General features: G+C 62.2%; 38 protein-coding genes and 1 pseudogene (2 of these 39 only partly in view). 17 read left to right on the plus strand and 22 right to left on the minus strand.

Annotated elements, in window-relative coordinates; all coding sequences use genetic code 11:
- Positions 1 to 1,178, minus strand: partial view of an MFS transporter gene (locus AC1MDG_RS14385; RefSeq protein WP_479804645.1) — the 5' portion only. Its footprint begins 64 nt before the window's first position; 1,178 of the gene's 1,242 nt are visible here — the first part of the coding sequence; its start codon is at positions 1,176 to 1,178; its stop codon lies off the left edge, out of view.
- 178 nt (positions 1,179 to 1,356) lie between these two features.
- Between AC1MDG_RS14385 and AC1MDG_RS14390 the strand changes: the two genes are divergently transcribed.
- From AC1MDG_RS14390 to zapE, 3 genes are read left to right on the plus strand one after another with little or no spacing between them, the layout of a single operon-like run.
- Complete coding sequence (locus tag AC1MDG_RS14390; protein WP_442853503.1) at positions 1,357 to 1,860, plus strand: Lrp/AsnC family transcriptional regulator; 504 nt, start codon at positions 1,357 to 1,359, stop codon at positions 1,858 to 1,860.
- Between the two features lie 6 nt (positions 1,861 to 1,866).
- Positions 1,867 to 2,862: a magnesium/cobalt transporter CorA gene (gene corA, locus AC1MDG_RS14395; RefSeq protein WP_479804647.1), complete on the plus strand. Its 996-nt coding sequence runs from the start codon at positions 1,867 to 1,869 to the stop codon at positions 2,860 to 2,862.
- 11 nt (positions 2,863 to 2,873) lie between these two features.
- Positions 2,874 to 3,347, plus strand: coding sequence for an AFG1/ZapE family ATPase (gene zapE / locus AC1MDG_RS14400; RefSeq protein ID WP_479804648.1), 474 nt, complete (start codon positions 2,874 to 2,876; stop codon positions 3,345 to 3,347).
- Here zapE and AC1MDG_RS14405 read toward each other — a convergent pair.
- Positions 3,344 to 6,076, minus strand: coding sequence for a PEP/pyruvate-binding domain-containing protein (locus AC1MDG_RS14405; RefSeq protein WP_479804650.1), 2,733 nt, complete (start codon positions 6,074 to 6,076; stop codon positions 3,344 to 3,346). The genes zapE and AC1MDG_RS14405 overlap by 4 nt on opposite strands.
- A gap of 157 nt (positions 6,077 to 6,233) precedes the next feature.
- On the opposite strand from AC1MDG_RS14405, the gene AC1MDG_RS14410 reads away from it, so the two are divergent.
- Positions 6,234 to 6,584, plus strand: a complete 351-nt coding sequence (locus AC1MDG_RS14410; protein ID WP_479804651.1) for a spore germination protein GerW family protein — start codon at positions 6,234 to 6,236, stop codon at positions 6,582 to 6,584.
- Here AC1MDG_RS14410 and AC1MDG_RS14415 read toward each other — a convergent pair.
- Together AC1MDG_RS14415 and AC1MDG_RS14420 are read right to left on the minus strand one after the other, a co-directional pair.
- Positions 6,565 to 7,416, minus strand: a complete 852-nt coding sequence (locus tag AC1MDG_RS14415; protein WP_479804653.1) for a S1 family peptidase — start codon at positions 7,414 to 7,416, stop codon at positions 6,565 to 6,567. The two genes, AC1MDG_RS14410 and AC1MDG_RS14415, sit on opposite strands and share 20 nt — an antisense overlap.
- Before the next feature lie 182 nt (positions 7,417 to 7,598).
- Complete coding sequence (locus AC1MDG_RS14420) at positions 7,599 to 9,191, minus strand: ABC-F family ATP-binding cassette domain-containing protein (protein WP_479804655.1); 1,593 nt, start codon at positions 9,189 to 9,191, stop codon at positions 7,599 to 7,601.
- A 990-nt stretch (positions 9,192 to 10,181) separates the two neighbouring features.
- Between AC1MDG_RS14420 and AC1MDG_RS14425 the strand changes: the two genes are divergently transcribed.
- Positions 10,182 to 11,123, plus strand: coding sequence for a hypothetical protein (locus AC1MDG_RS14425; protein ID WP_479804657.1), 942 nt, complete (start codon positions 10,182 to 10,184; stop codon positions 11,121 to 11,123).
- Positions 11,124 to 12,077: 954 nt separating this feature from the next.
- On the opposite strand, the gene AC1MDG_RS14430 is transcribed toward AC1MDG_RS14425, so the two are convergent.
- The 3 genes and pseudogenes from AC1MDG_RS14430 to tuf form a co-directional block, all read right to left on the minus strand.
- The gene (locus AC1MDG_RS14430; RefSeq protein WP_479804659.1) at positions 12,078 to 12,488 is read right to left on the minus strand and encodes a hypothetical protein; all 411 of its coding nucleotides are present in this window, start codon (positions 12,486 to 12,488) and stop codon (positions 12,078 to 12,080) included.
- Positions 12,489 to 12,822: 334 nt separating this feature from the next.
- Entirely contained in the window at positions 12,823 to 13,488 is a 666-nt protein-coding gene (locus AC1MDG_RS14435) for an RES family NAD+ phosphorylase (protein ID WP_479804661.1), read from the minus strand.
- Positions 13,489 to 13,906: 418 nt separating this feature from the next.
- Positions 13,907 to 15,085: pseudogene (gene tuf, locus AC1MDG_RS14440) on the minus strand (elongation factor Tu); the annotation flags it as partial.
- Positions 15,086 to 15,891: 806 nt separating this feature from the next.
- Between tuf and AC1MDG_RS14445 the strand changes: the two are divergent.
- The gene (locus AC1MDG_RS14445; protein ID WP_479804662.1) at positions 15,892 to 16,920 is read left to right on the plus strand and encodes a DUF4192 domain-containing protein; all 1,029 of its coding nucleotides are present in this window, start codon (positions 15,892 to 15,894) and stop codon (positions 16,918 to 16,920) included.
- A 9-nt stretch (positions 16,921 to 16,929) separates the two neighbouring features.
- Here the strand turns inward: AC1MDG_RS14445 and AC1MDG_RS14450 are convergent, their stop codons facing one another.
- Genes AC1MDG_RS14450 through AC1MDG_RS14465 form a run of 4 tightly spaced genes read right to left on the minus strand, consistent with a single transcriptional unit; the run spans position 16,930 to position 20,069 of the window.
- A complete protein-coding gene (locus tag AC1MDG_RS14450; RefSeq protein ID WP_479804664.1) occupies positions 16,930 to 18,114 on the minus strand; it encodes an alpha/beta hydrolase in 1,185 nt (394 codons plus the stop codon).
- Positions 18,107 to 18,556: a hypothetical protein gene (locus AC1MDG_RS14455; protein ID WP_479804666.1), complete on the minus strand. Its 450-nt coding sequence runs from the start codon at positions 18,554 to 18,556 to the stop codon at positions 18,107 to 18,109. The genes AC1MDG_RS14450 and AC1MDG_RS14455 overlap by 8 nt, the downstream gene beginning before the upstream one ends.
- Positions 18,553 to 19,584, minus strand: a complete 1,032-nt coding sequence (locus tag AC1MDG_RS14460; RefSeq protein ID WP_479804668.1) for a hypothetical protein — start codon at positions 19,582 to 19,584, stop codon at positions 18,553 to 18,555. Before AC1MDG_RS14460 ends, AC1MDG_RS14455 begins: the two co-directional genes overlap by 4 nt.
- Positions 19,581 to 20,069: a hypothetical protein gene (locus AC1MDG_RS14465; protein ID WP_479804670.1), complete on the minus strand. Its 489-nt coding sequence runs from the start codon at positions 20,067 to 20,069 to the stop codon at positions 19,581 to 19,583. Before AC1MDG_RS14465 ends, AC1MDG_RS14460 begins: the two co-directional genes overlap by 4 nt.
- Before the next feature lie 630 nt (positions 20,070 to 20,699).
- On the opposite strand from AC1MDG_RS14465, the gene AC1MDG_RS14470 reads away from it, so the two are divergent.
- The 3 genes from AC1MDG_RS14470 to mobF all read left to right on the plus strand — a co-directional run bounded on the left by AC1MDG_RS14470 (position 20,700) and on the right by mobF (position 26,958).
- Positions 20,700 to 22,604: an AAA family ATPase gene (locus AC1MDG_RS14470; protein ID WP_479804672.1), complete on the plus strand. Its 1,905-nt coding sequence runs from the start codon at positions 20,700 to 20,702 to the stop codon at positions 22,602 to 22,604.
- Between the two features lie 503 nt (positions 22,605 to 23,107).
- The gene (locus tag AC1MDG_RS14475; protein ID WP_479804674.1) at positions 23,108 to 23,389 is read left to right on the plus strand and encodes a hypothetical protein; all 282 of its coding nucleotides are present in this window, start codon (positions 23,108 to 23,110) and stop codon (positions 23,387 to 23,389) included.
- A complete protein-coding gene (mobF, locus tag AC1MDG_RS14480) occupies positions 23,386 to 26,958 on the plus strand; it encodes a MobF family relaxase (RefSeq protein WP_479804676.1) in 3,573 nt (1,190 codons plus the stop codon). The genes AC1MDG_RS14475 and mobF overlap by 4 nt, the downstream gene beginning before the upstream one ends.
- A 604-nt stretch (positions 26,959 to 27,562) precedes the next feature.
- On the opposite strand, the gene AC1MDG_RS14485 is transcribed toward mobF, so the two are convergent.
- The 7 genes from AC1MDG_RS14485 to AC1MDG_RS14515 form a co-directional block, all read right to left on the minus strand.
- Positions 27,563 to 28,885 (minus strand): ISL3 family transposase, encoded by a 1,323-nt coding sequence (locus AC1MDG_RS14485; protein WP_479804678.1) that lies wholly within the window; start codon positions 28,883 to 28,885, stop codon positions 27,563 to 27,565.
- 405 nt (positions 28,886 to 29,290) lie between these two features.
- On the minus strand, positions 29,291 to 29,437 hold the full coding sequence (locus AC1MDG_RS14490) for a hypothetical protein (protein WP_479804680.1): 147 nt from the start codon (positions 29,435 to 29,437) through the stop codon (positions 29,291 to 29,293).
- Positions 29,438 to 29,593: 156 nt separating this feature from the next.
- Complete coding sequence (locus AC1MDG_RS14495) at positions 29,594 to 30,172, minus strand: hypothetical protein (protein WP_479804682.1); 579 nt, start codon at positions 30,170 to 30,172, stop codon at positions 29,594 to 29,596.
- Positions 30,169 to 30,399, minus strand: a complete 231-nt coding sequence (locus AC1MDG_RS14500; RefSeq protein ID WP_479804683.1) for a hypothetical protein — start codon at positions 30,397 to 30,399, stop codon at positions 30,169 to 30,171. Before AC1MDG_RS14500 ends, AC1MDG_RS14495 begins: the two co-directional genes overlap by 4 nt.
- 313 nt (positions 30,400 to 30,712) lie before the next feature.
- Complete coding sequence (locus AC1MDG_RS14505; protein ID WP_479804685.1) at positions 30,713 to 31,231, minus strand: hypothetical protein; 519 nt, start codon at positions 31,229 to 31,231, stop codon at positions 30,713 to 30,715.
- A gap of 230 nt (positions 31,232 to 31,461) precedes the next feature.
- Entirely contained in the window at positions 31,462 to 33,753 is a 2,292-nt protein-coding gene (locus tag AC1MDG_RS14510; protein WP_479804686.1) for a DUF262 domain-containing protein, read from the minus strand.
- On the minus strand, positions 33,750 to 35,486 hold the full coding sequence (locus AC1MDG_RS14515) for a DUF262 domain-containing protein (protein WP_479804687.1): 1,737 nt from the start codon (positions 35,484 to 35,486) through the stop codon (positions 33,750 to 33,752). Before AC1MDG_RS14515 ends, AC1MDG_RS14510 begins: the two co-directional genes overlap by 4 nt.
- 258 nt (positions 35,487 to 35,744) lie before the next feature.
- Between AC1MDG_RS14515 and AC1MDG_RS14520 the strand changes: the two genes are divergently transcribed.
- The 7 genes from AC1MDG_RS14520 (at position 35,745) to AC1MDG_RS14550 (ending at position 53,988) form a co-directional block, all read left to right on the plus strand.
- Positions 35,745 to 36,065 carry a hypothetical protein gene (locus tag AC1MDG_RS14520; RefSeq protein ID WP_479804688.1) on the plus strand — a complete coding sequence of 107 codons (321 nt, stop codon included), beginning with the start codon at positions 35,745 to 35,747 and terminating at the stop codon, positions 36,063 to 36,065.
- A gap of 130 nt (positions 36,066 to 36,195) precedes the next feature.
- Complete coding sequence (pglW, locus tag AC1MDG_RS14525) at positions 36,196 to 40,416, plus strand: BREX system serine/threonine kinase PglW (protein WP_479804689.1); 4,221 nt, start codon at positions 36,196 to 36,198, stop codon at positions 40,414 to 40,416.
- Complete coding sequence (gene pglX / locus AC1MDG_RS14530) at positions 40,413 to 43,973, plus strand: BREX-2 system adenine-specific DNA-methyltransferase PglX (RefSeq protein ID WP_479804690.1); 3,561 nt, start codon at positions 40,413 to 40,415, stop codon at positions 43,971 to 43,973. The genes pglW and pglX overlap by 4 nt, the downstream gene beginning before the upstream one ends.
- On the plus strand, positions 43,970 to 47,761 hold the full coding sequence (locus tag AC1MDG_RS14535; protein ID WP_479804691.1) for a BREX-2 system ATPase PglY family protein: 3,792 nt from the start codon (positions 43,970 to 43,972) through the stop codon (positions 47,759 to 47,761). The genes pglX and AC1MDG_RS14535 overlap by 4 nt, the downstream gene beginning before the upstream one ends.
- On the plus strand, positions 47,758 to 50,514 hold the full coding sequence (gene pglZ, locus AC1MDG_RS14540; protein ID WP_479804693.1) for a BREX-2 system phosphatase PglZ: 2,757 nt from the start codon (positions 47,758 to 47,760) through the stop codon (positions 50,512 to 50,514). The genes AC1MDG_RS14535 and pglZ overlap by 4 nt, the downstream gene beginning before the upstream one ends.
- Positions 50,507 to 51,859: a BREX system ATP-binding protein BrxD gene (gene brxD, locus AC1MDG_RS14545; RefSeq protein ID WP_479804694.1), complete on the plus strand. Its 1,353-nt coding sequence runs from the start codon at positions 50,507 to 50,509 to the stop codon at positions 51,857 to 51,859. The genes pglZ and brxD overlap by 8 nt, the downstream gene beginning before the upstream one ends.
- A complete protein-coding gene (locus tag AC1MDG_RS14550) occupies positions 51,856 to 53,988 on the plus strand; it encodes a DEAD/DEAH box helicase (protein WP_479804695.1) in 2,133 nt (710 codons plus the stop codon). The genes brxD and AC1MDG_RS14550 overlap by 4 nt, the downstream gene beginning before the upstream one ends.
- A gap of 34 nt (positions 53,989 to 54,022) precedes the next feature.
- On the opposite strand, the gene AC1MDG_RS14555 is transcribed toward AC1MDG_RS14550, so the two are convergent.
- The 3 genes from AC1MDG_RS14555 to AC1MDG_RS14565 all read right to left on the minus strand — a co-directional run bounded on the left by AC1MDG_RS14555 (position 54,023) and on the right by AC1MDG_RS14565 (position 56,189).
- On the minus strand, positions 54,023 to 54,367 hold the full coding sequence (locus tag AC1MDG_RS14555; RefSeq protein WP_479804697.1) for a hypothetical protein: 345 nt from the start codon (positions 54,365 to 54,367) through the stop codon (positions 54,023 to 54,025).
- A gap of 165 nt (positions 54,368 to 54,532) precedes the next feature.
- Complete coding sequence (locus AC1MDG_RS14560; protein WP_479804699.1) at positions 54,533 to 55,045, minus strand: single-stranded DNA-binding protein; 513 nt, start codon at positions 55,043 to 55,045, stop codon at positions 54,533 to 54,535.
- 61 nt (positions 55,046 to 55,106) lie between these two features.
- Positions 55,107 to 56,189, minus strand: coding sequence for an ArdC-like ssDNA-binding domain-containing protein (locus tag AC1MDG_RS14565; protein WP_479804701.1), 1,083 nt, complete (start codon positions 56,187 to 56,189; stop codon positions 55,107 to 55,109).
- A gap of 450 nt (positions 56,190 to 56,639) precedes the next feature.
- Here AC1MDG_RS14565 and AC1MDG_RS14570 point away from each other — a divergent pair, with 450 nt between their 5' ends.
- Entirely contained in the window at positions 56,640 to 57,479 is an 840-nt protein-coding gene (locus AC1MDG_RS14570) for a DUF4238 domain-containing protein (RefSeq protein ID WP_479809109.1), read from the plus strand.
- Positions 57,480 to 57,509: 30 nt separating this feature from the next.
- On the opposite strand, the gene AC1MDG_RS14575 is transcribed toward AC1MDG_RS14570, so the two are convergent.
- Positions 57,510 to 57,671 carry the final stretch of a hypothetical protein gene (locus AC1MDG_RS14575; protein WP_479804703.1) on the minus strand. Its footprint extends 348 nt past the window's final position, so the window shows 162 of its 510 coding nt (coding positions 349–510); its start codon lies beyond the right edge, outside the window; its stop codon occupies positions 57,510 to 57,512.

Consider the following 57,671-nt stretch of genomic DNA (forward strand, 5'->3'; position numbering starts at 1 on the left):
CAGAGCACTACGAATCCGGCCACTGCCGCCTGCAGCCCGTAGGCCGCCGTCGCAATTCCCAGGCCGATCACCGGCAGCGCGCTGCCAAGGTAGGTGATCACATAGACAGTGCTGATGATCTGCGCGTGCCGCGACGCCTCCACTTTTCCGGCCACGTCGTTGAACACGGTCCGGAAGGACACTCCCTGGCCAACGCCGGCGGCCAGGCTTGCGGCGATCAGCAGCCACGGGCTCGTCCAGGCGGCGGCAGCGGCAATCAGGAGGACAGACACTGCCAGCACTGCCAAGCCGGCAGGCACCACAAACCTCCCGCGGACGGCCAGCAACTGGCTGAGGGCGGAAGCGCCGAGCGTCAATCCGGCCAGCAGTCCGATGAGGGGGCGGGAATCGGCGCCGACGATCTGGGCGAAGTAGCCGGGCGCCAGCGAAAGGCAAAAGCCAAAGACGGAGAAGCTCAGGAACCCGACGGCGGAAGCCAGCCAGAAGGCGCCCCGGGCTTCACGCGAAACGGAGGGGCGTCGGGGCGCCAGCACCTTCAGGGACTGCGGGCCGGCGACGGACGTGATGGCGGGCCGCGCCTTGAGCAGGTACAGCGGCACCAGCATGGCGATGAGGACAACCGAGTGGAGGTAGTACGGCGTGGAGGTTGGCCCAGGCAGGAGCGAGAGGATTCCCCCGATGCCCGGGCCGGCTGCGACTCCCCCGGCGGACGCCAGCAGGGTAAAGCGTGACGCCCAGTCGGGGCGGGCGGGCAGCAGTTCACGCAGCGCAGCGGAACTGGCGCCGGTCGCCAGGGCCACGGCGACGCCCTGGAAGGCGCGCCCCGCGGACAGCATCACCAGGTTGTCCGCATTGGCAAAGACCAGCCCGCCGAACAGTCCCACGACCACCGCGAGCAGCAGCGCCGCCCGGCGGCCGATGTAATCGGACCAATGCCCGGCCAGCATGAGCGTGGACACAAGGGCCAGGACATAGGCGGAAAATGCCACCGTAATCCCGAACGACCCGATGCCAAGATTCGCCTGGAGCAGCGGGTACAGCGGGGTTGCCAGGTTGGCGCCGACGAGCAGCGTGAAAATCACGACGCCGGCCATCACCAGCCGCGCTGTGGTGGAAGCGTCCCATGCCCAGCCGCCGGCGGTAGCCGGACGCATGCGGAGTTCGCTGAAGACAGTCATGTGCGTGCCTTTGCCTGCAGTGCCGGTCCTCGTCCGCTCCTTGTGGGAACGCCGCGGTCCGGGCGGAAAGAATTGATACCTACAGAATGGGTCATGCCTGAACCTGGAGGCCGAAATAGGTGTCAGAATTGAGCAAAACAGTCAATGATGCCCAGTAGAAATGAACCGGAGTGACGATTTGAACAGCTTGGACACCACGGACCTGAAGATCCTCCTGGAACTGATCCGGGATCCGCGGGTCCAGATCGGCGAACTCAGCGACACCCTGGGCATCGCCCGCAACACGGCGCAGTCGCGGGTCCGCCGCATGCTCCGCTCCGGCCTGCTGCACGACGGCGGACGGGAGATTGACCTCGAGGCGGTGGGGTACGACGTCGTCGCTTTCGTGACCATCGAGGTCAGCCACCGGGAACTCGACGGCGTGGTGGGCGCCCTGCGCCTGATTCCGCAGGTCCTGGAGGTCCACGAGATCTCCGGCCGCGGCGACGTCTGGTGCCGGGTGGTGGCGACAGACACCCACAACCTGCAAACGGCGCTGCGGTCGATCCTCAGGATCAAGGGCGTGATCCGGACGGAAACCGTGCTGGCGCTGCACACGCATATCCCCTACCGCACTGAGCCGCTCATCAGCCGGCTTGCCCAGGGCGGCGCGGAGGCGCCAACCCGCAAGCGACTGGGATAATGGCTCGTGACCATCATTGACAACGCCGTGTACGTGGACGGCCGCCGGACCGCCGAGCCGCACAACCTTGAGCAGACCTTTGAGACCCTGGCAGACCATGGCGGCATGGCCTGGATCGGACTGTACCGGCCCAACGAGGCCGAAATGTCCGCCGTGGCCCGCGAGTTCGGACTCCACCTGCTCGCGGTGGAGGATGCTATCTCGGCCCACCAGCGCCCCAAGCTGGAACGCTACGACGACGTCCTCTTCACTGTGCTTCGCCCTGCCCGGTACCTCGACGACACGGAAACGGTGGAGTTCGGGGAGCTGCACGTGTTCACGGGCTCGAACTTCGTGATCACAGTCCGGCATGCGGAGACAGCCGGGGTGGCCCAGGTGCGGCAACGGCTGGAGGGCCGCCCCGAACTTCTGTGCCACGGGCCTGAAGCCGTGCTCTACGCCCTGATGGACCAGGTGGTGGACGACTACGTTCCCGTTGCTGCCGGCCTGGAGAACGACATCGATGAAATCGAGGACCAGCTGTTCAGCGGGGACTCGGCGGTCTCCCGCAGGATCTATGAACTGGCCCGCGAAGTGATCCAGTTCCAGCGGGCCATCCATCCGCTGCCGGGAATGATGCAGCTGCTGAGGCGTGGCTTCGACAAATACGAAGTGAACACGGAACTGCAGCACCACCTCCGCGACGTGGAGGACCACGTGGAGCGGCTGATCGCCCGCGCTGATACCTTTCGCGACATCCTCCAGAATGCGCTCACCCTGGACGGCACCCTGACTGCCAACCGGCAAAACGAGGCGAGCGCCGAACAGAACGAGCAGGTCAAGAAGATCTCGTCCTGGGCGGCCATTTTCTTCGCCCCGTCCTTCGTGGCCGGGGTCTACGGCATGAACTTCGACCACATGCCTGAACTGCACTGGGCTTTCGGCTATCCGCTGGCGATTGCCATGATGGCCGCAACGGCAACACTCATGTACGTCATCTTTAAGCGGAAGGGCTGGCTCTAGGAGCCGCCGGCATGACTGGTTCCCAGGCCGGCGGCCCGCAGCCGGCTCTTCGCCCGGGCCGGATCCTCGTCCCCGGCACCGCCCGGCAGCTGGGTACGTTCGGATTGTTCACCCCGGCACCCGGCCAGCGGCGGACCGTGGACGTCACCGGAGGGCCGCTGGAGGTAAAGAGCGCCGAAGGGGACCTTTTGTGGGTAGGTTTCCGCGAACTCACCGGCGCGGCAGCGCCCGCCCGGGACTTCGCCGCCCTGGCCGGCCGGTTCGGGGAGTGGGTGGTGGACGGGCTCCCGTCCCGGGCCGGTGCCGCCGGTTCCCCGGAGTGGCAGCGATTCCTGGACGTGGTGGACGTGTTGTTTGCCGCGGACGTGACCCTGTTCGTTATCGGTCCGGCGCTGCCGGAGTTCGGCCCGGACAGTCCGTTGTCGAGCCTTCTCCGGGTGGATTCCGACGACGAGCTTCCAGCCGCGCATTCGTCCGGGAGCTAGTCCCGCTCCGACTGGACGATGGTCACGGTGCCGGCGCCGCCGTCGACCTCTATCCGCTGACCGCTCGCGATCCGGCGGGTAGCCACTCCGGTGCCCAGCACGGCGGGGATGCCGTATTCCCGGGCCACAATGGAGCCGTGGCTCAGTGGACCGCCAACGTCGGTGACCACGGCCGACGCCATGGCGAACAGCGGAGTCCACGCGGGAGTGGTGATGCGGGCCACCAGCACCTCCCCCGGCTGCATCAGGGAAAAGTCTTCGGGACCGGCCAGCACCCGGGCAGGAGCACTGACCCGCCCCTGGCTGGCGCCCACACCCTTGATGGTGTTCCCCTGTTGGTCCTGGGACCCCTCCGGCATCATCCCGGCGAGGGACCGCTGCAGCCACCGGATCTCCGGCAGCATCTGCGGGGCGGTGGCGCTGCGCTGCCCCCGCCAGCGCAACCGGCGCTCAGCGACTGCCTCAGCCAGGACCGGCCGGTCAGCACCGGTAATTGCCGCCGGAACGCCCCGGGCCGCAAGGCCGAATTCGACGGCGCTGCCGACTTCCTGGTGTCGAAGCCAGAACACGTCGCCGGGGTCTGCAATGAGGCCGGCCGCCACCAGCCGCTGCCCCAGTTCGCGGAGCATGCGCCGCATCAGCGGCCACCCGAGCCCGACGTCGGCAAGCGCGTCTTCGCGAATCGGCGCCGGCCCCTGCGCCCACCGGAGCAGACGAACGAAGGCCTTCCTGCGGGCAGGGTGCAAGCGCGCCAGTATCCTGTTCGTGCTGTCCTCACGGCGGGCGGCAGCGAGCGCCTGCCGCCGGTGCGGGTCGTTGCCCTGCCCGCGCAGGTAGAACTTGAGCGTGTCCAGCAGCGGGGACGCGTCGTCCGCCGGCACGGGATTGACGAAGTCCAGGTTGTAGACGGTGTGGCCGAAGCGGTCCAGGTGCTGCTGGAAACGGTCCTCCCACTGCTGCCACAGGCCTGGATCCATCCCGCTCGGAGGCGTCCCCGACAGTTGGGCCCGGGCCAGTGATTTTGTCGGCGTCGCCAGGATGGCCTCTGTGAGCCCGGGGACGTCGCCGGACCACCCGGCCAGGTCGAAGAGGGATTTCTCGGCCCGGATCGGCTGGCTGTCGTAGCCGAGCAGGAACGTCGCCGCAGGCGGGTCGCCGTCCTGCCGGACAAACTTGTCGTAGAACTTCTGGAACGCGAGTTCGCTGGACGTCGCGATCGGAATGATGGACTGGACGGCCGTGTAGTACACCGTGCCGGCGTCAAGCAGCGCAGATACCCCCTCCAGCAGTTCTTGCCCGCCCAGGTCTGCAACGGGCTTCGCGGACCACGCCTCCACCACGCGCACATAGCGCGGGTGGGAATAGTCACGCCAGCCCTGGACGCCCATATGCGCTTCGCCCCGGATAAGGGCACGGACAGCGGCGGGCGTCTTGCCCATCAGCCGCCACAACGCGGCTGTCCGGTAGTAGTAATAGGCGTAGCCGTTGATGACAGGCAGTCCAAGATCGGTGTCGCGGAGGCTGTTCCCGCCGAACGCCTCGTCCATCAGGGCATGCAGGGACCGCGACACTGAACCGTCAATCAAGTCGGCGAACAAGGGAGACAGCGGATCGGGAAGCTGCTCCACAATGCTCGCCCGGAAATAGAGCCCCTTCGGGTACGGCACGCTCCAGTCGCGCGGGACTTCCCCCGCGGGCTCGGGCAGTGCGGTGATGGGACGTGACTGGAGAATGAAGAACCTGCCGTCCGCCAGCGCCCACTCGATATCCTGCGGCGATCCAAAGTGCCGGGCGATGCGGGTTCCGTAGCCGGCCAGCAGTGCAGCCGCGGCATCGTCGAGCACGGGTTGGTGCCTGCGGGAAGCGGGGACAGGTTCCTCGCGCGTGCCCCGGCCGGCGTACGCCGTCATGACCTCCTTGTCGGCCGTCCGGCGGGAAACCACCTTGCCGGTCGCGGCCTCCACCACGACGTCGTCAGTGGAGACGGCTCCGCTGACCACGGATTCGCCCAGCCCCCATGCGGCAGCGAGCACGATCTGGTCGCGGCGCCCGTTGGCCGGGTTGGCGGTGAACATGACTCCCGCGGCGTCCGCGGCCACCATCTGCTGGACTACCACGGCCAGCCGGACCTGGTCCGGCCTGATACCTTCCCGGGCACGGTAGCCCATCGCCCGGGAGGTCCAGAGGGAGGCCCAGCAGTTGATGACTGCGTCGATCAAGGCATCGGCGCCATAGACGTTGAGGTACGTGTCCTGCTGGCCCGCGAAACTTGCAGAAGCGAGGTCTTCGGCGGTGGCTGAGGAACGTACCGCCACGGCCGTTTCCATGCCTGCGCCGGGGCCGTGGCCCGGGCCGGGATCGTGGCCCGGGCCGGGGTCGTGGCCGGGGCCCGGGTCGTGGCCTGGGCCGGGGCCCAGCTGTCGGTAGGCCTCACGGATTTCAGCGGCTATCAGGTCCGGCATCGTACCGGCGCTAAAAAGTGCACGGATCTGCCCGGAGGCTTCCCCGTAGTCGCGGGGCGTGGCGGACGCCGGCAGGGCTGCGTACTCCTGGATCCGCCCGGCCAGCTGGTTGTCCCGGACAAACAGCTCGTAGGCGCCGGTGGTGATCAGGAATCCCGGGGGTACCGGCAGCCCCGCCCGAACGAGTTCGCCCAGCCCGGCGCCCTTGCCGCCCGCCGTCGCGACGTCGTCCCGGCCGACTTCGCGGAAATCACTGATGTAAACCATGACCGCGAAGCCTCCTGTCCGGCGGGGCCCTCCCGGGCGCCCCTGATTCACAACATACTGGCACGCGGACCGGCATCATGCCATGGCCGGGGCTTTCCGGTCCCGGACCTGTCCTTCGGCCCTTCCGCTACCCTGCCCGGGTCCCTAGTGTGGGTCCATGGCTGAGGCATTTTCCTCCCTCGTGGAGACGTTCAGGAACATGGGTGTGGCGAGGGCTTACGGCGCTCCGGTGCAGATCGGGGGCGAGGAACTAATTCCCGTGGCGTTGGTGTCCTTCGGCTTCGGCGGCGGGGGTGACTCCGGTCCGGAGGGCGCCAACGGGGCCGCGGAAGGCGGCGGCGGAGGAGGCTTCGTACTCCCGCTCGGCGCTTACCTGACGGACGGGCAGGGCCGTTTAGTGTTCCGGGCCAATACATTGACGCTTCTCGCGGGGCTGGTCCCGGTGGTGTGCGCCGTAGGGATGGCAGTTCGCGGAGTGATCAAGACGGTCAACGCAAGCCGGCGGTAGCCCTGATCCAGTCCAGTCCGTAGGGGACGGAAGCCGACAGGTTCAGGTAGGCGGGGGCGGGCGGCAGTTCAATCGCGTTCGTCACCCCGACCAGTTTCTGGTCACCGTGGTCTGACCAGATGACCGGACCGCCGCTATCGCCACGGTTCGCTGACGTATGCGGCGAATACGTGCAGAACTGCCAGGGTCCTGCGATGTCCGGGCAGGCCTCCGCGGGGACCGCTGTGAGCCGGGTTTCAACCAGCCGGGGCGCCGGATCGCACTGTGCCGCCGGGTTGAACGGGTCGCCTGTACAGCCAAAACCGGCCACGGTGACCTCTGCCCCGACCGGAGCCGGCGTGGACGCCAACTCAATGGTGGGCTCGGACACAGCCGAGGCCAGGAAGAGCAAGGCAATGTCGTCTTTGATCCTTGCGGGATCGTAGTGCGGCATGGGGACGGCCCGCGCCACCCCGATGGTGTATTCGGATCGTTTCTGGCCATAGTGGAATGTCACGGCGATGGCGGACGGGCTGCGTCCGTTGTTGCTGATGCAGTGCGCCGCCGTGACCACGGTGTCTTCCGTGATCAATGATCCGGTGCAGGAAGCAATTCCTTCCGGGTAGGCCAGTTCCACCCTGACGGCCCACGCGTACTCGTCGGAATCCGCCCTGCTCCCGTTGTAGACGGCGAGGGCCGGAGTGGCCGAGGCTGCCGTTAGGGCTGCTGCGAACAGTGCCGACAGCAGCGGCGCCACCAATCGCCGGCGCCGGCGCGGGCGCGGGCGCGGGGAGCCTGGGGGGATTCCTTCTCCGCTGCGGGCCGTGGTGTGCGTGGGGATTCTTGTGCGCATGAGGGTGCTCCTCATCTTTACCTGAAGATATATCGCGGATGTGGTGACGGAACCGTGACGAATCCAGGTTCCCGGAGATCACACATCTGCCCCCAGTCGCAGCACCATTACTCTGCTCCTCCCCGCGAGCGGCCGTCAAGGCATCTCGCCTGCAGGAAGGCAGGCAGGTTCCCGGTCAGCGGTCAGGCGGCGCGGACCTCGATCTCACCGGGCAGTGCCGCATCGGCACCGAAGACCAGATACTGGTTTGCGATCTTCTCACTGAAGAACCTGTCGTGGCTGACCACCACCACGGCGCCCGGGAAGTGTATGAGCGCCCGTTCCATGACCTGGGTGCTGGACAGGTCGAGGTGGTTGGTGGGTTCGTCCAGCAGCAGCACCGACGCGCCGGACAACAGGCACTGCGCCATCGCCACGCGCGCTTTCTGGCCGCCGGAGAGGTTCCCGATTTTCTGCTTGAGGTCCGCTTCGGAGAACTGGAACATCGCCAGGAACCTGTTCACTGACTTCCGGGTGGCGCTAAACGCCAGGCTGTCCGGCAGGGCGTTGACTGCGTGCGAGACGGTGTCGGCGTCGTCGAGCTCCTCAAGCATCGTGTTGTAGGAGACGAAGCCCGGCCCCTTGGCCCATGAGACGACCCCGGTGTCCGCCTCTTCCTGCCCTGTCAGCACCTTCAGGAGCGTGGACTTGCCGCTGCCGTTGGCCCCCAGGACCACGATCCGGTTGCCGCGCCTGATCTCGAAGCCAAGGTCGTTGAAGAGCACCTTGTCCCCGTACGACTTGCCTAGTCCTTCGACCCGGCAGAGGACGTCCTTGACGTGCAGGCCGCCGTAGATCTCGGTGACGATCTGGTCCACCGGACGGGGCGTGCGGGACTTCTTGATCTTGGCCAGCTGGTTTCCCAGACCGCGGCTGGCCGCCTTGGCAGCCTCGCGTCGGTCGGCGATCCCCTCAGCCTCGAACGCCAGCAGTTCGGATTCGTGCACAAACTGCTGCTCAAGGGACTTGAGGCGGAACTGCTTCTGCACGACGTATTCGCCGAAGTTGCCGGGGTACTCGTGCAGGTGGAAGTTTTCCACTTCGATGATCCGGGTGACGACGGCATCCAGGAACTTCCGGTCGTGCGAGACGATGATCGCTGCCCCCTTGAAGTCCCGGAACCAGCCTTCGAGCCATTCGACGCCGGCCACGTCCAGGAAGTTGGTGGGTTCATCCAGCAGCAGCACTTCCGGGTCCTCAAGGAGGATCTTTGCCAGCGCGGCCCGGTTGCGCCAGCCTCCGGACAGCTCGTCGATAGCGCACACCCGGTGGGCCTGGCTGAAGCCCAGCGTCGTCAGGACCTTGTCAATCCGCCGGGGGTAGTCCCAGCCGTCGAGGCGGTCCATGTCTTCGAACAGCTCGGCCTGGCGGGCGATCAACCGGTCAAGTTCTGCACCCGCAGGGTCCCCGGCGATCGCGGTGTCGATGGACGCCAGTTCGGCCTCTACGGCCTTGATCCCGGAAAACAGCCCGTCGAGGACGTCCGTAATGGTTGATGCCCCGTTGAGTTCGGAGAACTGGGAAAAGTAGCCGATCCGTGTTCCCGGCTCCACTGTGACCGTCCCGGACTCCGGGGTAATCCGGTCAAGGATCAACTGGAGCATGGTGGTTTTGCCCGAGCCGTTCTTCCCGATGAGCCCCACCCTGTCGCCCGGTTCGAGGCGGAAGAACGCCTCCCGCAGAATCTGGGTGTTGTCGAATCGCACGCTGACGTCTTGCAGCCGGACAAGGCTCATTGCTGCTGTCCTCTCGGGGGTTGGTTCGTGGCCGTTTACCGGACCGGCAACGAAAAAGCTCCCCCACCCGATGCTGGCGCCGGATGAGGGAGCTGATGTGGTGGAGCTAAGGAGATTCGAACTCCTGACCTCTTCTCAGAGGACAGTGTATTTCATTGGTTGCCAAGGGCTGACGTTGCCTTGCTAATCCGCGGAATCCAGGCGTTTCTGGCGTGAGGGACAGTCCATGACATGTTGACGGTTTTCATCGTTTCCGTGGGGTAAACGTGTGGCGTACATAGACCCCATCGACTGCGCCCGGTTCCTTCGCGGGAAGCCGTGTCTGCGCATGCCTGAGCAGATCGCCCCCACTACCGAAGGCCCATCTTCTCATTCGAACTGTTGATCCCCGCTTTAGCCCCAGAGGCTTGCGGAGTGCCGTGTTTTGCTCCATTTTGCCCGGAATCCAGTCGATTTTGACGTCAACGACAACGGATGAATCCTCACCCGTTGTCGCTGATGAAGGTGAGTTAATGGTGAGTCGGCTGCAATTGCTGGCCGCCTAGCAATGCCGTCAAGCCCGACATAGCGTCCAACCAAGTTCCTTCCTCCTGTCTGCTACTGGACCTCGTTATCCACACAGTCCTTCATCCCCAGACGGGTCGGGGAGCGCATGACTCTATAGCTTTCTGTCGGGTTCCCGGGAAGGCGCGCAGAATGACGACCGTGCCCACGGGATCGGACCTCCGTCCCTGCGCTTCCCGCAAGGCTGATAGCGTGCCATATGTAAAAGCTGACTGACCGAACCAGACGTAACCTCCATCGACCACTGGCCTCTTAGCAATGGCGCGACAGAAACTACGCAGCAAGACTGATCCAGTTAGACTCCGTCTTATGTCCCAAACTGTCAGTGCCGGAACTAGTTCAGGCGATTCAGCTTCTACGCCCCAGAACAATGGGATGGAGCGTTATCCTCCCCGCCGGCGAGCAGGGGCTCGAAGCATTCTTCTTATGGTGATCGTGTTCCTGTACTTGATGCACCTTCTCCTGTTGTGGAAGCCGCTGGAGCGGTGGATCTCCTTCGGTGAGGACTTCGCAACCAGCCCAGCAATGGCCGGCATAGCAGCCGTAGTGGCTGCCACGATAGGCTCTAGGGCCCTCAAACGGCAGCTCGACCATACAAGAAGCGAAGCGGATCGTGCTCGATCAAAGGACTTGGAAACTTCCTGGTGGGAAAAGTTTGAATGGGTTACTGATCGAGTTTTGCCCAAAGATGAGCGTCAAGAGATGTTGGAGAAGCCTCTCGCCTTGTCGCTCTCAACCTCATTGCTGAAAATGTCCACTGCAGACTTTCAAAAGGAGGCCGTACGCGGCGTCATCGATTACTATCTGGCGCCGGAAAGGGAACCCGAACGTCAGAAACGAGGCAGGTCCAGTTCCGACCCCACGTCCCGTTCTGGTCAGCACAGCACCGACTTCTTGCATGCGCTTCAAGAATACGTGACGGCTGCACAATCTATCCCTGGTGGAAGCGGTGTCGCCAGTGGAGTCCTCAGAGGCACGTTGTTTGAGATGCAGGTCAGGGAAGCGTTGACTAGTTTGGGTCCTCTTGGTGATCCTAATGCAGACGAGCGTTTCACCGGCGGCCGGAAGCCTGACGGAATCATGACCATTGGGGATCAGTCGTTATGTCTTGAGACGAAGGCGTGGACAACTCTCAGCTCGGCCCTTGTCTACGAGATGGCCAACGTGGCCGCGCTGTGGAAGCACGCCACCAAGATGAACACCGTAGTAATCACGAGCGCTGAAGTTCCCCAGCAATGGCGATCATCAAACCGAGTACTGAAGGAGCGTTGGGGCGACAGCCTTCGAATAGTGCAGTGGCTGCCGGAGGAAGGGCCTGAGGTCCTAGCATCGAGGATCGGCGATTCTTTCCGGAGTTCCGACAAGTAAGCTGGAACCGTTCCTATAAGCGATTGTTATGTAAAGCGAGCGCCTAGGAAGAGCTCGGGGTGAGGATCACACCGCCACTATCATTGGAGGCTGTGGATGGTGGCCATGGACAGGTGATGCAGAAGCCGGGTTTGATCGGCATCAGGGTTCTGACCGGAAAGTGTCTGAATCGCGGCGCCGGCTAGCTCATCGGGGGGACGCGTTCCTTCTTCCTCGGCCATGATCTGTTTGCAAAGATCGACCAAATGGTCTGCGACCGGGTGGCCTTCTGGAACGTCAGATGGGAGGTACTGGCTGGGTTCAGTTCTTCCGTGTTGTCTATTGCAGGCCAGCCCCCTTTACGCATGTACCGCAGCGCTGCGGCAGAGGATCTGCTGCCTAGCTTCTGCAACAGTTTCAGCACACCTTCGGCCAAAGGCGCCGGCCGCGGAGTGAGGCCGGCGGCATCACAAATCTGCTTCCGTTTTTGGGGCTGCAGCGGCATGAGGTCAACTGGGCTATGTGTCGCGAACTGAAGGGCCAGCGGGAGCACCTCTCCTTCAAGGGTTGGCACCATATAGACGCGCGCTGTGAGGTCCTCACGGAGCCTTTCTTTGGACTTCTGGAAGTCCAAAGCAGGGCGTCGAGTGTACTGACTTCCGCGATCAAAAGTATGTCGCAGCTGTCGACCGTATTAACCAGCAGGTCTTGCGACAAAATGCGGATCAGCCGAAACCCGGACTGAGAACCCAGGAACTCTGTCAACAGTGCTGCCTCACGTGCAGCCCTCCAACACTGGACTTCTACCTGGGGACCTAACCAAAGCCACTGCAGCCCGCACCCGCGGATCGCTGGCACTCGCACAGCGAGTGTCTACAGACGAATTCTTAGCGGGTTCGAAAATTGAGGGCAGATGACAGTTTCAGCGGCACAGTGTCTTAGACCTCAGGGACTGACCAAAACCAACGTCGGTTACTAGTTTTTGTGCTTGGCGATTGCCTCATTGGCGCTCTCGATGATCTTGCTGATGTCATCGGCGGACATCTCTCGATCGACGTCGATGGTCAGTGTGTACATGGCTCGTTTCTTTTCATAAACGACCAACTTAATCACATTGCGGTGGCCAGACTCCGGCGGCTTATTGCGTCGGACCCACCGGTGGACTACAGCCGAAATTTTCTGAATCTGCGTCGTAGCGAGGCCGGAAGCGACGCCAACCCAGAAGTCGTGAAGGCTGAACCAGGCCACAACTACGTCGACGACTTCCCCAGCGCCGCCCAACTGGGCCTGTCTGAACTCAAGGCCTAGCTCGTCTAGCTCATCCGAGAGTTCCGTGTGTGCTGGCGTGCCGGCACCCCACGTAATGAAATAGTAGCCCTCAGACATTGTGCAACCTCTCGCCCGTTCAGATCTCGACCAAGCTTCAGCGTAGCGTGGGGTACTGCCTGCATTTGGCGCAGCAAGTGAGCGGGCAAGGCGGCACGGATGGCATAGGAGCTCACTCTAGTGACGGCACGTACTGCCAAAGTTCCCTATGACGGCCGACAGCCATCGGTATGCCAGGCTATAGTCTGCGCAGCTCATCAGATGATGGCGGGATTACTCGCCTGCTCCCGAAGTACCTTCCGCTGCCCTACTATCGCAATACCCGGCTTGGGTCGGAGGCTCCGCTTCGCTAAATTGCGGAAGCGCGCCCTGCTGCCGCAAAGGTTGACGGCAGTTAGACGACGACTGTGACCCGATAGGGGGCCAACATGCCGGCCAACGTACTTCGGCCTTCCGCTGTGTCGAAGTCTGCCGCAAGTCCTGATGGTACGGCCGGATCTCCTGCCGATTCGATCACTGTTCCGGGATGCCGATCACCAAAGAGGACGTAGGCAGCCTGCGTGGGTTCCTGGCGGCTGTTCCATACATATCCAACTGCGTTGGGGGCTTTGGCACGGAGCCAATGGCCCCAGTGTCGGGCTTGTGCATACTCAGCAGGTGGACACTGTGTGATCCACGTTGATTGGGAAAAAGAGTGGAGCTCGCGACGAGTCCGCATGCCCACAAGTTCTAGGTCGCGAGTGGTCCTGACTGCGCTGATACGTCTTCCCTCATAGTATGCACGAGGAAGAACGAAGTGGCCCTCGCTATCGAAGTCGATGTCCCTAAGTAGAGTTTCTGCCAGGGCGACGTCAATCGTTTCCCCCGCGTAAAGATACGGGTAATCGTCGTCGGCGGTTGCGTCGAAACGGCCGCCACCATAATAACGGTGGCTGGGAAGAGGATTGAAGCTGTCGGCGGGGAAAGTTTTTCTGTGCACTCTGAAGAGCGTGGTCCCAGCAGGAAGGGGCACGAGCGCAGGGGCATCGACGTAGTCGGCTGGGGGTAAGCGATTCGTCATTCAGTCACCAGCTATCATTTGTGATTTGAAGTGCCGCATAGATGATTTCCTCGTCCCGTCCGGTACCAAGGAGATCCGCAGGTCGCATACCTATCCAGCGATTTTTGGTTAGCCACCACGACGCCGCACCGAGGGGATCCTCGCTGGCGCTCAACATAGGCGCAGCGCGGACCACAGCCGCATGAAGTTCGGTCGATCCGCCTTGGATAAACTGAAACTCCGGAAAAACGTGCCGTCCCTCGACTTCCAGCATCATGGCGCCTTCCGGTGTAACAAGCCCCGTTCGAATTCGCTGCCGCGTTATCGCATTTCTGACGGCATCCGCGATAGGAGTCGGAGATTGGCTAGGTTCAGCCGAACTGGTTGCCACGATGGCTACGGCGATCTCGGGGGGTGAAGTAGGAGGCCGCCATTCATATATGCGTGTCACCCGTCCTGACCCGATTGTGCGGCCGCCTTCGCGAATAGCGAACCCGAGGCCCTCTTCCATTGCGATCGGCTGGATGAGCGCAACGGTCATCTCAGTGGTGTCACCAGGCATAACCAATTCCGTGCCTTCCGGCAGGGTGATAACGCCGGTAACGTCCGTCGTACGGAAATAGAACTGCGGGCGGTAGTTGGAGTAGAACGGGTTGCGCCGGCCGCCTTCGTCCGCGGAGAGTATGTAGACGTTAGCCTCGAACTCGTAATAGGCCTTAATCGACCCTGGGACGGCGACGACCTGGCCACGCTCTACGTCATCGCGCTTCAGACCACTGAGCAGGAGCCCACAGTTCTCACCCGCCCATGCTTCGTCGAGCTGTTTGTGGAACATCTCGATACCGGTAACCGTGGTCTTCTGGACCGGGCGGATGCCGACGATCTCGACCTCGGAGTTGATGGCGAGGGTTCCACGCTCGGCGCGGCCCGTAACAACGGTGCCACGGCCAGTGATGGTAAAGACGTCTTCGATCGGCATCAGGAACGGCTTGTCACGGTCACGCTTGGGATCTGGAATGTCGTCAACGGCTGCCATGAGATCTTCGATTGACCGGACCCACTCCGGATCACCTTCCAGAGCCCTCAGGCCGGAAACACGAACAACCGGTGCTTCGTCGCCATCGAAGCCCTGCGAGCTGAGCAACTCACGAATTTCCATTTCAACGAGGTCCAGCAGCTCCTCGTCCTCAACCATGTCGGACTTGTTCAGAGCAACCACCAAGTAAGGAACACCAACCTGGCGGGCGAGCAGAACGTGCTCGCGGGTCTGGGCCATCGGGCCGTCAGTGGCGGCAACCACCAGGATTGCACCGTCCATCTGTGCAGCGCCGGTGATCAGGTTCTTGATGTAGTCGGAGTGTCCCGGAGAGTCTACGTGTGCGTAGTGGCGCTTCTCGGTCTGGTACTCGACGTGGGAAATGTTGATGGTAATGCCGTGTTGACGCTCTTCGGGAGCAGAGTCAATAGACGCGAAGTCGCGCTGCTCGTTGAGAGTCGGGTACTTGTCGTACAGCACCTTGGAAATGGCGGCCGTCAACGTCGTCTTACCGTGGTCAACGTGACCAATGGTGCCGATGTTAACGTGCGGCTTAGTCCGCTCGAACCTTGCCTTTGCCACGCGTCGCCTCCCACGTTTAGCCGCTATATGAATCGGTGGTGCTCCAACTACGAGAACATAGAAGTCGCTCCTGCTGCTTCCACCGGACTCTACATTGTCGGCGGCATCTCAGCTACTGCTCAGGCCGATCCTATTTTCGGTTGCACGCACTAACCTCGGTCTTTCATGAGGGTGTGCCACTGGCCGCGTCGTTAAACGACGAAAAGTGCTCCTGAACTGGGAAAATGATGGTGTCTAAGCCGCATTATCCTCAGTTCAAAGGAGCACCTTTCTGACGTTTAACTCAACTGGGTCCTACCCGCCTGTCCGCGTTGATTCCGCTGGTGAGTGTGTGGTGTCCCAGGCCGGCGGGCTGGTATTGGCCCGGACGGTGCACGCATCCGGTCTCGGCGCCGGGCTTTCGGAGGCTTTGGGTCGGTGGCGGAAGCCTTTTGCCCGCCATGATCCGGGCAAAATCCTCACAGACATTGCTTTGTCGCTGGCTACCGCCTATAAGACTTTCCGGCGTCATGCCGTGCCGCCGAAACATACCCATGAGTGGTCAGAAGGATCATCACTGTTTGTCATTCTGATCCCCATCATCGCTGGGCGGGACCTCCGCGCAACCAGGGCGCGATGCGCCGGGATCGGGCCAAAACTTCGTTCGGCGCTCCTCCGTCGCTTATTTCCTCGCGAGGTTTTGGCCTGGTCCCGGTTCCCCAAGTTGCACTCCGGCCCCTCATACCCAGCGGTGATTCCTCTATCAGAACGACGCACAAATCTGACAGACACACCCGGTGCCGGCCAGTCGCTGAAGGAGAAGGAACATGGAACCGCTCACTATCAAAACCCCAGCCGACGTCCTCAGTTTCATTGGCCACACCCTGGGGTTTTGGCCCCAAGAAAGCCTGGTCTGCATCACCCTCGCCGACAACCACGTAGGAGCAACCCTCCGCGTCGACCTCCCAAAGCCAAGCACCGAAATCAGCTACGCAAAGATGGTCGCCGCATACCTCAGCCACGACACCAGCGCCGAAGGTGTGCTCTTTGCCGTCTACACCTCCCAGCCCAGCAACGGCGACCACAAACCACACGCGGCAACCATCGCCGCGCTCACGGGCGCCCTCGCCGAGCGAGGACTCACCATCAGGGAAGGACTCCTCGTCGGAGAGCAAACAGTGTCACAGTACGACGGCGACCCCCAGAAGGGCGTCCGGCTCCCCCTGAGTGCCACCCAATCCAGCCAGATCAACGCCGAATTCGTCTACCGCGGCAGCACCATCGAACCCACCAACCGCATCACCCTGCCGGCATCGACCAAAGAATCCCAGACCCTGGATGCCGTTGAGAACCGTGTCGCCGCAATCCAGAGCCTGAGCCATTGGGAGGCGATGGAACAGGCCAGGACGCTCTGGACAGAACTGCTCGAAGCGAAGACATACCCGGACGACGAGCAGACAATCGGCCTGATCGCAAATCTCCAGTTCCCCGCCATCCGCGACCAACTCATGGCCGACATCCCCGGGATCGACGAACCCATGGACCGGATCCTCCTGGCCCAAACACACGGCAAGCCCGAGTGGTCCCGCGTCGAGTGGGCTGAGCAACTACTGCTCCACGCCTACACGCACAGCGCCATAATTCACTCGGCTCCGTCTCTGACCGCCATCGCCTTCATCAACTGGTGGGAAGGCCGAGGCAGCAAAGCCCACCAGTTCCTGGAACTCGCCCTCGAAGCCGACCCCAACTACCGCCTCGCCAGACTCAGCGACCAAATGATCGGAACCGGAATGGTCGCCGGCTGGAGCATGGACAAAGGCACTGCCTACCGGGACCGGGGACTCGAAGCATCGTAAGCCCCGAAGTCATAGGGGAACGGACGACGACGGCGGGGCGTTCCGGAGCCAGTTCTCCACCGCCGTATCCCATCCGTCCGGGTCTGCATTCCACTCCTGCGTGTGCTCCGCGGACGGGAAAGTCAGCAGCGTTGCCAGCTGCGGGCGCCGGGTGACGAACTCGCGTGAAATGGCAAACGGTGTCGAACGGTCCCCTTCGTTGTGGATGACAAGCAGGGGGACACTGAGTTCGTTCGCCCGGGCTAAGAAGTCCAGGGACGGAAAGTTCAAGGGCGCATCCAAGCCTGTGATCCAGCGCGTTCCGGGGGAACCAAGCATCTGCAGTCCAAGACGGGCAACCCAACCAGGAAGCATGCTGGACCGCGCATTGGCCACCAGAGTGCTGCTCCAGTCGATAACGGGGGCATTGAGAACGAGCCGGGAGATGCGGTCCCGAAACTCCGAAGATGCCGCCAGCTGAAGTGCGATTGAGGCACCGAGAGACCATCCGAAAAGCACTATCTGGCGTGCCCCTTGCCCAACGGCATACGAAACCGCCGCTTCAACGTCGCGCCATTCGGTCTGCCCCAAGTGATACCTGCCATCCGACGACGCAGGAGAATCGCGGTCGTTGCGGAGTGACACAACCAAGGATGTGTATCCCAGCCGGTTCGCAACGGGCACGCCGCGGAGAGCGCCGGCTTTCGATCCGCCCAAGCCATGGATATGGATGGCCCACATAGAAGAGTCTCTGGACCGTTGCGTCGGTGTGAACTTCCAGGCGGGCGCCATGCCGTTCTCGACGGGAATCTGAACCTCGGAGTAGGGCAGCCCTAATGCTTCCGGCGTCGGATAGACGTATCCGCTCCAAATGCCGGCCCTAGCAGTCCTGAGATCCCCGGAGTCGACCCGCTCGACGAGGCGCGTTACCGTCCCCGCAGCATCGTCAGAGGACACGACCTCCCCAATGCAGGCATGCCCTGTGCCGTTGGAAAACCAGATGCTGTAGCGGCCTGGGGTCATCGTCCGTGCCGATGCCGGCAACTCGACCATCAGCGTTCCGTCTTCGGCGCAGAACACAAGACGGATTTGCAGATCTTCCTTCCGCAGTAGCTTGGGCACCACAACTTGCCGGGCGAAGTAGACCGACGCGAGGGAGGCGGCAGCTCCGGCAACGCCACAACCTATGGCCACCGCTGTAACGGCCCTACGCATCGGCATCGTCCTCAGGAGATTTCAGGCGTTCGTCGATAGCTCTCCGGAGGCGCAGCAGTGTCTCCGGAGAAATCCCCTGCAGTTGTCGTGCAGCAAAGTTTCTCACGCGGTTTTCCCGCAGTGTCCGCAGTAGCTGAAGCTGCGCATCCACCAAGTCGGGCACATCGTTGTCGTCGTCTAAGAGGTATCTGGGATCAACGCCGAAGAATTCGGCGAGGTTCCGCAAGAGCTGCGGGTCCGTGGCCATGGAACTGTCGCCGGCACGCATGTAGGCCCAGCGGGAGCGGGACAACGGCGTTCCGCGGTCAGACATGTGCTTGCTTATCTGCGGATATGTCAGGGGCGCTGAACCCTGGGCCTCAAAAAGATCCAGGAGGAGATTTAGCTTCCGCGCGAGTTTCGCCTGCGGCTGTTCGGGGAACCCGACTTCGCTATCGGTCACGGGGTCGTGTCCCCTTTCCGTGACAGCTTCGGTCGTCGATGTCCGGATGCTGCTGCCAACCCGGCTCCGAGATGTTGCTCCGCTTCTCGGAGAACATCCAGATCATTTTGACTCAGCAATTGGGCAAGGTTCGGGTCCACGAACAGCGCGTCCTGAATCTCAACCAACATCCTATGCAGCCGGCGCTTGGGTGCACCGTGGCGATCGGTCGGAGTTTGAGCCAAATCGAGGCGGACCTCGGATCGCTCCGACGTGATTCTGTCCCAGACCCCAAACAGTCGCTCGACGAGGACAGCTGCGGCCCGGGTATCCGATCTCCGCTGCAGCCGACGTGCGACAGGCGGCAAGGCCAGGCCCACGCAAAGGAGAACCATGGCGCCCACCAGCGCGACGTCGTAGACGTAGGAGAGACGCGTCATGACCTCGAGCTCCCCTATGAGATGGAGAACGTTCATCCCCAGCACGGCAAGGACCAACACCACGGCCAAGGTACAGCCGAGGCCGATGAACACAAAAGCGACGCGGAAGTATGGCCTCGCCATCTCGCCGCGGAACCTGAAACAGGTGAGGCCGGTGACGGCCACCACCACTCCGATGTAGAGGAACTGGACACTCGAGTAAACGGCCGCCGGCCACTGGCTTCCATAATCCTTCATGAAGGAGGTGGAAGTCCGCGGAGCATCAACAAGGCCGAAGCTGACAATGAGGGACACAACCACAATCCCGAGCACCGAAAGCCCTGCCTTATTGTGCTTGTCCACCGTTTCGGTGACATCAGCGGCGCGGAGGATCGCACGGGACAGGAAGTAGATACCCAAAACCATGAAGATATTGGCAATGAGGTCCAGGAGATTGCGGCCCCCGAGTAGCTGGTCCCCCACGATGTAGATTCGGTCAACGTTGAGCGTGAGTGCGGTGGCGATAGTTAGGGCTGCCACCAGGATGCTCTTGTCTTTGCGCCGCTTCAGATCCGGCAGGAGGCACAGCGCCAGACACCAGATGACCGCTGCAGCAATGTCCTGAATCACCCGAAGATCCGTTCAAATGACCGCGGCTCGAGGCTGCTGTCCCGGATGGCGGCGGCAAAGAGATCCGCCAAGGTTTCGGCAGCGGCCTCGATATGGTCCAGGAAGTCACTTCGCCCCAGGATCCGCGACACCTTCTCGCCGGAGAGGTTCGGAAACAACGTCTCCGCATAGTTTGAGGACACCACCAACTCATCGTGTCGGAGCACCATATGGCCCAGTTCGTGAAGGATGAACTGCTGGCGATGCAGTGCCGACGGCGTCGGCGCGTGCAGGATAATCTCCGTGCTGTCCGTAGACAGCCACAGCCCGCAGACAGATCCCCCGTTCAGGGCCTCGGAAACGTCGACCTGAATTCGCCGACGCCGGATGTTCTCAACAATCGATATCAGCCGCTCCAACGAAAGACGGCTCGGCAGATTTAGTGACAGGAAACCTTCTGCAGCAGATCGCACCGGCGAATATTTAGCGGATGTTGTGCCGTCCATCGGAACCCCGATCCTGCGGCCGCCGACTTGTGCCGTACGTTCGCAATCTGACTCATCGGTCCGCTCCTCCCTGAACATCAAGAGGCGCCTCAGTTCCATTGAACGCCCTTGCTCTGGACATGTCCAGAGCCAGCCGAATCTCCTTGCATTTCCAGTACCAAGTTCAACCGCCAATGTTTTGATTCGGCGACGTCTCAAAACCATTGGCCAGCCACCCGCTGGCTGGACTTACCACGACAGCTAGACACCAGCTTCGCCAACATTTTCCTGATGGTCCTGGCTGATCCGTGCGAAACGGGGCTGCGCGCCTCCGATGAACACCTCTACCGACTTCACTCGGGAGTAGCCGTCCAGCACGACAGTCAGCCACGACCGAGCGCGGTACCGCCGTTCGATTATGGCGTCATCGTCGTCGAGGGTGGACCTGTGAGGTACAGATCAACCAGGAACTTGGGGACCAGGTCGTGGGAGTCGATCGCCGATGGCGTGCTGACCGAAGCGGCTCGTTGCCGGCCGACCATAACACTTGGCTCCGGGTCCGGAATCTACTTCCACACCGTGAACCAGGCAGCGAGTCGACACGGCCCTAAATCTCATGCGGACAGCAATTCAGAGGACAGAATGAACACCATGCGTCTCGAATCAGTCAGGGTCCAACTCTTCCGCAACGTGGTCGACAGCGAAGAAATCGATATTGACCCTCAGGTGACCTGTTTCGTTGGAAAGAATGAGAGCGGCAAGACCGCCCTGCTCAACGCGGTATACCGCCTCAACCCGGTCCACGCGTCGACAACATTCGACGCAAGCAAAGATTACCCACGTTGGCGCCTATCGAGAGACAGGAAAGCGAGCAGTATCGATGACGCTGTACCAGTCTCGGCTGTCTTCTGCATCGAAGATGCGGATCGTGCTGCGGTAATCGATGAGTTTGGTGAGGGCGTGCTGACAACGGATAGGCTCACCCTCAGCAAGCGCTACAGCGGCGCATCCACCCTTGACTGTTCGGTAAATCATGAACAAGCGCTCACCAACGTCCTTGAGACGCTGGAGACGCCCCAGACGTTGCGCAACGTATTCGCGGGCGAAGGCCTGGCCGGGGTCGGGAAACTGGCCGCCGGTCTGGAACCGCCGGAAAATGGAGATTGGGAAGCAGCAGATCTGGCCAGCATTGTGAAGGAATCCACAGCCCTGCTGAATGGGAATAATACGGCCGGCGCTGTAGCAGCCCTCCTGCAAAAACGTTTGCCTAAGTTCTTCTACTTTTCGGACTACCAAGCTCTTCCGGGTCGAATCGACATTGCCCAGCTTCAAGGTGCTGACACTCCGGGTGAAACAGGCATCCAGACGGCCAGGGCACTTCTCAAGCTGGCATCAACCGACGCTGCATCGCTAACAGAAGAAGAATTTGAAGACCGCAAGGCGGAATTGGAAGCGGTGAGCAACGAGCTGACTGAGGAGGTACTGGAGTACTGGAAACAGAACACTGATTTGTCCGTAGAGATCGATCTCGACAAGAAGACAGTGGCGACCCACAACGGTCAGACCGCTGTAGCCCAGTTCCTCGACGTCCGAGTCAGAGACGCACGCCATGGCTTCACCAACAATTTTGATCAACGATCGAGCGGTTTCAAATGGTTCTTCAGCTTCCTCGCTGCCTTCAGTGAATTCCAGGACTACGAACACGGCGTAATTGTCCTGCTCGACGAGCCCGCCCTCACTTTGCACGGAAGAGCTCAAGCAGACTTCCTCCGCTACATCGACGAACGCCTTGCCGCAAGCGCCCAGGTCATTTTCACCACTCACTCACCATTCATGGTGAATCCCTCGAAACTAGACAGGGTCAGAATCATCGAAGATAAAGGGGCGAAGCGCGGATCAGTAGCCACCCGCGAGACCCTGGCCGTGGGTGTCGATTCACTGTTCCCTCTTCAAGCTGCCCTGGGCTACGACATAGCCCAGAACCTGTTCGTCGGCCCTAACAATCTAGTAGTCGAGGGTACAAGCGACTACACCTACCTGTCGTTGCTTACAGATCATCTGCAATCCCTCAACAGAGAGGGACTTGACGCCAAATGGCGGATACTCCCTGCGGGAGGAGCCGCGAACATCCCGTCTTTCGTGGCCCTCATTGGCCAGGGACTAGATGTGACAACGCTCATCGATGGTGGGCCGTCGGCCCAAACTAAACTGCACAATCTTGCCGACCGAGGACTGCTTGAGAAAAAGCGGATCTTCGTAACTGATCAATTCACTGAAGGTATCTCTCCCTCGGACATTGAGGACTTGTTTGACGAAAAAGACTACCTCCACCTATACAACCTTGCCTTCGGTCTGAAGCTCACCGAGAAAGGAGCTCCAGGAGCGGACAAGATAGTTGCCAGAATCAGCCGGGCAAACAAGAAACCATTTGTCGACCACGGCCGGCCAGCTGACTACTTACTCCGCCACAAGCTCGTACAACTCCCAAAACTGAGCGAAACGACGTTGAGCCGGTTCGAGAACCTGTTCAAAGAGATCAACAAAACTCTGAGCTAGAACACCCTCCTCCATCCGCGGTAGGTGGCAGTCCTAATACTCCGTCCATCTCGAACCAGGCCCCCACGCAATGCCTCTTCCGGGCTCGGATCAGGCACCGATCGCAGCGACGCAAGCAAGACGGGCTCGGCACCCGGCCGCTGTCTTTGATCCACCCCGAACCCCGCGCCATCGACCTTCACTCCTTCACGCCATCACACCTCTGGCATCCAAGGCCGTCGCCGTGAGCACCGGCTCACGGCCAGTCATGTCGCCAGTTGCGTCCATGTTGATGAACGGTCGTGAGCGGGAAAACTTGCGAGGAATGTCGAGGACGTTTCATACCGTCGCGCACATCGCAACGGTTCTGCTCCACCCGCTGCGCCAACCGACAGCGTGATCGTCGACGACGGCGCCACACATTGCAGGGACGCCAGCCTCTCCCCTGCCAGGTCCCACCCCAACTCGTGGCCCCAGCTTCCTCGGATGCACCGGCAGCCCTAGGTCCCGCTGGCAACCAGTCAGTGGACTCCGTTCTCGACCAGCTCCGTTCCCAAGCAACCGACATCGACCACCTCGAAGCTGAGAACGCTGACCAGCGGGCAACCATCAAGAGCCTCCGCGCCAACGTGGTACGCCTCCACGCAGTCCAGCAAATAGACGGGAAGGACCTGCTCCATCTCGCCGGCAGGCTCCTGGCCCACTCCCAGGCCACGGGCGTCGAACTCGACAACGTCACCAAAGCGCTCTTCCGCCGTCGCGGCTGGTCGTCCTCCAGCCGCAACCCCCAAGCTGCGCAGCCATGACAATGTCCATCGCCCGGCTCTCCGCCCAGTCTGGCCTGAAGTACCTCTTCAAGACCACCATGATGGACGATCTGGCGGTCACGCCCGCGGACGCCACCACCTACTACGTGAAAGCCGGAACACCGCAGGGCCGCTGGCTCGGCCAAGGGCTGCCAGGCATCAACCGAACCGCTGAAGACAAAATCACCGAAACCGACGCCAAAGCCATCTTCGACCACGCAACCCACCCGGACACTGGCACTCCCCTGGGCCGTCCGCACGGCCAACCCACCATCGTCCAAAACAGCCAAGGACAGGCAACCACGCGGCACGCCGTCGTCGGCTTCGACCTCACGTTCAGCGTCCCCAAATCCGTCTCCGTCCTCTGGGCCCTCAGCCCAAGGAGCATCCAAGTCCAAATCCTCGCGACCCACCACCAGGCGATCAAGGCCACCCTGGAATGGCTCGAAGAGAACGTCATCCATACCCGTGCGGGGCGAAACGGCGTCGCCCACCTCGGCACCCATGGCGCCATTGCCGCCGCGTTCGACCATTGGGAGTCCCGCGCCGGAGATCCGCAGCTCCACACCCATATGGTCATCGCCAACCGGGTCCAGCGCATCACCGACGGCGCCTGGGTCACCCTGGACTCGCGCACGCTGTACAAGGCTGCGGTCGCTGCCAGCGAGCACTACAACGGCCTCCTCTTCGATGCCCTCCGCCGGAATCTCGGCACGGACACTGAGATCCGCGAACCCGCCGCGAACACTCACAACCCCACCCAGCAACTCACCGGTGTCGACGACGCACTGATCCGCGAATTCTCCAACCGCTCCCGCCTCATCGATCTGGAAACCGACCGCCTCGTCGCCGAATGGACGGCAAGCCACGGCACTCCCCCACCCGCCACGATCACCATCAAGCTCCGCCAGCAAGCAACCCTTTCCACCCGGACAGCGAAAACGGCAACAGCCGTCCCTCTGCACCAGCTCTCCGCCCAGTGGAAAGCACGCGCGGCCGCCAAAGGCTTCGAACCCCGCGACGTACTCGCCAACACCATCCGCCGCTCCCGCACAGCCCCCTTCCGCACCGGTGACTTCACAGTCAACTGGATCGACGCCGTGGGCTCACTGACCCGCGAGCGCGTCGCAGCCAAACGGGCCACCTGGAACCGGTGGAACCTCCTCGCCGAAGCCGAGCGTGTCTGCGTCGACATCCGCTGCCACACACCGCACGACCGCACCACCATGATCAACGCCGTGGCCACCGCCGCAGAAAGCCAGTCCGTCCCCCTCAACGACTACCGTTACACGGTCCCCGCCGACGCGCAGCGAGACCTCACCTTCGCGGATCGCAGCGTCTTCGACTTCCACGGCGCCCGCCTCTACACGGACGCGGCAACCCTCGCCAATGAGAACATCGTGATGGAGGCAACGAACGACGACGGCGGACCGGCCGTGAGCGCGGCCGTCGCCATGGACTCACTCGCCGCGTACAGACACCGTGGTCGCCTCGAGCTGCACGGTGACCAGCGCGCCGCGGCAGCCGAAATCCTGCTGAGCGGCAACCGGCTTGACGCCGTCGTCGGGCCCGCAGGAACCGGTAAGACAACCACCCTGGGCGCGGTCAAAGCCGCCTGGGAAACGGAGTTCGGCGTCGGCACCGTCGTCGGGCTGGCGCCGGCGGCGGCGAGCGCCGAGGTGCTTGGCCGGGAGTTGGCGATGTCCACGGAGAACGTGGCCAAGTGGTTGTACGAGTCGGTCGGCCAGGGCGCCGGCAACAGGGCTGCGCGTTTCTTCGACACAGAGCAGCATCTCAGCGGGCAGGCCACAGCCAGAAGTCCCCACGCCATGCGCCTCGCCCAGGAGACCACCCGGCTCGCTGCCGAGCAGAACAGGTGGCGCTTCCATCCGAACCAGCTCGTCGTCGTCGACGAAGCATCCATGGTGTCCACGCTCCAGTTGTCAGCATTGGTGCAGCAGGCGAGGGATGCCGGGGCCAAGGTCCTCTTGGTGGGAGATCCGGCGCAGCTGGATGCTATCGACGCCGGCGGTATCCTTGGTTGGCTCGATCGGGAGAACAAGACCGTTCGGTTGAGCACAATATGGCGGTTCGAAGAGGCGTGGGAACAGGACACGTCGCTGAAGCTCCGGGAAGGCGATGTCGGAGCAATCGCCGACTATGAAGCCCACCGACGGATCCACCACGGCAGCTACTTGGACATGGTGGACCATGCCTACTCGAACTGGCAGGCAGACACCAGTGCAGGCAGCTCGTCCATTCTCATCGCGGCGGACAATGAGACCGTGAGCATGCTCAACGAGCGAGCTCAGGCCGACCGCGCTATCCAGGGTGCTGTGGACGCGGAACGCACAGTGCCGCTCAGCGACGGATTGCAGGCCGGTGCCGGAGACACGGTGATTGCCCGCCGCAATGACCGCCACATCACGGACAGCAGCGGCGACTTCATCCGGAACGGAACAATGCTCGACGTCGTCCGTACCGGCGGGCGCAACGGCTCGCTGACCGCTGTTCGACGGGATACCGGCGCGACAGTCACGCTGCACCGCGACTATGTTGAGTCCTCGGTGGAGCTGGGATATGCGACGACGGCGCACCGTTCTCAGGGCATCACCGTGGACACCGGACACACCGTGGTGACGCAGGGCCGGCTCACGCGAGAACTGCTGTACGTGAGCATGACCCGGGGTCGTGCCGGAAACCGCGCCTACGTCAGCGAAAACGACCCGCTCGACGACGAGCCACTGGATCCTGCATTGCGGCCTTCCTGGCGCCATATCTTGGGCGAAGTTCTCGCCGCAGAAGGCGCCGAGCGGACTGCCCACGAAGTCCGCGACGGAGAGCGGTGCAAAGCAGACAGCTTGGAGCGGCTCTCTGCGGAGTACGACTACCTCGCACAAATCGCGGCTTCGGAGGACCTGACGCAGTTCCTGGATGCACACGCACCTGAACGTGCCTTGGAGCTCCAGCAATCACCCTCATGGGGTGCGGCCGTCGCAGCCTGGCGCCGATCCATTGTGATCAACCGCCCGAGTACCCAGCAGCTCGTGCTCGGAGCGTTAGAAACGGATGCTGGCGCGCGAGATCTGGTGGCCGTGGTCCATGCCCGACTCCGGCGGTTCGTTTCAAGGATGCCCGCCGGAGAAGTCGATGCGATGGCCGAGCCAATCCCAGCTGCCCGCGCCGACCTCAGGGACTTGATCAACCAGGTACAGAACCGCATCCAGAACAGGATGCACCGCGTCACCCGAACAGGGATGATGCAGGACACCGAATGGAAGCGGAATCTCTTGGACCTCCTGGGCCCAGTCACCCTTCCAGTGGACGCGACCATCCTCATTCGCCGTGTAGCCATCTACAGGGACCGGTGGGGCATCGAAGATTCGCCGCTTCCCTTGGGACCGGTTCCTGCCTCCCACGAATGGGAACAACCGAGGCAGCGGGCGAATGTCGAACGCTGCGTTGATCGGGCTGCCCTGTCCTCCTACGCCGCACTGGAGACTCCGGAATGGCGCAGCGATCTGCACATCCCGGAAGAACGCCTTATCAATGTCGGCTGGCAACTCTAAACTGGGCAGAGGGGCAATCAATGGACAAGAACCCAGTTCTGAGGCCGAAGCTTGCGACACCTGCGCTGATCCTGAGCAGCGTGGCTACACTGATCTGCGCCGTCTACGCTGCAGGAGTCATGGGTGCCAGCAGGCAGCCGACAGTGGTCCTCATCTTGGCGGCTCTGGCGACCGTCCTTCTGGCTGTCGCACTCGGCGCGATCTGGTTCTCCCGTGCCCGCCGACTTCGCTCTTGGACAGCAGCCGCAAACGAGAAGTGGAACCGCCTGGACGACCTGAAACGAACACGGGGGACTACAACGGAAGTCACTGTCCTGAGCGTCGATGCCCTCGAGCCCACAGGCTCATGGATTACCATTCGTTGGGACCGTTTCGATCACGTTCAGCGCGCCTGGATAGAAGCATGGCGTGAGCCAATTTGGGCCGGAACCACACTGCTGATCGCGCCGGATCCCGTCCAAGTCCGGCCGGGTTTACCCTGGCCATCGACTTACTACATTTGCAAATCAAATCTCCTCGCTTGGGCACCCGGCAGGCGGCCCCTGCCACGACCTGAGAGATCAACCGTCACAGGCTGATAGCCTGGTTATCCGGCCCTTCGCATTTAAGCATAGTTGGTTTGTTTGATCCGGTAGGGGCGGTGTCCGCCGGCGGCGAGTAGGCATCTGATTCGGTAGTTGGTGAAGTTGCGGAAGCCGCGGGCGATTCGGCGGGTGGTTTCGATGACGCCGTTGATCGCTTCAGTGGGTCCGTTGGAGGCGCCGTTGGTGTCGAAGTAGGCCAAGATCGCCGACTTCCATTGTTTGAGTGTCCGGCCGAGGCGGGCGACTTCGGGTATGGGGCAGGTCGGGAACGACGCAATCACCTCGGTCACCAGTGCCCTGCCTCGTTCCGGGCGGGCGTGGTAGATGTTGCGGAGCTTCTGGTAGCACTGCCAGGCCAGGGTGACTTCGTGGCCCGGGTCCCCGGCGATCAACTTCGCATCAAGCCTGGAAATCTGTTTCTCGGTGAGGTGTTCGGCGCCGATCTGCAGGGTCCGGCGGATCCCGTAGAGCGGATCACCCTTGCGGCCCCGGTGTCCCAGGGTGTCCTGCTGGACGCGTCGGCGGAGCTCATCGACCATGGCCGAACCGAACTTCACGACATGGAATGCATCCAGAACGGTGATGGCCTCGGGCAACTCGTCACGGATCGCGTTCGCGTAGCCCCGGAACGGATCCAGCGCCGCGGTCTTAATCCCGCCAGTAAATTCGTCGCCGCGCTCTTTGAGCCAGTCCGCGTAGGCCTTCCCGGACCGTCCCGGCACGAGGTCCAGCAGCCGGGCGTGAACTGTCCCATGGGCGTCGCGGGTGTGATCCTCGATCCCGGTCACCATGCCGGTGCCGGGCGGGCCAGTGTGGGCCCAGACATGCTCGTCGACGCCCAGGGCATCCACGCCCTTCAACCTGCCGGCGGCACTCATCCGGCGCGCGGCCTCGGCGCTGATTCCGTGCCAGACCGTGTGCCAGGAGACGCCGAGCTGGTGGGCCAGGGCCGAGACCGACGTGTCAAAATGCTCGAGCGCATCGGTTGCCCAGGCCACGGCCCGGGCGGTGAGTTTCGCCCGCGGTCCTGCCAGCGGATGCTCTTCGGTGAACGTCGTTCTCGGGCAGTCCGGGTCAGGGCACCGCCAGACGCGCTTGGCCCACAGCAGCCGCACCGGCCGGCCGAAGCAGGGGATGTCATGGAGCCGGACCTGCCGGCGTCCGTGCCCGACGGCGACGACGCCGCAGTCGGGGCAGCCGGTGACGTCCTCCCCGGTCTCCACGCTCAGGACAAGGCCGGCCGCGGTTGCCATGACGGAGCTGACGTGGATGCCCTCGACACCGAGCAGCGCGTCCGCGCGCGTGCACCCGTGGCCATGGGAACAAGACATAGAGTTATTCATGTCAGGGTCTCTTTTGGGTATTGGTTTGCTTGGTCGCTACCAATTCAAAGAGGTCCTGACCTCTTTCGTGCCACGCCACGCCGCACCCGGCAACCGCCCACCCCGCGGCGACAGTCTCAGAGCGCTCTAACCACGCTCATCTGCGAAGGGCCACATATTCCTCATTTGTGGCCGGCGTTCCGGCCAGGGGTGCCGGACAATTGGGTTTGGGCACGAGAAAGCCGCCGCAACCTAATGGCTGCGGCGGCTTGTCTGGGGTGTAGCGGGTTACAACTTCTTCGATTCGGTGTGGAATTCCGGCTTGATCACGGATTTCAGCGAATACTGGATTTGGTGCCAATGCCGTAGATGGACATGCTCGGACCGGGCTTCCCATCCACGTCATAGGCTTCCAAGGCGTGCCAATCAGCGGTCTCCGACAAAGTCAGTACGTTCTCGCCCCTTACCGTCCTTGGCCTCATTCGTCAGGTATTTGGCCACCTCTTCGTCGGTGTATTTGTTCTGCTTCTTCAGCATTGCTGCAGCGGTGTCGTCGGAAATGCGGTAGTTCACCTTCCAATTGCTGGCCAGCAGGACTGCGGCGGGCTGGAGATCAGTCTTTACCCCCAGCAGCAGGACGACGGCCGCCGCACAATGACCGCCGACAGCTGCCTGACGGCCCGGGCCGCTGGGCCCTGAAAACTTGCCCGAGGCTTCTATCGGTCGGTCCTAATATAGGTGCTGGACACTGCGCGTATTTTGGTCGGTGAATGCGAGAACAGAGAGGGGCTCGGGAGCATCGGTAAGCCAATAGGGGGCTTCTCCGACGTCGGGCGTCACCGCACCATACAGACTTGTGGCATAGCCGTGAATTCGCCGCCAGTCGATACCACTGAAGTGGTAGGTGTGGAGGAAGCCATCCATCGCGGCTGTGTGCCGGAGTGCAAAAGGTCGAATTGGCCCTAGAATTATTGGGAAAGCAATGTCCTCCAAGGTTCGGGGATCGCGGCAGTACATAATCGCTTGCTCGATAGCCGCGACGTACCATTCAGAAAGCGTTTTTGCGCGCCGTCCGCCTGCGTCTGGAATAGCCGGTCGAAACTTAGGGAAGAGGCCCCTATTTGACCGGTATATTTCTTCGACGTCTTCCTTTGCAAGGAGTGAAACCGCCCCGCCCGTCGTTGGGAAAAGGCCCGCAGACATGTTTCGCTCAATTTCAGTAAGTGCACCCATCGCCTCTTCGTAAGAGACGTCGCCGGTGTTTCCGAGAAACTGGCGAACCCAATGGTCCATCTTGTTGGTTCTCACCTAATCGCCTTTCTTTCGCTAATCAATGACCCATCATGGAGCCGGACCTGCCGGCGTCCGTGCCCGACGGCGACGACGCCGCAGTCGGGGCAGCCGGTGACGTCCTCCCCGGTCTCCACGCTCAGGACAAGGCCGGCCGCGGTTGCCATGACGGAGCTGACGTGGATGCCCTCGACACCGAGCAGCGCGTCCGCGCGCGTGCACCCGTGGCCATGGGAACAAGACATAGAGTTATTCATGTCAGGGTCTCTTTTGGGTATTGGTTTGCTTGGTCGCTACCAATTCAAAGAGGTCCTGACCTCTTTCGTGCCACGCCACGCCGCACCCGGCAACCGCCCACCCCGCGGCGACAGTCTCAGAGCGCTCTAACCACGCTCATCTGCGAAGGGCCGGTTATCCGTCTATCGAAGCAATAACATGGCGGCATTTTCACAGGGCTAAAATGTCATCCCTGGTGCGTATCATAATCGCCCAAAACGTCGGCTTTGTGCCCGATTCCTAGCGAATACTTCGTTACCACATCAAGACGGGCGCTTTCGCTTATGGTGTGCGGTTAGCGAAGGGAATCTTCCCGTACTTGTCTTGAAAGGCCATAATCATGGCCTCCTCCAGCTTCTTTTCCGTCCCGCCTTGCACAACCTTCCAGGCCACCAGCAGATCCCTGGCATCGGCCAATTGCCAAATGTATTCGCCGCCACTGTGGCCGTGGCTTCGTCCTTGGCCCGCGAGTGCGTATTCGTGGATCCTGTCCCACAAGCCTCCGCCGTTTTTGCGCTGACTTGCCTTGCCAAAGTACAAGACCGAGGCGCCGGGCACCCAGTTGGCTTCAAGCTCACCAATTGGCGAATTTGCCTTACGAGCCTTGTGGGTTCCGCCGAATCCCTTGGCCAGAAAGACTGGGGGCGAGGTGTTCGCCCGTATTACGACATAGACTCCCGGCGATTTCGGGATTCCACCATCGTCCTGGGCATACTGCTGCCGGATGTTTTGGAACGTTTGAAATCCCTTGAAGCCCTCGCCCACGAGCTCAAGGACCGTAAAGAGCTTCAGTTTAGCCATGCAGCGGCTCCGATCGGGCTGTGTTCTGCTCTGGAAATTTACAGCGCTAAGTGGCGCTCTGGGCAGTCGTCTTGGATCATTTTGGTTGCTTGCTTTCAGCCGCCCCTTCGGATTTGGCAGCCGACGTTCCCCACCCAGAGGCGCATCCGGACGGACACGCCTCGCTCGGCCACCATTCCCAACGCGTTGAACAGCAGCCGGCCGACTGGCTCGCGCTCGCACAGAACAAATCACAGCCCCAGCGCCACGAGGTCCTTGACGAACTGTACGCACTTCTGGATTCGGTCCTCCGTATCGATGAACTCCCCGTCACGATCTGCCTGCGCCACATTTAGGAAGGCAGCGTCAGTTGCTCCGTGCTTCTCGCAGACTTGCTGAAACGCCTTTGCATGCTGCTCATCTAGTGGCGGGTCAAGTTCGAAGCCAGCGTTGACACAGCGGATGCCAGTACCACTTGCCGTGAGCCGGAGCCAGCGAGGGTCGGTCTCGTGGCCGGAGAACCAGAGAGGACGGGCGGCATCGCCGATCGCGCTCTCTCGCCAAATCGTCAGGAGGTACGGATCGCGGTAGAGGGCCCCACCCATGAGAGAGTGGGTGCGCAGCATACACATGGAATAGCCCCATCGACCAGACTCTGGCAGGTGTTCCCCGTAGTAGACGCCGGTTTCACCGCTACGCATATCTGCGTAGGTCACAACGTAGTAGCGCCAGTCAAAGTGCCCCGTCCTGCGTTGCCGGTCACAGAACTCTTCAGCAACGGCGTCAAGGGTTGCCCCGGCGTCCGTCCCACCCAGGGAAACATCATCGAGGAGCGCCGCCAGCGCAAAAGAAAGCTCAGCGTTCTTCTCGCGCCCATGGTGCGTGAATACTTCGCGCCAGCGAAGCTCCTGCCTCTCGCTGGCAGTGCCATACTGGTAGGCGCGTCTGCCGATTCGATACCCATAATCACCCTTGGCCAATAGAGCCGCAGTCAGTCGGGGCCAGTACTCCTTCAACGTAATCGAAGCGAACGCGGCTGCCCGTTTCGATAGCGCGCCCGCATCCAAATCGAATGCGAACACCCGACCCCGCAATAGCGGATGGTCCTCGAGCTGATAAAGGACCTGCTCCTGGTCGGGGTGTGCCGCAAGGAAGGCATGTTTTAGTTGCTCATCGCTGACGCGGTCCGCGTTGAAGCCATTGAGGCCCTCGATTGCACCGTCGCGGATAAGGCGTTCAACGCCGTCGATGAGGTCGACCATGCGATTGTCACGAATCTCATCTGATCGATCTGTGAGGTTTCGGAGTGTTCGAAGCCGACCCTGCACGTCATCGGTTGCGAACTGTCGGTGGACGAGGACTGCGAACAGGAGCAGGGTCTCGGACAGCGAGAAAAGTCGAGCCTTGCCGTTCATCTGTCCATATCGGCGGCAGCACTCTTGAAACAAATTGACGTTTCGGGTGTCGAACAGGGTTACTCGATCTGTTTCTACGATTCCGGCAGTGGTGGCACTCCTGAAGTGCCTCGCGAAAACAGCATCGATGTCCGCCGAATCCCAAGTGTCGAAGGCATGGAACAAGAAGTCTAAGTTGCGCTGTGAGTTCGGATTCTCACGTCCGAAGACACGCTCCGCGCGTTCGAGCCGGCTGCCTCCGTAGCCACCGTCATCTCGCCATTCGCAGACCTCGATGACGAATTCAAGGTAGCGAAGGAACTCGTCATCGACTATGTGATCACCGCCGTGGTAAGGCCACAACACGTCAGTCCATGCGCCATCAAACTTATGGACAATCTCGTTGAACCGTTCCACGGTCAAGGCCTCAGCGAGGATTCGCTCGAATCGAGCCTTAAAGTTCTCAAACTCGGTGAGTGGCTTCCCTCGTGAGTTCATTTTGATGTAGAGCTCTTCGCCGGACGGCATGTCATCGATCGGAAGGAAGTGGAAGGATATTGCGGGGCTCACGTCATCCGTAAGCCGAGCCCACGCCGCGTCAAAGTCGATGGCATTAGCGGAGAGCCGCTCATGGATCGCGTCAAGCATCACGAGCATCGACTGGACACTAGGGTCGTGACGCCACGCGAAGAGATACCACGCCTGGTTCGTTATCCAAGCCGAGGGGACACCGAAGTCGGCGGACGGAAAGTGCTCTGGATTCGCAAGCTGGCGACAGAACAGTTCGGCAGTCGGACGTGTCGCGTAGGCGAATTCCAGCCACTGCCCTGCTTCGATCAGCCGCCCGGAACGCGCGGCGACGTACCAATGGACAAGAAATAGCGTAGTCAGCCGCTGCTGCCCATCAAGTGGACGAAGCGTACCGTTCTCGATCTCGCCGTAAACGAAGTCAAGGTCGACATGGTCACCACCCCTGATCGCTGTCACGAGAACCTCCAAAAAGTCGCGACGGATCACCTGCACAGCAGCGTTTTCGCGCCCCTGAGCATAATCTCGTTGGAGAAGTGGGATCTCGACACGCTTGACGCTCTGCATCCCGTCGACCCGCGGCCGGAACATGCTGACAAATGAGGTTTTGAAGCCCTTCAATCGAGCACCTCCGCCGGCAAAAGATACGGTCCCACCGCTGACTGAATAGCATTCAAGTAGGCAATACGATCGGAGGCGAGCCAAAAGTGAATCTGCTGAGCGTTCGATTCCGTGTAGTACTTGAGGAAGATGTTACGGCTGCAGGCGGGGATATATGAGCCCTCCTTGTCGCGCTGGAGAATTTCGCGGCGCTTGACCTCGAAGGTCGAGTTGCTGAGCGCACTGTTGTCACGGCTCGCCAAAAGAGCCAGATTAGCGATCGAATGGACGCTGTCGTCGGCGCCCCAGCTGGAGTCGGACAACGCGGTTTCCACCCTGGCTTTGATCGTGTCGAAGCGGGTCCCAATGCCATGCGTCCTAGCGTCGGCGATGGCCTCAAGAATCTCGTCTATCTCCGCAGCGAGCTCACCCCTGAGCATGTGATCCAAGTGGTGCACGCCTACGAGCGCATCTCGATGGAGCTGTAGCCAGTCCCGCCAGAGTTTCTCGTCTCGCTTCATCTCCTTCGCATTCTGGGCGTGTATGTGTTCCAGCGACCATGCGCCCCGAGCGTGAGCACGGAACGAGTAACGCTCCGAAGTATCAATCCGACGGCGCACAGTCTCCACATTCATGAGAAGGAGCACCTCGGTGCACTTTCCGCTCTTCGTCTCGTAGTCAAGGTCGGCCACTTCGGCGCTGGTCAGCTTGAGCCGCATACGAATTCGAGTATCAAGCGCGTCGTGGAGTTCACGTTTCGTCAGCCCCGACGCAGTCTCCACGAGCTCCGTGAAGGAGTCACCGAGCGCGACCAAGTAACCAACTTTGTGGAAGAGATCTCGGTCCTCATACCAACCGATGATCAGCGAGTGGAGGCCGACGACTTCGTCCCAGAAGTCCTGCGGGTTCTTTTCGATCCACGTGTGGAGCTTTTCGAAGGTGTGGTACAGGGGGCGGTGTCGACCTTCTGGCCGTCCGGCTCTCCGATCGGCAAGGGTATCTAGCAGCAACCCAATGTGCGTCGCTTCATCCTCGTGCTTGCCAGTGATGAAGGACCAGACCTCAGGGACACGGAGTTCACGTTCGAAAGCATCCCATTGCGCGGCAATCTGTTCACTCTTGTCAGCAAACCCTGAACGCTGCCGGCTCTTCGCGAGGACGAGTGCCTTAACCAGTTCCGCGTCGGTTAGTGGAATGCGGCCAACATTCAGCCTCGTGAAGAGAGCAATTGAATCGAGGTCGGGCGGAGCCACGTACCAGATGACCTTGACGGTCTCGAACAAGTAGCCGTAGAGCTTATTCGCGGCCCACTGCTTCCGGTGGGCGTGGGCTTCAAACCATTTTCGGATGTGCTCATAGGCGCCGTAGATGTGGTGGAAATCGATGTTCGCGTTGCGCTGTTTCTCATCGGGCGACCGAAGGAACACCTGGCTACCTGCTCGAGTCTCATACTCTAACGTGTAGGCAGCGCCCGCGTTCTGAAGGCCGTCTTTCTGCATAAACAGGAATATCAGGTACAGGGTAGTAAAGCGCTGCTGCCCATCGATGAGTTCCCAGCGGCCGTCCTCCCTTGACTTCACGACTACCGGCTGGAGATAGTACGGTTCACCTTCGCTCGTCCAGATGTCATTGAGAAGTCGCTCGACTTCTTCCTTGCCCCAGCGGTAACCGCGCTGATACGCAGGAACATAAAACGCACCTGTGATATCGCCGACGATTTTCGGCTCGAGAACCGTTTCATTACCGATGCTCATGGTGCACCGTCAGCCGGTCTGTTCGGGTAATTAACCATCTAACGGATTCTCCTTTGCGCCTTGGTGAACTCTTTTCCATGCCTCAGGGTACCGGCACCAACCGACACGCAGAGCTAAGCGCCCATCCGTGAATGAATAAAGGTCTTTCGGGAATCAAGGATCAGGTACCTCGGCACTCCTCAAGGAGTATTCGCCGATCACCGACTCCAATAAGATGGTTTCTTCACCACTCCAACCACCCGAGGAATCGTCAGCGGAATGACCCATAAGGAACCAGGGCTCTTCGACTTGCCCGACGCAGCCCCCACGTCGCCGGCCATCGAGGACATTCCGATCTCTCCCGTGCAGGTCGCGAGCATTCGAAGTGCCTTTGACACTGCCGGAATCACCGATATGGCTGAACGCCAGCAGATCATTCAGAGCTGTGTGATCCGGAAGATCTCGAACATCAGAGAACTGTATTCACGGGACGTGCGCCAGGTGCTGACGCGGATTGAAGGATGGGGCAGCAAGTCCGAACCCACCTCTGGCTCGGCTTGGGACAACCGCGAAGAAGACACCTGGATCGACAAGCTTTAGGCTCCCCTGGCAGAAACCCCGCAACTCGCCGGTCGCGGGTGGGCCAGGACCGTAAACACACCTCGCAAGGTTGGTAAAGTAAACCAGTGGTGTCTATATGTACGGAAGCATGTCTCGTGGGGGAACTGGTGTGGAGCAAGACCGCTGGATCGAAGTAAGCGATTCGCAGTTTCCGCATGAGATCGAGGGCCTCGCCTACCTCAAGAGCAAGATCCCGGCGCAGAGCCCCTACCGTGTGTGGAGCAACTTCGAGTTCCGGGACGGCCGCGGCGGCTGGCATGAAGTCGACGCCCTTCTGCTTGGCCGTGGCGGTCTGCACCTGTTGGAGCTCAAGTACTACTCCGGTCGACTGACCGGCAATGACACGCAGTGGCTCCGTGACGGTAGACGCGCGGAACCGTCGCCCCTTCTCTTAGCCAGGCGCAAGGCTCAGTACATGGCATCGAAGCTCAAAGACGCCCTGGCTGACTGGGCACGTGAAAAGGGCATTGGATTCGACGAGGTCCGTGGCCTGGTCCCCTTCGTCAGCCAGGCCGTCTTCCTTCACCACCCAAGGTTCGTCAGCGAGCTCCCGGCTTCCTCTGCGCTCGGTCTCTATGGACTCGACGAGGTGGAAGCTGTCAGCCATCTTCCCGGCATCAGCGAGCTGGTCGGCCAGGAACCACGTGCCAATGCAGCCATTGGTCAGAACCAGGAAGCCATCCTCGTAGACCTCATGGCCCGCATCGGCCTGGTCCAGCGCCGCGAACGCGAGGCCGGGTCATGGATCATTGCAGACGGAGCCCTTGACGAGGGCCCGGGCTGGCAGGATTGGAGTGGCTATCACAAAATCTCCAAGCAGGAGACAGTCCGGATCCGTTTCCAGATCACGCCCCCGGGGACATCGCAGTCCGTAGCCAGCCGCAATTACAAGATTGCCGAACACGAGTTCCGGCTCATGAGCCGGCTCTCACACGACGGCCTGTTGAGACCCCGCGACCTGGTCGATTCTGAGCTCGGGGTCGGATTGGTCTACGACTATTCCGATGGAATGCAGCGCCTGGATCTCTGGCTCGCCGGGCAGCCTAACGGGCTGCCCTTGGATCAGCGCTTGTCCATCATCCGTCAGCTGGCGGAAGCCCTCGACTACGCCCACCGCAACCAGGTGGTCCATCGTGGCCTGAGTCCAAAGGCCGTCTGGGTGAAGACGGTTCACGGACAGCCCAAGGTTCTTATCGGCGACTGGCAAAGCGCTGGCTTGGCCTCAGGCCAGGTCCTCACCGGGCACGCCGCCGATGGCGTCACTTCACTGCTGGACCGCAGGCCGGACCCTAATCAGGCAGACGCGTGGCTGACCGAAGCTTTTGAAGCCCCAGAGGGACGCTGGCAACCGGAATCAGCAGATCGTATCCGGGTGGACGTCTTTTCGCTTGGCGCCCTGGCTTACTTCATCCTCGCGTCGCAACGTCCCGCTGATTCGTCGCTGGTCCTTGCGGAGCGCCTGCGCAACCAGCGTGGCCTGGACCTGTCCCTCGAGCTGCCCTCGATCTCGCCAAGCATTCGCGAAGCCGTGCTGGGTGCCACCAGGCCCGCCCCCGGCGAGCGGTTCGACGGCGTCCGTAAGTTCCTGGACGCCTTGTTCAACTCCTCCTCGCTTTCAGCTGTGGCAAGCGAGGACGTCGACGCCGTCGAGGCTACTCCGGGCACGGTTTTGGCTGACGGACGATTCACTGTCGTTCGCCGGCTCGGACGCGGCTCGACTGCCGTCGGGCTGCTGGTTAAAGACGCGGACGACGACGGCGCGCATCGGGTGTTGAAGGTTGCGGTGGATGCCAAAGCGGCGCAGCGGCTCAACGAAGAGGCCTCGGTATTGCGTGCGCTGTCCGGTCCGCGCTTGGTCAAGATTGTCGATGGGCCGCTCTCCCTCGGCGACCGCTCTGCTTTGCTGCTGGAGAGCGCTGGCGAGCAAACGCTAAGCGAGCTGCTGCGCGAGCGAAAGCGCCTATCCTTGGACCTGCTGGAAAGACTCGGCCGGGACCTCCTGGAAGCACTGGTCCAGCTGGACAAGGACGGTGTTGATCACCGAGACATCAAGCCAGGCAACTTGGGCGTTCGGGCAGAGCGTAGCGGCAAACACCTCGTACTCTTCGACTTCTCTCTTTCCCGGGCTGCAGCATCGGACATCGCTGCCGGCACCCCTCCCTATCTGGATCCATTCCTGGGTGGGCTCCGGACTCGGTTCGATTCCGCGGCGGAACGATACGCCGCCGCCGTCGTGCTGTTTGAAATGGCAACCGGCCACACGCCTTTCTACGGTGACCCTCTTGCCAACCCCGCGTCCGTACCGGACGAAGCCAGCATCGAGGCCCACGACTTTGACCGGGCCGTTGCCCAACGCCTCGTCTCCTTCTTCCGCACGGCGCTGGCCCGCGATGCCAAGCGACGCTATGACACCGCTACGGAAATGCTGGAGAACTGGCGGGCTGCGTTCCCGACGGATGCCACCACCGCCCCGGAGAACTCGGACGAACTAGCGACCGCGGCAACACCGGCCACCCCGCTGGAGCAGTCCGGCCTTTCGGCGCGCGCCCTCTCCGCTCTTGAACCGCTCGGAGTCGCCACCGTTGGGGAACTCACAGCCGTTGACCCGATCCGACTCAACGCCCTTCGCGGCGTGGCACTGGCCACCCGTCGGGAGGCTTCAGCGCGGGCTAGCCTGTGGCGGGAAAAGTTCGGCGAGAAGAAGCAGGGAAACCAGGGGACCGCTCCGCTCCCCTCGGTGCTGGCCCTTGCCGAACAGCTCATCGAGGCAGCTGGAACAAGGAAGGCAGTGCAGTCCCGAGCTGCCGCCGGCCTGATCCTTGGAACATACGGCGACGTGGACGCGTTCGCTACACAGGCGCAGCTGGGTGCGAATCTGCCCAACCCTGTCACTGCGGCGGGCGCGAACCAGCTCGTCGGGAAACTCCAGACTTCCTGGGCCGAAGAACCACGCGTGTTGGGTTACCTGCGTCACCTGACCAGCGTGGTGAACCAGCGCCTTGGGGCCCTTGGCGGGACGGCAACGGTTGATGAACTGGCCGCGGAAGTGCTCGCCCAGACCACGGTCGAGTCCGAGCGTACCGGCGAGAACGAACGCATCGCCCGGGGTCTCCTGCGGATCGTCATTGACCGCCAGCGGGCCCTCAAACGCGCGGACGTCAACGACGAACCCCTGGAACTGCGCCGGCGGGAAGGCAACGCACTGCTGATCGCCAGCGAGGCACCGTTGCTGGATGTGGCAGAACGTCTCGGCCGCGAAGGCGACGCGCTGCTCGCCGAGTCAACGGCGCAGCCCGCCCTTGTTCCGGCCGAACGCGTCCAGCAGCGGCTGTCAGCGATACTCGACGCTGCAGGCATCGAAGATCCTTTGCTGCGCGATAGGGTCCGCTTGGCCCGCCTGTCCGCCGGGTTATCCCGCCACGCCGCAGCGTCCGGTTCCGGCGAGCTGCACCACCGGGATCTGTCCCAGGTCGACGCGCTGGGGCTTGCCCTGCGCGGAGTGGCGGGGCCTCAGCGACTCTCACCCCGCGAAATCATAGACCGCGTGCGAGTCCGTTTTCCCGCTGTGCCGGTTCTCCCGACGTCCGGGCGTCTCGCCGAGCTGCTTCGCGAGGCCGGCCTGGACCTGGTGCACGACCCCGAGTCCGGGACCTACGGTGCGCCAACCATCGTGGAACCGACCAGGGGCAGTTCCTCGCGCCTTGGCACAGGAACGCATGTCGGGGGCCTTGTGTCCACCGAATCCACGCCGGAGCAAAGGCTCAAGGAGAGCGTCACCCTGCGGTCCTTCCTGGCGTTGGGCGCCCGCGCCGACCGCTGCGACGCGCTGGCCGACCGGCTGGAAGCGGAGTTCAATGCGCGGCGGGTCGATGTCACTGCCCTGCTGCTGGACGAGCTGAAGTCCCTGAGCCTCCAGGAGGGTTTCCCGTCCTGGGAGGCTCTGGTGCGCGCGGACGCACAGCCCGAGAACGACCGGGCTACCCGCGGTGTGGCCGCAGCGGTGAAGCTGGCCGTGCCCGTTGTCGAGGCGGCCATCGTGCAGGCGACTGCCGACATTCCCGAACAGGAACCCCGGCCGGTTCTTATAGTCGAAGCTTCTCCCCTGGTCCGCTATGGACATGCTGACCTCATCCGGCATTGGAGCGACCTAGCCACCCCGCGCGGCCAGGCGGTGTGGGTGATCCTGCCACAGGTCAGAGTGAACCAGGGGCCGCTGCTCGACGGCGTCTCGGTTCAGACGTCCCCTAACCAGTATCTTCGTGTCGAAACCGCCTGGATTGACGCCCAGACAGACCTCATCCCGGCAGCCGTCGAAGGAGCCACCGCATGACCATTGGCAAGGACCTCACTTCCAAGCTGCAGAAGCTGGTGCTCCGGGTCGAAGACGACCTGCGCGCCAGGCTGGAGGAAGATCGGGAGCTCAAGGCCAAGTGGCAGTCCGAGCACGCGGACGCCCTGCGCGCCGAACGCACCTCCTCCGCATGGGTCAGCTGGCGTGATGACCGCATCACCCAAGCCGCCGTCGGCTGGGTTCTGACCACAGTGTTCCTGCGCTTCTGCGAAGACAACGCGCTGCTCTCCAAGGTTTGGATCGCCGGTCCCGGCGCACGCCGGCAGGAAGCGTTCGACGCCGAAAACGCCTACTTCCGCGCCCACCCAGAGAACACGTGGCGCGAATGGATCCTAGAGGGTATCACCCACCTGCGCTCCTTCCCGGCCACCGTGGCCCTTGTCGACGAACACGCGGCCCTCCGGCAGGTCTCCCCCTCCGGCGCGATGGCCAAGGAGATCTTGGATTTCTGGCGAGCCACAGACGAAGCCGGCGTCCCGCACTACGACTTCCGGGATGAGGAACTTTCCACACGATTCCTCGGCGACCTTTATCAGGACCTCTCCGAATACGCGAAGAAGACCTTCGCCCTGCTGCAGACGCCTGAGTTCGTCGAAGAGTTCATCCTCGATCAAACCCTCACGCCCGCACTGGCTGAGCGCCCATTGGAAGGGTTCAAGCTCATCGACCCGACCTGCGGGTCCGGGCACTTCCTGCTGGGGGGATTCCAGCGATTGCTGGATGCGTGGGATTCCAAGGCTCCAAACTTAGAAATCCGCGAACGCGTTCAAAAGGCACTCAACGCGATCCATGGCGTGGACCTCAACCCCTTTGCAGTGGCGATCGCCCGTTTCCGGCTCACCATCGCCGCACTGCAGGCAACGGGAGAACTCGACCTGGAACGCGCCCCCGACTTCAGCTTCCATCTAGCTGCCGGCGACTCCCTGCTCTACGGGCGGGCCGATCGGCCGTTCGAACAGGAAGGCTTCGACCTCGATGCGCAAATGAGCGGTTTCGCCTACTCAGTCGAGGACCGCGAACTCCTTGAGACGATACTCGCCGAGAACCAGTACGACGTCGTGGTCGGCAACCCGCCCTACATCACGGTCAAGGACAAGACCCTCAACGAGCGCTATCGCAAGCTTTACAAGAGCTGCAAGGGCCAGTATGCACTGTCCATTCCCTTCATGGAACGGTTCTTCCGGCTCGCCAAGTTCGGGTCAGAAAAGCAGATCGCGGGCTGGGCGGGGCAAATCACCTCGAATTCCTTCATGAAGCGCGAGTTCGGTTCGAAGATCATTGAGGACTACCTGCCACGACAGGACCTGCGCCTTGTTGTGGACACCTCCGGTGCCTACATCCCCGGTCACGGCACTCCGACAGTCATCCTCATCGGCAAGCACCAAAGACCCGTTATCCAGACCGTGCGCGCGGTGCTCGGCGTGCAGGGCGAACCTGGACGACCTGAGGATCCTGCCAACGGACTAGTTTGGCGTGCGACGACAGACCACCTTGATCAGCCGGGATACGACGGCCAGTGGATCTCCGTCGCCGACCTGCCCCGACAGCGACTAGCTACACATCCGTGGAGCTTGACCGGTGGCGGCGCCGTTGCTCTTTTGCAAAAGATCGAAGCCGGTTCGGCTGAACCGTTGTCGTCAGTCGTCGCTGACATCGGGTTCATGACGGTCACGCGCGAGGATGAAGCATACCTCCTAGGCGCACCGACGTTGGCAAGACGTGGTGTCGCATCGCAGCTCACTAAACGCATCGCAGCTGGAAGCGATATTCGTGATTGGACTAACGGGACCGAACAAACGGCGTTGTGTACCTACGATGGGAATGGCCAACCTGTTATTGATTCCGCCGGCTCCCGCCTCCTCTGGCCAATGAAACAACACCTGCTGAACCGACGTGCGCTGAGCGGCACACAGGCGGAGCAAGGGCTCGAATGGTGGGAATACTCGCAACTCAACAAGAAGCGCTATACGGCCGATCGACTCATCTCATTCGCTTTCGTCGCTACGCACAACCATTTCACGCTCACAGATCGCGGAACTCTATTCATCAGATCCGCCCCCGTTATAAGGTTGCCTGAGGGCGTGTCCGAGGACAAACACCTCGCCTTGCTCGGTGTGCTCAATTCCTCGACCGCCTGTTTCTGGCTTAAACAGAAAAGTTATCCAAAGGGCGGGGACCCTGTTGGAAATGACGGTGCTCGCGTCTCGCAGCAGCCTTGGTCGGACCGTTATGAGTTCACAGGCACGACGCTGCAGGACTTCCCGCTGCCTTCATCGCTGCCGCTGAACCGGGGTCGCCACCTCAACGGACTCGCGCAATCCCTGGCAGGGACGTCGCCGTCCTCAGTAGTGGAGAGTGCGCCGCCGACGGCGACTGTGCTGTCTGATGCCCAGAAGCTGTTCCATAACCTGCAAGGGCAGATGATGGCCACCCAAGAGGAACTGGATTGGGAAACATATCGCCTCTATGGCCTGATCTCTGAAGACCTCACCTACGGGGGTGATTCGTTACCAGTGTTCGAGCTCGGGCAGCGTGCCTTCGAAATCGTGCTAGCACGCCGAATCGCTAATGGATCCTCCGATTCCACTTGGTTTACCCGGCATGGCTCCACCCCCGTCACCGACGTACCAGCCGACTGGCCGGAACAGTATCGTGCTCTCGTCCAGCGTCGAATCGACGCCATCGAGACTCACCCGAATATCAGGTTGCTAGAGCAGCCCGAGTACAAGCGTCGTTGGGCGGGCGAGCCGTGGCAGAAGCAGCAGGACCGCGCGCTCCGCGGCTGGCTGCTGGACCGGCTAGAGGAACGCTCCTTCTGGTTCGATGCTCAGGATCGCCCGCTTGGGCGGAGCATCTCCCAGCTGGCAGATAAGGTCTCCCGCGACACCGACTTAGTGAGCGTCCTAGCAATGTGGGACGGTACCGTTGACATCGACGTCACGAAGGCCCTCACCAAGCTTCTTACGGACGAAGCTGTCCCCTATCTTGCCGCCCAGCGACTCAAGGACTCCGGTCTGCGCAAACGGGAAGCGTGGGAGGACACTTGGGACCTTCAGCGCCGGGCGGAAGACGGCGAGCCCGTGGACAAGATCCCGGTGCCCCCAAAGTACGCCACCGCGGACTTCCGCAACGGTTCTTGCTGGCAGGCGCGCGGCAAGCTTGACGTACCTAAGGAACGCTTCATCCTGTACCCGGATGCGGGCCGTCCCACCGACCCTACACTGCTGCTGGGCTGGGCCGGGTGGGACCACATCCAGCAGTTCCTTGTCCTCGCCACGATCATGGACGAACGGATCGCTGAGGGTGCCGATGACGGCCAACTGGTCCCGTTGGTGGCCGGCATGGCGGAACTGCTGCCGTGGGTCAAGCAGTGGCACGCTGATCTGGATCCGACCTTCGGCATGAGCATGGCCGACTTCTGTTCCGCACAGCTCGAGGAACGCATGACCCAACTCAATGTCTCAACGACTGATCTGAAGGCTTGGCGTCCCGCGCCGGCCACACGCGGCCGACGTACCGTCAAGGAGAACGCATGACCATCCTGCTTCGCGACGTCTTCGACATCCCTGAACGCGCGGGTGTGGAGGACTACGTTCTCCGCCTCACCGACGCCGTCAGTGGCGACGGTGCCCGGCACGCCCTGGACGACTACGTGGTCACCCCGTCCCTGGTTGAGGCCTTTGATTCCGCGCTGGGACTGGTCTCCGATGCGCTGACCACAGGCATCAATCGCGGCGCTTTCCTGACCGGATCCTTCGGCTCGGGTAAGTCCCACTTTATGGCTGTCCTCCATGCCCTACTGCGCCACGATCCGAAGGCCCGATCTGTCGTTGAACTCCAGGAGACCGTCGCCCGGCACGACGCTGGGCTCTCCGGCAGAAACGTACTGCCGTTGGCCTTCCACTTCTTAGACGGCCAGTCGATGGAACAGGTCATCTTCGACGCGTACGTCCGGCACATCCAGGCCGCCCACCCCGACTCGTCCTTACCTGCTCTCTTCGCTTCCGATGCGCTCCTTGAGGACGCGGAGAACCTGCGCCAGCGAATCGGGGACAGCGCGTTCTTTCAAGGCCTTGGAGGCGCAGCGGCCGAAGACGAGTTTGACGAGTTCTCCGGCCTGCTCGGCTCCAGCGGCTGGGACTTGGACCGCTACCACGCGGCCCGCACCGCACCCGTACAAAGTGTGGAGCGGCAGTCGCTGGTCAGTGACCTGGTGGGGACGTATTTCAAGGCGTTCGTCCGGTCCGGCGCGTACGTTGACCTGGACACCGGCCTTGCGGCCATGTCCTCTCACGCCAAGTCGTTGGGGTACGACGCCGTAGTCCTCTTCCTCGACGAACTGGTCCTCTGGCTCGCCTTCGGCATGCACGAACCCGAGTTCTTCCGCCGCGAATCCCAGAAACTGACCAAACTGGTCGAGGGCTCCTACGGCAGCCTCGAGGCCCCGTTGGTCTCCTTTGTGGCCCGGCAGATGGACCTCCGCAAGTGGTTCGCCGATGCCGGCGCCAACGGTGTCCAACAGGAGGCGCTCGAATCCGCGTTCCGGCACCAGGAAGGACGCTTCGCAAAAATCGAACTGGGCGATGACAACCTGCCGTTCGTAGCCAGCAAACGCCTCCTGAAGCCGAACGGCGACACCGCCCGGCAGTCCGTAGACGATGCCTTCACGCGGCTTGACCGCAACCCTAAAGTTTGGGACGTGTTGCTCGACGGAGTCAACTCCGACGACCAGCACCGTGGTTCGGACGAGAAAGCCTTCCGACTCACCTACCCCTTTGCCCCCGCATTGGTCTCCACCTTGCGTTCCCTGGCCAGCGTCATGCAGCGCGACCGCACCGCACTGAAAGTCATGCAGCAGATGCTGGTTGACCGCCGGAACACCATGAGCATCGAAGAGGTCATCCCCGTCGGGGACAGCTTCGACTACATCGTCAAGGGTCAGGCTGGGGCGGCCCTCGACGCGCAGGCGGCGGCGCTCTTCCGCTCCGCCACCCAGCTGTACCAGGACAAGCTGCTGCCCAAGATCCTCTCCACCCACCACCTTGCCGCATCCGACCTGCAGGACCCATCCCGGCTGACCCCCGCATTCCGCGCGGATGACCGGCTCGCCAAGACGCTATTGCTCTCCGCTGTCGCACCCAACGTCCCCGCGCTGAAGGCGCTGACGGCGGTCCGGCTCGCTTCGCTGAACCACGGCTCCATCGCTTCCCCGCTGCCAGGCGGAGAGGCCAACATCGTGCTGGCCAAGGTCAAGAACTGGTCCCGTGAGGTGCCCGAGATCCATGTGGGCTCGGAGCCGCTGAACCCCATCATCCGGGTCCAACTGTCCAATGTGGACTACGAGTCAATCGTGGAGAAGGCCAAGGGCGAGGACAACCCCGGGCGCCAGCGTGAGCTCATCCGCAAGATGGTGGCCGAAGGACTTGGCCTGGAACTCGGCGACCCCGACGCTTGGAACGTTTACCGGCATCCCGTCGTTTGGCGTGGCTCCAAGCGCGAGGTCGAACTGGTCTTCGGCAACGTGCGCGACGCAGGCTGGCTCACGGATGAGCATTTCCGTTCCGGGGCCGGCGCGTGGCGCTTCGTCATCGACCACCCCTTCGATGAACAACAGCACACCGCCACCGAGGACATCGAGCGAATCGAGAATTTGCGCGCCCGCAATTTCACCTCGCGCACTGTGGTCTGGTTGCCGCGTTTCCTCTCCACGGAATCCATGCGCGACCTGCGTCGGCTCGTAGTGTTGGACTGGCTTTTGGAGGGCACCGGAGACCGCTGGAATAGCCACGCCAATCACCTTAGTGAGGTCGATCGCCAACAGGCCCGCGGCATCCTCGAATCTCAGCAAGCGGCCCTGCGCGAGGGGTTGCTACGTATAATCCAGCAGGCTTACGGAGCGGCGACCCCGGCACCCGCGGCGCTGCTCGAGGATCCCGCGCATGTGGAGGTCCTGTACTCCTTGGATCCGGAATACGTGCCGCAGCCCCCGGTCGGGGCCACGCTCGGGGCGGGCTTCAGGCAGTTGGTTAATCGCGCGTTTGAATCCTCCTACCCGGGTCACCCGCGCTTCGAGCCGGAGGACACCGAGGTTAGGGTTGCCGACCTCAAGGCGGTTGCCGCCGCACTTGAGGCCGCCGCTGCAGATCCTGAGGGCCGCGCCCCCTACCCTGGCGACGCCCGGACAGTACGCCGAATCGCCAATCCCCTGGAAGTCGGGGTCGCAGGAGAAACGCATTTCCTGTTCGGCGATGGCCGCTTCGGGCATTGGGGTGCCACGCTTGAGCGAGGACTCTCACGGGCTGGCATCCGTAATGACGACCCCGTCACCGTTTCGAAGCTGCGCGAAATCATCGACAGGGTCGAACCGGCACACGGGCTGCGGAACGAGGTCTCTGACCTGATCATCATTGCGTGGGGTTTGTTGCGCCAGCGCGCCTGGTTCAACCATGGCGGAGCCTTACCCGCCACTCCCCCGCCCGGTTCGCTCCAGCCCAGCATGGAGCTGCGCCCGCAGCCGATGCCCACTGAAGAGGAATGGGAGGCCGCCCGGGCCACCGCGGGCCGTGTCTTGGGTATCGAGGCCCCTAAGTACCGCACCCCTGCCGCCGTGGCCACCCTTGCCGACGCGACCCGCACGCTCGCTCGCACGCGAGCTGCTGATGCGGACGCGCTGGTCAACGCGTTGAAGTCTGCCGCCACCCGGCTGGGGAACGACGGCGGGTCGCGTTTGTTGCTTGCTAGCGGCCTCGCAACCGCACTTGGTGCCCTGCAGCACCAAAACGGTGTAACTCTGATCCAGACCCTCGCGGGTCTTGATCTCCCGGCCACACCGCAGGAAGCTGCGGCGTCTCTGATCCACGCCAAGGAAGTTGCGGCAGCTCTCTCGACCTTCGCCTGGAACCGGCTGGCTCACGTCCGCGAAGCTGCCAGTGGGCAGGGTGAACGGGCGGACGGCGCTCAAGCCATCCTCGACCGTTTGGCCACGGCGCTGAAGGGCCACGAGCACGCACATCCATGTGCGAGTGCGCTCAGGAACGCCGTCGACGACATATTCGAGTGGCTCGCCGCGGCGCCGCCTTCACCTGTCATGCCTCCCGTTCCTGTCTCTCCACCTGTTCCACCGGTGGTCACACCCGAACCAATCGAAGGTAAACCCGAACGTCCGGACGATGTCGACCTTCCGCCCGCGTCGGCACAGCCAGCAACTCCGGGTGGGGAATGGCGCACAGCCCGTGGCGGAGACAACACGGTAGTCGAACTGCAGGAGTTCATCCGGAAAAACCCGGGTCGCTGTGTCGAGGTACAGTGGAGGATCGTCGAGTGAACGGCCAGGCAGCCGTTCAGAGCACGGTGAGCACCGCCGTCGTCCGTTCCCTGATCTCCGCGGCGCGCAAGCACGGCACTCAGCGCGTGATCGGCCTCCGTGCCGTCCCAGACGCCGGCGCCGAACGACGCTTCGCGGATTCCGGAGAGCGCGTACACGTCCTGCCGTGTGTTTCGTCGCTGGCCATCCGAGACGCGTTGCGCAACCGTGCCGGTGATGAATGGCTCGTGATCCTGACGGACCGGCCGGAAGAGGATCTGGGTGCCGGAATCCTCGGGCATTTTGCGAACCAGAGGCTCCAGGCCCCAGGTGCGTGGGAAGCACTCAAGGAACGCTTCAGCGCTGACCGGATCGACCGTCCACTGTCTACTCTCAAGCAGCGGCTGCCAGTGGCACAAGGCCTATTGCGCATCACTCCCGACGAAGGATGGCCCGCAGCTCCCGGAGCAGTGCTGACCATCGACCACGCCTTCGCTTCAGTCGCAGAGCGGCAGCTGGCACTGCAGCGTGGTCCGGTAGATGGCCTCAGCGTCCTCGATTGGTCCATGCGGTCCGATGCCACAGACCGTATGGCAGACCTGCGCGAATTCGGCGGTGATGAACTTGCTGACGCCGTTCTTCAATGGCTGACTGACCGCGCCGGGCAGACAGGGAAGCCACTCCTGAGGTTGCTTCTCACCAGCCGGGCCGCCGAGGCAGTACCGGTCGGCATCGCGTTGAACGTGCTGACCGAGACGGGCGGGCGGACAGCCCAGGACCAGCAGCTCAGCGAGCTTGCGCTGGCACGTCTCGAGCACCTCTGGGCCGGTTCCGCGGAACCAATTACCCCTTCCATGCTGGCGGCACTCGGTAAGTCAGCCCGCAACGTTGTCGAAGCGCAACTGGAGGATCCGGCTCGCTGGCAGGAGGCCCACGCGGCCTTGCAGGCGGCCGACAGATTACTCACAAAGATCCAGGCTTCCAGCCTGGGCCGAGATTCCCAGCTGCTCCCCACCGGACTCACCGCGATGCTACAACGGCTCGCCGAAACGCTACGTTCTTTCCCAGCGTCCGGGATCGACAGCGTGGAAAAGGCCTGGGCGGCGGCCGAGGACCACCGTCTGGCATATCCGTTACGAGGCAACGCCCAGGATCCGCGCGTGGCCCCATTCCATGCTGCCGTCAGACTGGCCCGCTGGCTCACCGGCGACAACACTCTTCCCAACAGTTTCATCGGCGCCGTACATCTGCACGCTCACGTCCACGCGTGGGTAGACGCCGCCTACAACGATGTGGCTGGCGGCGTCAGCGACCAACTCTTGGGCGAAGGTCTCAGCACCATCCTGCGACTCACTGAGCAGCGGCGCCACGGCCATGACCGAGAATTCGCGCGGCTGCTGGCCACCTCAACCTCCTCGGACGAAGGCAGAGCGACGGGTCGCTTGGACGGTGCAGGAGACCCCGTCTGGCATCTGGAGCGGTTGCTGCCCTCAGTGGTTCTGCCACTCGCTCGAGCAAAGAACACGCTCCTGCTGGTTCTCGACGGCATGAGCGCCGCCAGCGCCGCGGAACTCGCCTCCACCGTGCTCCATGGGAACGAGGGCTGGGCCGAGGTCATCCCGGCTGCATCGGAACGCCGTGGGTCCGCCGTGGCCGTGATGCCGACGCTCACGAACCTCAGCCGAGCTTCCCTGTTCAGCGGTCAGCTGACGTCGGGAGGGCAGTCCCGCGAATTGTCCGGCTTCGCCGCGCTGACAAAGGCCGGCGGGATCGCCCAATCGCAACTCTTCCACAAGGCGCCCCTGGATTCGTCGCGTCCTGGAATGGCCCTGCAGGACGACATTTCCGTTGCCATCGCCGACCAACGAACCCCGCTCGTGGCCTGCGTTCTGAACACCATTGATGACGCCCTGGACAAGAGCGACCCGGCCGGAACCACGTGGACGCCTGACACCGTCCGGCACCTCCGACCGTTGCTATCCGCCGCGATGGCAGCGGGGCGCACCGTGGTCATGACGTCCGATCATGGGCACATTGTGGAGCGCCGCCGCGGGGAACTGCGCGCGTTCGGTGAAGCGAGCAGCGCACGGTCCCGGCTGCCGGAGACCCCTATTGGTGAAGATGAGGTTCTTGTCCAAGGACGCCGGGTTCTCGCCGAGGGAGGGTGCGCAGTGCTCGCCGTCGATGAAACCCTGCGCTACGGACCGATCAAGGCCGGATACCACGGAGGCGCTTCCCCCGCAGAGGTAGTAGTTCCCATTGTGGTTCTCGTTCCGGGCGACAACGTCCCCGACGGGTGGAAGCTGGCGCCGTCACAGGAACCGCTGTGGTGGTCAGTTGTGGCCACCGGCGCCGCGGCGCGCCCAGCGATCCCGAGTGCCGGGCTGACGAAGACCGCCAAGGACAACACTCCATCGATGCTCGACATCCTCGACTCCCCCGACCAGGTGCCCGCCGCGCCGCGCTTGGCCGCCGCCGTCGTGTCTTCAGGCATGTACAAGGCGCAGAAAGCGATCGCGGGCCGACTCGCAGTCTCCGACAGCCAAGTCGCTTCGCTGCTGGATGCGCTGGCCGGCGGGCCCGGGACCCGCTTGGCTAAGGAGGCCGCCGCCGTCGTCCTCCAGGTCGCACCCGCGCGCATGGATGGCGCGGTGGCCCAACTGCAGAAGCTGCTCAACGTCGAAGGCTACGGGGTGTTGCGTGTCGACGGTTCCATGCTGGTCCTGGACGCACGGCTGCTCCGCGAACAATTCGGGGTGACAGATCGTGGCTGACGTCTCGCCCCGGAGGCGCCGTGAAGTGATCGACGCGCTGCGGCGCGGCACGGTTCCTTCCAACGGACTCGACCTCCTCGCAGTCGGCCTGGACCGGTTCCAGCGCGCCGTCGACGAGGAACTCGAGACGGTCGCAGGTAGTGGTGCTGTGGTCAAGGCAGTCCGTGGTGAGTACGGCACGGGTAAGACCTTCTACACCCGGCATCTTGCGGAGAAGGCGCTCAGAAAGGGTTTCGCCGCCGCCGAAGTTCAGATTTCCGAGACTGAGACCCCGCTGCATAAGCTTGAAACCGTCTACCGGCGGATTACAGAATCGCTGCGCACTGCTTCGGTGGCGCCCAGCGCGTTCCGTTCCGTCTTGGATGCCTGGCTGTTCACCCTTGAAGACGATGCCATCGCCGCAGACCCCGCTCTGGCTACCACTTCAGCGGCTGAGTTAGCGGCTGCCGCGGATGAGTTGCTGGACCGGCGATTGGCCGAGGTGAGTGAGAAGACACCTGCCTTCGCCCAAGCACTCCGCGGTTACCGGGCAGCCGTAGCCGCTGGAGATGCTGCCGTTGCAGACGGGCTTGCCGCATGGCTCGGTGGGCAGCCCCATGTGGGCGCTTCGGCCAAACGCGGGGCCGGAATCCGCGGCGACCTTGACCACTTCGGCGCCTTGGGATTCCTGCAGGGTCTGCTGCTGATCCTGCGCGACGCCGGGCATCCCGGCCTGCTGGTGGTTTTGGACGAGGTTGAGACCCTGCAACGAATGCGCTCGGATGTGCGGGACAAAGCCCTCAACGCGCTGCGCCAGCTCATGGACGAAGCGGATTCCGGTCGGTTCCCAGGGCTGTATCTGGTGCTGACCGGAACACCGGCTTTCTTCACGGGACCGTCCGGGGTGCCACGTTTGGCGCCGCTGGCCCAGCGGCTGGCTACGGACTTCGGGACCGATTCGCGCTTCGACAACCCCCGGGCCGTACAGATCCGTTTGGCCGGCTTTGACCGTGAAGCGCTTGAAGCGTTGGGTATCAAGGTACGGGACCTTTACCTTCTCGGTGCCGACGCTCCTGACCGTATCCGCCAGCTCGTCGACGATCCCTACATCTCGGATCTGGCAGACGCCGTGACCGGCGGTTTGGGCGGCAAGGTCGGCATCGCGCCAAGGATCTTCCTGAAGAAGCTCATCGGCGACGTACTGGACCGTGTTGACCAGTTCGCTGACTTCGACCCGCGCCAGCACTACGCCTTGACCCTCGCCCGCGAGGAACTAAACCCCGAGGAACGCAACGCCGTTGGCGGCACCGTCGGAGTGGCCGGCGGCTATGCGGCGACCGCGGACGACGTCGAACTCAACCTATGACCCAGCTTGCGGGGTTCGACGCGCTCCACACAGTGGTCCAGCACCACATCGCCAACACCCTTGGCTGGGGCGGCCTGCGGCCGCTGCAGTCAGAGGCCATCGGTCCCGTCCTGGGCGGCAACGACTGTCTGCTCCTGGCTCCCACAGCCGGCGGTAAGACCGAGGCAGCGTTGTTCCCTCTGCTGACCCGGATGTCTGAAGAGGCGTGGACAGGGACCTCCGTGCTCTACGTATGTCCCCTGCGCGCGTTGCTGAACAATCTGGAACCACGGGTCGCTTCCTACGCCGGATGGCTCGGACGTACTGCGGCAGTCCGGCACGGCGACACCACTGCAGGCGCCCGCAAGCGTCAGGTCTTTGACCGACCGGACATCCTGCTGACGACCCCGGAATCACTCGAATCGATGCTCGTGTCCACGCTGGCGGATCCCCGGACCCTCTTCGCGGATGTGCGCGCCATCGTCGTCGACGAAGTCCATGCCTTTGCCGGAGATGACAGGGGCTGGCACCTGCTGGGAGTTGTGGAGCGCATCTCCAAGCTGGCTGGCCATAGGCTGCAACGGATTGGGCTGTCCGCGACGGTAGGCAACGCGCCGGAGCTCTTGACTTGGCTGCAAGGCAGCAATCGGATCTCGGAGATACCCGCCTCCGTCGTCGCTCCGGACGGTGACTCCGCGGCCGTACCGGAGATGCAGCTCGATTTCGTAGGCAGCGACCTAAATGCAGCCAAAGTAATAGCGGCCCTGCATCGCGGCGAGAAACGCCTCGTCTTCGCAGATTCGCGGCGGACGGTGGAAAAGGTGTCGCTGGGGCTGCGCGACCTTGAGGTGGAGACTTTCGTTTCGCATTCATCCTTGTCCGTCGATGCCCGCGGGCAGGCCGAAACCGCATTTTCCCAAGCCCGCAACTGCGTCATTGTGTCCACCTCGACACTGGAACTCGGCATCGACGTGGGCGATCTCGATAGGGTGGTCCAGATCGGTGCACCGCGCACCGTCGCCTCGGTGTTGCAGCGGCTCGGCCGAACTGGCCGCAGACCGGGAACCCAGCGAAACATGCTTTTCCTATCCACGGACGACGCGCAATTTCTCCGCGCCTGCGGCCTGTTGCTGCTTTGGTCGGAGGGCTACGTTGAGCCGGTCATTCCCCCGCAGTCGCCTCTGCAGGTAGCCGCACAACAACTCTTGGGACTGGCCCTCCAGGAACGGCGAATCGGGGCCAACACCTGGCACGAGTGGTTCCGCGGTCTCGAGCTCGCCTCGCAGGGCGAGTGGCAGGAGATCGCGGCGTGGCTGGTGGAATCCGGTCACCTCGACTCCGACCAAGGGATGCTCTTCATGGGTCCTGAAGCTGAGCGAAAGTACGGCGGCATCCACTACCGAGACCTCATGGCCGTGTTCACGGCGGACCCGCAGGTCGTAATTCTGCACGGCCGCGAGGAAATCGGTTCTGTTGATCCGATGGTGTTGCAACGCAAAGTTGACGGTCCCAGACTGCTTACGCTCGGAGGCAGGGCCTGGCAGGTGAACTATGTCGATTGGAAGCGCCACCGAGCCTACGTTGAACCATCTGCAAACGCTGCGGACTCCAAATGGTCAAGCATGCCGCAGCCCGAGTCCTATGCCCTGAGCGATGCAACTCGGCGGGTGCTGCTCGGAGCCACTCCGGCCGGCGTGCTGCTTTCCAAAAGAGCTGTGACCAAATTGGGCGAACTGCGGGAAGAATATGCAGGCCGCGTATCCGGTGATTCGACTGTCATGCTCCGCGCGGCGAATGGGCGGCTTCGCTGGTGGACATGGGCCGGAGCGCGTGCCAACGCCGTCCTGGTCGCTGGCCTCCTGGAGGTGGCGCCTGACTTGCTGGACGAGTCGCGGGCCTTCAACAACTGGCAGATTGGGCTGCGCGGGGACACCACCGCTCCCGCTCTCGCTGAGGCCATGCGGGAGATCCAGGGTGTGCTTCAAGACGAGCCGCAACGGCTCCTGCCGCAGGTTGATGAACGGGCACTCAGAACCCTGAAATTCGCGGAGCTTCTGACTCCTTCGTTGGCAGTCAGCACACTCGCTGAACGAAACAGCGATCATGTCGGTGCTACCGCGGTGTCCGCCAGATCCGTGGTGACCGCTTAGTCAATGGAGCCCTGTGCTCATCCGCGCACTCGCCCTATGAGAACTCGCTGAGTATGGCTCCCAGACTCGAACGAAGTTCCTTCAGCACGCTCGCATTCAGTGGCAGCGTGCAATTTGCTTCGTCTGCGCCATCCTCGTAGAACTGGAGATCCATAACCGGTTGCTCGTCTTCTTCATCCTGACTGGCGACGAAAGCAATCCAGGAAATTTCGCCCGGAAATCCGCCGATGGCCCCTACCTGAGCGGCCAGGGATCCTTCGGCGGCCTCCGCTTTGCCTACTTCGCCTTTGTCGTAAATGACGTATCGGGTGTAACAGGAATTTTCGCCCGCGGTTAGGTGTTCGGTGCACCACGGCTGGCAGGTCGGCGTTGCAGTCATTTCTTTCCCCTAAATGGATTCGCTCTTTCATAAACACATTAGCGGGCGCTCCTTCATCAGTGACCCCGGCTCACGGCAGGCTACCGGACGACCGGTACGAAGGCACCTGCCGGGCGACTTAGGGTGGTGAAATTTCTGACCACGCTTTTCGGGAACGCCTGAGGTTCAGTAGCTCATCTCATTCCCCGCGGTGGCCCCGAAAGGGGGCACCACCACCCGGCTCTTCGACGCGATGTTGTAGGCCGGCGAAGCAGTTTCCGCCGTCGTTGACGCGTCAGCGCCAACGTGAACCTCAGCGTCCGGGCCCACCACCGCCGCGTGGGACGTGCGCTGGTAGGCCGCAGTGCCGAAACGTAGATCCGGACCGATGGTATCTGCCACGATTCGGCGGGCTTCACGGCGTTCGCCGTCCTTCTCGTACGAACGGAATTCCAGTTCGCCTGCGACGGTGACCGCGTCTCCCTTCTTAAGAGAGTTCGCCGAGTTCTCCGCCAGCGCTCGGAAGGCTGAGACATTGTGAAAGACGGGTTCTCCGTCGTGCCAGGTGCCATCCGCTCCCTGGATTCGCTGGTTGACTGCGACGCGAAGTTTGGCGTGTGCCACTCCGCTTTCACCGAAGCTCAGTTCGGGGTCCGCGACGAGGTTTCCGGCGATGCTGACCGGGATTTTGGTGCTCATTGTTTTTGTCCTGTCCATAGCCGACGGGACTCTCCCGTTGGACAGCTAGTTGCGGCCAACCTCATGGGCCGGCCATCACCGGCCCATCAACAGACCTCGCGGGCTGTTCCAAGCCCACATAGGACCCTGTGGCATTCAATCGGGGGTCCGCGTCGAGAGCCGAAATCTTGCCGCCGAATCCCGGCGGACGGGTCATTTCGAGGATTCCTTTGCTGGCAGCCGTGACCCGGCCCAGTACCGACTTCGCAATGTCCGCACGGGATGCTGGGAGCTTACTGCCGCCGCCGTCGGCCCTCACATCCTTCTCGGCTTCAACGACGGCGTCAGCCCATCCGGCCAAGTAGCTGGCAGATTGCGCACCGCGATCGATTCCGTGGGCTCTAAGCACCGTGTAGGCAACGGATTCAGCCTCAACTTCCGCCAGCCCACGATGGTCTGCGCTGCTGCCGTAAAGCCGGCCGACGTCGTCGTCAGGCCCATGGAGCAAAACATGCCCAAGCTCATGGGCAAGGACGGCCAAACGCTCTTCAGGGTTTAACCACGCGCCAACCTGGACCCTGTGCTGGGTGAAGTCCGTAAAGCCACTGGTCAGCCCATATTGGGCCTCCGTGACGTCGACGTCGAAGCCGTGGCTGCCGGCAACCGTCGCAAGAGATCGCCACATCTCAGCGGCATTGGCCACTGGACCATCAGCGGCGCGGGGCACCAACAGCGGAGTCCCCTGCGTCTGCGAGACATCGAACACTGCCTGGCCACGCCAACCTGTGATGACGGTTTTCTTTCCATCGTCGACGGCGCCCCGCGGCAGTTGCTCGCCTACCGGGATGCGTTGCCGGATACCGTCAGGAAGCGTCACTTGCTGGACCCGTGATGTGCGGGGCGCGATGACCCACAGTGCGTGCTCGCCCTTCAGGACGGTGCGGCCGTGGCGTTCCCATTCCTTATACCCGGCCACCAGAGTTGGTTCCTCTGTGCCGCGCTGGGCCATCTGAATCATCAGCAGGGCAACGTTGCCGCCAGAGTAGCGCCATAATGTCGCCGAGGCGTCCAGCAGCACTTGCCAGTGCGACGGAGACTCAACGGCCTTTTCCAGGATCTTATGGAGACCATCCGTCAGGGCGGTGATGCGCTCTTCCGGCGTCATGCGCGCAGCGCTAGACTCGCCCGGACCAGGCGCGGCCTCTGCCACCACATCACTGGATACGTCTTCAGGTTCAGGGGCCACGACAGCCGCCCTCCATGCTTCTTGGGACCCCGCCGGAACTAGGTGGCGGATTACCTCTTCATGTCTGGAGAGGCACGAACAGCATGACTTCAGTAGTCGTCCAGTACTGGAACTCGATCGAGTAGGAATCACACAGTGCTCATTCGCTGACGCTGACTGCCGGGCTCCTGATGATTGTGGAGATGGCCGACTCACCTGCGACGGCGCACTTGGCTGCTACCTTTGGACTCAGGCAAAAGCCTACGAGATTACACCCTGAGTTCTTAAGCTATAACCTGCCTGTTGTAGAGGGGCCCTTTGAACGAACCGATTAGGCACCACTACGTACCGCAGTTCCTCCTACGCCGCTTCGCCGATTCCAAGGAGAAATTGTTTGTACATCGGGTTGCAGACGATAAAAGCTTCACGTCCGTAGTCCTAAACACGGGCCAAACCAAAGACGGCCATACGCTCTACGGCGATCGTTTCGGACCCACAGGACGAAATAGAACCCTGCTTGAATCAGCCATGAGTTCCTTGGAAGGCGAGGCCGCAGCCGCAATTCAGGAGCTGACAGCGACCACGGCAACAGACGTCACCGACGAGCAGAAGCAGGCGATCTGTTGGCTTGCCGGCCTACAGATACTTCGCAATCGGTTCAGTCTTGGGTATGTGGCCCATCAACTTCAGGAGCAAGGCTCGAACGATTTGCCCCCTCGAGAGCTCCAAACGGGCCTTCTCAGCGCCGCCCTTTTGTCGTTTCTTGGCGCATGGTCAATCCGGAACGATGTAGAGGCACGACCCAAAGACAAATGGAACCCCTACGCCGGGAGCCTCCTGAGTTTCAACTGGGACGTTGTGCGATTCCGGGGGCCTAGTCTCGTAGCCTCTGATGCTTTTGCCGCGCAGAGTGGAATTCGGCGGGATCTGCGCAAGAATTTCAATCCAACCGAGCATCGGTGGGCCATGCACGGGTTTGTCGTCCCCCTCCACGAATGCGAACGAGTCACGATTGCCCTGAGCCCGAGTACCGGGCTGTATCTCCACCGTTTGGAGGGGCGAAGAAGAATCAAGGCAGAAGATTTCAATCGGTGCACTGTCTACTCGTCCCGAGATTTTGTTACCCACAATGTGGATTGGCCGACCTCTCATCCCCGGCTTTACAAATCGATGGCTGAACATCTGGCACTCCAGCGGACGCTGAGACGAGCCATGCCCGCTAGTTTTTAGGTGGATCACGAAGTTAGGGTGGGCATGACTTCAAGAGTCATCCGCAACCTGATGGGAAGCCGACTGCCACTCAACGAAGTCCGCATCATCCACCCGCAGGATTCTAAGGGCCGGTTCCTTGTGCGCTTGCAGGCCAACACAACCAGCCGTGCGGGTGTGCATCCGCAGGCGCTCGACGGCGTGTGGCAGCCG

Source organism: Arthrobacter sp. AIWTK1 (assembly GCF_056680535.1).

Bases quoted from the DNA above. Each gene is read 5' to 3' on its own strand.
- zapE (WP_479804648.1), top strand. From the start codon at position 2,874: ATGACTGGTTCCCAGGCCGGCGGCCCGCAGCCGGCTCTTCGCCCGGGC.
- AC1MDG_RS14405 (WP_479804650.1), bottom strand. From the start codon at position 6,076: ATGGTTTACATCAGTGATTTCCGCGAAGTCGGCCGGGACGACGTCGCG.
- AC1MDG_RS14410 (WP_479804651.1), top strand. From the start codon at position 6,234: ATGGCTGAGGCATTTTCCTCCCTCGTGGAGACGTTCAGGAACATGGGT.
- AC1MDG_RS14415 (WP_479804653.1), bottom strand. From the start codon at position 7,416: ATGCGCACAAGAATCCCCACGCACACCACGGCCCGCAGCGGAGAAGGA.
- AC1MDG_RS14420 (WP_479804655.1), bottom strand. From the start codon at position 9,191: ATGAGCCTTGTCCGGCTGCAAGACGTCAGCGTGCGATTCGACAACACC.
- AC1MDG_RS14425 (WP_479804657.1), top strand. From the start codon at position 10,182: ATGGTGATCGTGTTCCTGTACTTGATGCACCTTCTCCTGTTGTGGAAG.
- AC1MDG_RS14430 (WP_479804659.1), bottom strand. From the start codon at position 12,488: ATGTCTGAGGGCTACTATTTCATTACGTGGGGTGCCGGCACGCCAGCA.
- AC1MDG_RS14435 (WP_479804661.1), bottom strand. From the start codon at position 13,488: ATGACGAATCGCTTACCCCCAGCCGACTACGTCGATGCCCCTGCGCTC.
- AC1MDG_RS14445 (WP_479804662.1), top strand. From the start codon at position 15,892: ATGGAACCGCTCACTATCAAAACCCCAGCCGACGTCCTCAGTTTCATT.
- AC1MDG_RS14450 (WP_479804664.1), bottom strand. From the start codon at position 18,114: ATGCGTAGGGCCGTTACAGCGGTGGCCATAGGTTGTGGCGTTGCCGGA.
- AC1MDG_RS14465 (WP_479804670.1), bottom strand. From the start codon at position 20,069: ATGGACGGCACAACATCCGCTAAATATTCGCCGGTGCGATCTGCTGCA.
- AC1MDG_RS14470 (WP_479804672.1), top strand. From the start codon at position 20,700: ATGCGTCTCGAATCAGTCAGGGTCCAACTCTTCCGCAACGTGGTCGAC.
- mobF (WP_479804676.1), top strand. From the start codon at position 23,386: ATGACAATGTCCATCGCCCGGCTCTCCGCCCAGTCTGGCCTGAAGTAC.
- AC1MDG_RS14485 (WP_479804678.1), bottom strand. From the start codon at position 28,885: ATGAATAACTCTATGTCTTGTTCCCATGGCCACGGGTGCACGCGCGCG.
- AC1MDG_RS14500 (WP_479804683.1), bottom strand. From the start codon at position 30,399: ATGTCTTGTTCCCATGGCCACGGGTGCACGCGCGCGGACGCGCTGCTC.
- AC1MDG_RS14505 (WP_479804685.1), bottom strand. From the start codon at position 31,231: ATGGCTAAACTGAAGCTCTTTACGGTCCTTGAGCTCGTGGGCGAGGGC.
- AC1MDG_RS14515 (WP_479804687.1), bottom strand. From the start codon at position 35,486: ATGAGCATCGGTAATGAAACGGTTCTCGAGCCGAAAATCGTCGGCGAT.
- AC1MDG_RS14520 (WP_479804688.1), top strand. From the start codon at position 35,745: ATGACCCATAAGGAACCAGGGCTCTTCGACTTGCCCGACGCAGCCCCC.
- pglX (WP_479804690.1), top strand. From the start codon at position 40,413: ATGACCATTGGCAAGGACCTCACTTCCAAGCTGCAGAAGCTGGTGCTC.
- AC1MDG_RS14535 (WP_479804691.1), top strand. From the start codon at position 43,970: ATGACCATCCTGCTTCGCGACGTCTTCGACATCCCTGAACGCGCGGGT.
- AC1MDG_RS14550 (WP_479804695.1), top strand. From the start codon at position 51,856: ATGACCCAGCTTGCGGGGTTCGACGCGCTCCACACAGTGGTCCAGCAC.
- AC1MDG_RS14555 (WP_479804697.1), bottom strand. From the start codon at position 54,367: ATGACTGCAACGCCGACCTGCCAGCCGTGGTGCACCGAACACCTAACC.
- AC1MDG_RS14560 (WP_479804699.1), bottom strand. From the start codon at position 55,045: ATGAGCACCAAAATCCCGGTCAGCATCGCCGGAAACCTCGTCGCGGAC.
- AC1MDG_RS14565 (WP_479804701.1), bottom strand. From the start codon at position 56,189: ATGACGCCGGAAGAGCGCATCACCGCCCTGACGGATGGTCTCCATAAG.